This window comes from Bacteroides sp. An19, from assembly GCF_002160215.1.
GTDB classification, from domain to species: Bacteria; Bacteroidota; Bacteroidia; order Bacteroidales; family Bacteroidaceae; genus Phocaeicola; species Phocaeicola intestinalis.
In genome coordinates this window covers 1-57,671 of record NZ_NFKD01000020.1, presented here as the reverse complement: position 1 = coordinate 57,671, position 57,671 = coordinate 1, and the positions used below count along the sequence as shown (strand labels likewise).

Below are 57,671 nucleotides of genomic sequence, written 5' to 3'. Positions count from 1 at the left end.
GCTCACTTTCCGCCTGCCCAAAGTCTATCCCATCGAGGAACTTATCGACGAGCTGGAGGACCAGATGGAGCTGGAACTCCTTTACCACCATGTGCCGAGCAAAGACACCCCGTTCGGCCAGCGGTGCTGTGCTTACTCCAATCCCCGCTTCGGCCACATGCACAAGTTGAACGCGCAAGCCGACGACCGCATCGAGTGTGATACGCTCTATGTGACCCTCTACGATTCATTGGAAGTGATGGGCAGCGAACTCCGCGAGGAGCTTGCGAGAGTGGCGAATGGCGGCAAACTCCTGTACGCCGTCAAGGAAGAGGAACTGCTCAAAGACTTCATCTGCCTATGAAGGAAGTCCTGTACAGGCAACTCGCCGCCACCATCCATGAATGCCGCACTTGGGTGGACGTGCTGGATACAGACCGTGAGTGCAACTTCATGCTGCACTCCGGCGGAGGGCTGCACCCCGTCCGTTGCAGGGTGCTTTCCTTGGTGGCACGGACGGCACATGGCGCATACCCCAAAGGGCATGTGTGGGATATTCCCGAATACCGTCTTGACCGTGCGGTGAACTCGCTCAAACGGCGGCCGGGCTTCAAGGAACGCTGCAGGCTGGGCACGCTTTCCATGCAGGACGCGGAGGACATCATCCACCTCGCCTCGCACAAACTCATCAACTTGGAACTTGAACTGTAACCCTTAAACCACAAGATAATGATTATTCCAATCCTTTATATGCTTTACATCCTTGCATATGCCGCCGTGCCGTTTCTCTACAAGAGCAAACGCCCTGCCATGCTCCAGTTTTATTTGCGCATGGCTTGGAGGCGCAGCTTCCGCAGATGCTATACGCTAGGAATGCTCGCCACCCTCATGGTGTTCCACTTCTACCATCTGAATTTCTTTGGGAATGTCCATGAACTGGCCTTGTCATCCATTGCCTGTTTGGCCCTGTATTCCCACAAAAACACGGAACGGGCGTTTGACTTCCTGCAACGGAAGCATCACCTTTCCTGGGCGGCAATGGCAGCGGTAATCCTGCTCTTCGTACCGCATATGCTGCCCCTTGGCATTACGTTGGCCACAGTCGTATTCGGCACCGTGTTTTATCCCTCGCAGGTGGCTCGTAACACATTTCCTGACACGTTGGATGACTATTTGGAGTTTCCTCATAGCATTGTAGACACCTATTATAAATGGTCATAAGGAACTTAGGCTGTCGGAATCATTACTTACATGTAAGTCCTTCCCCTGCCATTCCATTTTTACTCAATTGAACAGAATAACGCTTAAAACAGCCCCAAGAATGAAAGAAGAAAAAGCGGCAAGATGCCGCATCCTAATTGACAGCGGATTGCTTGCATTCCTCAATCCCGAATCGAACGAGAAGCACTCGAAACTGGCGGCGTTCCGCAACTTGTTAGACCTCTCTACTAAGGACAAGAAAGAGTTCCCAGCCATCGCCAAGCCTTTGCCGCAAGGGCAGGTGGCATTGACGGTCAGCGGGCTTGCCAAGCATTGGAACTGGCATCGTAACACGGTGCGCAAATTCCTCACCGAATTGGAATTATCGGAAGTCGCCAAAGTTACAGGACGCAGTGGGTATTTCATCCTCTCGATGACTTGTGTATTGCCAGAAGACGGACACATAAATACCCCTTTGTTGTCGGAGGAGGAACTGCTCTTGAACCGCTGGCTGTGTGGATACCTCACCATTGAAGAATGGGTGGAAATGCTTGTACACTTCATAACCGAAACTGACAAGCTGTTCGTAACCGAACCGACAGGCAAACGCTCCGACCGGCAAGCATCCACAGGCGAACGTCTGCATAAGCTGATAGCCCATACCATCCTCCAACGCACAGGCATCATTCCAGCCAACACACGGGTGAATGAAGCCCTTGAACGGCTGTTCTTGGAAGAATGCGGCAAAGACCTTGCGTGTTTCCTTCAGCGGCTGACGCTTGCCGGACTGCGGCTCATTGAGGCTGAGACCCCACTGAAAGCGCAAGCCACTTGTAGCGGCGATGAAACGGCCGACATCATTCTGCAGTATTATCTTCCCTTTATAACGCAAGAAAAGCCCCATAACGGACTTAAACCGCACGAGGGAACCAAGTCCACAGGTGGAACAGATAACCAAGTTTAAACGTCTTGCTTCCCCCGCGCTGAGTTTCGTCAAACCAAGTGCATGGTATCCCGACAGACGGGATGGGTATTAACGGAGGTCTTGACCTCCGACCCTGACGACAGGGCTTGCCCACGAAGACAGGCTCTGCCTGCGTAGCCTAATACGCACTTTGCCCTTAAAGGGGCAAAATGCAGGAACCGCCGGGGGCGGCAGCAAGCTGTAAAAAACGACCGGATTATATGGCAGAAAGCATCAAACAGGTATTTGACATCAGGCCCGGAAAGGGCATGAGCGATGGCCAGAGCAACGAGCACCAGCGCAACTGGACGGAAAGAGGTTGGGAATGGGCGACGAGGCACGGCAATTATGACCGCACCCGCGAACGGCTCAACTTTGAAATAGTCAAGGGCGGGAAAGTTGTGCCCGTGGATAAGTCCAAGTCTATCGGGCAACGCATGGCGGAATCCCTGCAATCCCGTGGCATCAAGGATCCCAACGAGGGACTCTCCGAGCCGGGGTTCCGCACTGTAGCCAACATCATCTTCGGCGGTTCGAGGGAGCGGATGCACCAGCTCGCCTTCGGCAACCAGAGAGTGAACTTCACGCACGGGGCGGACAACTCTCATATCTGTCGCAACAAGGACATAGAGCGTTGGGCGCAGGACGTGTACAGGTTTGCATGTGAACACTGGGGCGAAGATAACGTCGTCGGTTTCTATGTACACCTTGACGAGCTGAACCCCCATGTGCACTGCTCCGTGATACCGATGGATCCACGCGGCAGGATTTCCTACAACAAGGTTTTCGGAGGCAACAAATACGACTCCAAACAACGTTTCTATTTCTATCATGACGAGTTCGCCAAGGTGAACGAGAAGTGGGGCATGAAACGAGGCACGAGCATCGCCTTAAGCGGTGCGAAACACCGGACCACGGAAGAATACCGCCGTGCGTTGAGCGAGGAATGTACGACCCTGGAGGAACAGGTTGAGAACAACAGGAAGTTGCTCGGCGAGTTGCTTGCCGACATCCGTTTTGCCGAGAAACGGGTGAAAGGACTGGGCACGATGACCGTCAACTTAGAGGAGAAAAAGAAGCAGATGATTGCCGAGATGGAAGCCCTTGCGGAAAAATTGAAAGCGAGCCGTGGCGATTCGGAGGAATTGCGCAAGAAGATAAGCAAACTCGACCTTGACTTGCAGAAAGTGCTTGATAATCTCACCGACAAACGCGGCAAATTGGAAGAAGCGAACAGACAACTTTCCGAACTTAGACAGATAGAGGAAGAAACACGTGAACGTGCGGTTGAATACCGGCGAGAGCTCAAAGCTGCGACCTACGACTTGGAACATCAGGTGCGCTACCGGCTGGCCGATGCGCTGTTGGGCGACATACTGAACGAGTTCAAGTCATTGCTTCCAGCATTGGACGGCGAAGGACAAAATCTGTTCGACGGCACGCTGCTGAAAGATGTGGCCGAACGTGGCGAGGACATCTTCAAATGTGCCATCTACCTCTTTGCGAACTATGTGGACTTGGCCACGACATTTGCCGAAAGCCACGGCGGTGGAGGTGGTGACAATGACCTGCCTTGGGGACGGAAAGAGGACGAGGACGACCGGGCCTGGGCAAGACGCTGCCTGATACAGGCAAGCCGGATGATGAAGCCCAAAGGAGGCAAGAACGTCCGCAGGAAATGACAGGCCAAGAGACTTTTTGTCATCACTTATATCTGACTTATAGTATGATTGACAGTATGGTAAATCGCCGTGACTGAAATTCTTGTTAAGCGGGAGTTGAAAGAGGAAGAAAGCCTCTTTGCAGACGTGGCGAATCATTTCTTTTGTAAGTCGAAAACAAATATGCTGATAATATGATAAGAAGATTTTTATTGCTATCCGTATTGTCCCTGCCGCTCATGGCAAGGGCGTACAATGTTCCCATGACGGATACTATCCGATGGGAGATCCTACCACAATGGGAGGAATGGCTGAAACCGTTGGAGCCGATCTATTTGGAGAATGCCGTGGAGGTTTCTCCTTGGCGTGGAAACTGGTTCGTGAACGTGTCCGGCGGTGTGTCGGCTTTTGTCGGTTCGCCGCTTGGCTGCGGTGACATCTTTGACCGCACGAGACCAGCATTGTCCGTTTCTGCGGGCAAGTGGTTCACGCCTGCCATAGGTGTGAGAGCTGCCTTCCAAGGTTTGCAGTTCAAGGATGCCCTGTTTGAATCAAGAAACTTCCAGCATCTCCATGCCGACTTGATGTGGAATGTATTGTCGGGCCTCTCATGTCCCAAAGAGGATTTCCGTTGGGACTTGGTTCCTTACGTCGGCTTGGGTATCCTGCATAATGACGAACTCGACCGGCAACCCTTTGCCGTTTCTTACGGGGTGCAAGGACGATACCGTCTGACCGACCGCCTGCACCTCACCGCTGAACTTGGTTGCGCCACCACCTTCAAGGACTTTGACGGCATGGGCGCAGGCAACAGGTGGGGCGACCGTATGTTGTCGCTGACCGCCGGATTCTCTTACACAATCGGCAAGAGAGGTTGGAAGCGCGTGGTTAATGCCTCCCCTTACATCAAGCGTAACGAGCGGTTAACCGATTATGTCCACAGCTTGCGCGGTGAGAATGAACGGTTCAGGCAGAAGAATGGCATGAGCATCCGCATCATTGCCGAATTGGAGAAGATATTGAAGTTGGAAGGACTGCTTGACAAGTATGCGGACAGGCTTTCTTCGATAAAAGATAGACGTGATGGCAAAGGCTTGTCTACCGGCTATCCCAAGAATGATTACAGCGGATTGAACTCGCTTCGTGCAAGGCTGCGCGATGCCCAAGCAGACATGGACACACATAAAGGCGACAGCACTTTTATCCACAGCAAGGACACAGTTTATATGGCATACGGCGAGGTTTCCAATTATAGAAGTGATGGTTCGTTTCAAGGCAACGATTCCATTGTTTCATCCTTGCCTGTGGACGGTAGATATATCGGCCCGCCCATCTATTTCTTCTTCGTGCTGGACACCGACAGGCTTACTGACTATTCGCAGTTGGTCAATTTGGACGGCATCGCCCGGATTGCCCAAAAGCACGGGCTGCGCGTCCAAATCATCGGTGCGGCAGACAGTGCGACAGGCAACGATGCCATCAACAACGGCTTGTCTCAAAGACGTGCCGCATACATGGCCGGACAGTTGCGAAAGCGTGGCGTGGATGCCGACAGGATAGAAACTGTTTCAGCCGGTGGTATCGACGATTACAAGCCCGTAGAAGCCAACCGCAATGCTTGTGTAAGGCTGTTGTTTCCTGTAACGAACACGACTGATTAGGTTTTTGTTTTGTTCTATTCTTGACAGGGGGATTCACGATCAAATCGAACCACTGTTTTAAGGGCAGGCCGGCTTGTGAAAGTCGGCCTGTTCTATATCCGCAAGTCAAATTCCGACAAGTCGTCGCTGCATGGTTTGTCGCTCTCCGGATCTAACGGCAAGACTTCCTTTTTTACCACTACATACTTCCCATTCCTTTTGCCATACCACAAGTTAATCATGCTGTTCACATAAATAATCGTCCTGTCAGGCGTCTAATCAATGTCTTCCGACTCTTCATCATAGATACCCGTTTACGACGTTGGTATGGATGATCAAGGATTGGCAGAACTATTTTTGTGCTTCGCTTAGGTATGGGTTGTACCTTGACTGGAAGTAATAGTCCGTGAATACGCATGGGATTTTCTTCTTTTTGAACACTTTTGGGTGGCTGATGGTCGGCAGCAAACCTCGCAACGGTGATGGGGAAAATCTACCTCGCTTCCTGATTGCCCGCCAACACAGCCTTGCGGCTGAACTCCCTGCGCAGTTCCAAAGTAGGCTCATATTGGGCGGCGGCACAATAGGCTTCGCCCAGCTTTCTTCTCCAATACCATGTAAGTGACAGTATCAGAATGAGCAACACTATGATGATAAACCGTTCCATATACTCTTATTTGCCTGCATAAATGACTGCAAAAATAATAAAACCGATATTTTGTGGAACGGGTTTTCAAGAAAATGTCAAATCAACACTTCCACTTTGCCATCCTTTTATATACAGACAGTTATCCGATTATACAGACTTTTTACCACTCGCGCCATACCCTTGCCGCCGGGCGTATTTTCGGGTGCGAAGTTCAGTCGCCCGCTGTTGATGCCGAAAACTTTTGGGACAAAGGCCGGACTAAGCGGTTGTTCCCGATGACAGGAATCTTCCTTTCTCCTTTGTCCAAAGCGTATTCCTGCCAAAAAGTTTGCGTCATAGGCGGACGGCTCATCCTGCACCGAAAAATAACTTCCTCCGGGCAAGGGCAAACAGCCCGAAAGCAGGGGAAACAAAAACATTCTCATTATGAAATTTACAGTATCATCAACCGCAATGGCAAACAAACTGGCTACAATGGCCAAAGTAATGAACAACAAACCGGCACTGCCCATCCTTTCCACGTTCTTGCTGGAAGTGAAAGAGGACGCACCGCTGGAAGTGACCGCCTCCGACCTGGAATGTGTATGGCACGGCTCGCTGGATATCACAGGACAGGAGGGAGCAGGCAAAGTGTGCATCACGGCATCCACCTTGTTGGACGCAGTGAGGAACCTGCCCGAACAACCGATTACCTTTACCATTGACGATAAGGACAAAAGTGTGACCATCCACTATTTGAACGGGCATTACGGCATGGCAGGGTTTGGCAGCGATGAATATCCCATGATGCAAAACGAGAGTGACATTCGTTTCGACATGGACGCAGCCACATTGTGCAATTCCATTGACCAATCGCTCTTTGCCGTTTCTTACGATGCCTTGCGCCCCGTGATGACAGGGATAAACTACACTATTTCCGATGGTAAGTTGGAGTGTGCCGCATCCGATGGGCATAAGTTGGTGCGCAACACCTATCCCTTGGCAGGAAATGCGGATGATTGCCGTTTCGTCTTGTCGGCTAAGGCAGCAAAGATTGTCAAGTTGTTGTTGCATAAAAAGGAGGGTAGCGTGGAAGTGGAATACAACGGGCGGAACATTGTGTTCAAGACCGACACGGACAGTTTCAGCACACGGCTGATAGAGGGAACATACCCCAACTACAATGCCATTGTTCCCACCAACAGCAACAAGGAAGCTACCATCGACCGCCAAGCCCTGTTGTCTGCCATCCGTCGCGTAGGCGTATTCGCGGAAAGGACGAGCCGCCAGCTTGTGTTGTCCTTTTCGGGCATGGCCTTGCTCCTCACAGGGCATGATTTTGACAATGCCACATCGGCCGAAGAAACCGTGTTCTGTACTTACCAAGGCGATGAAGTCCGTATCGCTTTCCACGCAGAGAACCTCAAGATGATATTGGAGAACATGGATACAGCCGAAGTGCGTTTCCGCATGAGCGAAGCCTGCCGTGCCGCCATCATCGAACCCGTTTCAAGCGATGTGCAGTCGGAACACTTGGCTCTGCTGATGCCGATGATGTTGCCTGAGTGAACGACAAAAGGTATAGGGTGTTCCTAACGCCCTGTACCCCATCCAAACATAATGTATAACTAAAATCATTTACAATCATGCCTAATTGGTGTTCAACAGCCCTCGTATTCGAGGGTGACAAGCAAGAAATCAAGACCCTTTACCAAACGATGAAAAAGTTGGAAAGGCGCAAAACTCCATTGGTTGAAAACGGTTTTGGCACAAACTGGTTGGGTTGCCTTGTCGAAGCCTTGGGCGGCAAGTGGGAGAATACCTATTGCCGTGGGTCATGGATGTCCTTGCAATGCCAGGGGAATGTCTTGCGCATGGAAACGGAAACCGCATGGGCGCCCTGCATCGAGACCTACGACTTCATCTGCGAGAAGTTCCCCTCCTTGACTTACTATTACATTTCCGAAGAACCGATGATGGACTTTTACGAGACCAACGACAGCGAGGGCCGCTATTTCAAGGACAGGTACGCCGTGGATGCGCACTTTCCCGATGACGGGTACGTGACCGAATATTTCCCCTGCTTGGAGAAAACCCTTGACTGGGTGTCGAGAATGTGCGGTTGCGCCATCTGCTCCGAAAAGGACTTGGGCGACCTCAACCGACAGTGGAAATCGGCAGGGACGGACAATTACTGCTACCTGTACCAATACAATGTGGTGTGATGAGCCGCAAGGACAGCTGATGGGAAGCCCTGCCGATTTCCCATAGGCTTTCCATGCCGCAGCACCCTTTTATACACTTTTATATATTGTTTTGACCAATCCTTTTATACCTTATTGGATTTTGCCATACGCCCATTCTTGCCGCCCCATTTTCCAGTGCAAAGTTACGGCATGGGAAACACGTCAAGCACCGCCATACTATCCTTCGAGATTGCTTGCCTTTGTTTCCCTGTCCTGCCGTTTCCATCCGCACGTAAAATGTCCTTGCGGTAAGGGCGGAAAGCCCGGACAACAGGGAATGCACACAATGTCCAACTAATAAAAACAAGAACCATGTACTCAAACATCATTCAAATCGGAACGGAAGTCATCGGCAAGGAGGATTTCATAAACGCGCTCACGTTGTATGAAGGCGGTTATGGCTTCTTCGACTATTGTTCGGAAGTCCTGGAAGCATACCGTAAAATCGTGATTGAGGATTTCTGCAGCTGCATACTGCCCGAAGGGATGTTCACGCTCATCGACGAAAATTCCCTGCGGTATAACGGCGGCATCGGCAAGTGGACGGAAGAGTGGGTGGCCCGCATCCACGGCAAGGCCGTGAAAGTGTCATCCGAAAACGTATTCAAGTTCGTCGGAGAGGCATACTGGCTGAAAAGGGAGATTGAAAATCCGCTGGATACGAACATCAGGTTTTTCATCGACGGCGAACCCATGCTATCGGCCGGCTTCATGTCCTGGGTCAGCGGGTTGGAGGAAGGAACGGTACTTTTCTTCGGCGGTGTCATCCGCTATCATTTCTGACACGGATGCATCAACATTGGTAACTGCCGGCAGGGTGGAGCAAACAAATCCACCCTGCCGACCGTACCTTTATGAGACTGCTTCCCTTTTACCGTCCCCGTCGGTACGGCACGTGTTCCTCCGCCACCGTACCCACAAGCTCTCGTTCCTCATGAGCCACTTCTTGTGTGTTCCCGTCGCCGTCCACATCCATGATGTCCGGCTTGGCTTCGATGCGCTCCTGTACGGCCTCAATCTGCTGCGAAATCATCGAGGTCGCCCTTTTTACATCGAACAAGGTCGTTCTCAGGAACTCCGGCGACTCTTTTAGGCTGCCCAGCCACGACTTCAGGTAAGCCGCCGACTCCTCTTTTACCTGCTTTGCCATACCATAACGTGAAGCCAACAGCGCACTACCCAGCTCGGCCACCAATTCCTCCCTTGCGTATTCCTCCGACCCGAATGCAGCGGGTTTCAAGCGGTTCAACCGGCTCTCATGTCCGGAACTATGGGTCATCTCATGCAGCATGGTGCCGTAATAGGATTCCCCGTTCACGAACTGCGCCTTTTCAGGAATGACAATTTCGTCCTTGCTGATGCTGTAATACGCCCTGTCCTGATGCATGGGGCGGATAGGACATACCCACAGTCCTTTGTCCACCATCTCGTCCAACGGGGCGAAGGAGAATGACTCGCCGTCCAATTTTACGGGCGGTTTCAGTTCATTGGCAGACCGAATCTTCTCGTACAGTTCGGGACGAGCCTCGCGGAGGTTGGTCTGGTCCACATTGAACACGTTATATACGTTCATCTTCGGATAAACCGAATATCGCTGTTTTTCTTCATCGGACAGCCTTTTATAGTCCTCATACTTGATTTTCTCTTTCGTTTCCTTGTCCACCACGGTAAAGGTGGTGATAAAAACCGGGAAGGATCTCTCGCCTTTCTGCACGGACACCAACGACAGCTTCTCTCCGTTTTCATCCAGCAAAGGCTGCCGCGAGCCGTCCTTCTTCTTGCTGTAATTGAGTGAAAGCGCGGCATCGAAGGTGCAAAATACAGGAAGCTCGTACCCCTTTTTCTCACATTCCAATGCCAACATGAGGGCATTCATCCCGTTGTACTCCCTGCCCGAAAGATTCTTTGGCCATTTCATCATGCCTTCTGTAAACCAAGGCTTCGACCAGTCCTTTTTCAAGGTGGAAATCTTTTCTATCATCAGTTCCGTGAAACGTTCCAACGCCCGGTCTTCGGCTGACGGACCATCCCTGTGGTAATCATTCCTCTTTGCCATGCCTACGCTTGTGTTTGGTTGTTATGTTCCTTTTTTACCCATTCTGCCAACTCTTCCACCCGGCAAGCAATGTTGAGTTTGTCAAGGTAGGCTGACAGTTCCAGCTTGCCTTTGGCTGTTATACCTGTCTTGGGTACAAGGAATGCCTCCCGCTCAGCTGAGAAACGGATGAAACGCACCCAAGTGAAAGCGAAGGCTTCTCCGTCTTTCTCGGTGCTGAAAGCCGAGAATACAAGATACTTGCCGCCTTTCTTGTCGGTCTTTTCCTCCACCTGCTTGCCGATAGTGCCGCGAAATTCAATGTCGCCCGTTATGCTGTCCTTGTCGGATACAGGGGCAAAATCCACTGCTTCGGCATGGAAATTCAAGTATAGGTTGTCGCTGCGCTTACGGAAAGTAAGCGTACCCTGCATTTCCACCCTTGCACCCACGGCATACGAGGTGGCATCTGTTTCTCCTCCGTCCATTGATACGGAGATTTCCACTTGCTTGCCCGCACCCGACTTGGCGGGAATGGTTGCCTTGACGGTAAAGCAGATAAACGATTGTCCCTCGCTGTTGGTCCGCACCGTCGCCGCCCGGCTGACCGTGCCGTTGATTGTCACATTGCATTTGATCATAATTGTTATCCTTTATTGGTGATGTATTCGTTATTTCGCTATTCTGTCTTTTATCTGATTTGCAGGTTCTCGCCTTGACCATTGTGTTGTTCCATTCCCTGCTCATAGTTCTGTGCCACTTGGCCGGAAAGGGCGATGCTGTTCACTATCGCCGCCACTTGGATGCGTTTCTGCTCTGCCGTGGTACCCGTATCGGAAAGGACAAGGGAAAGGCGGTTCATCTCCGATGCGGTCAGTTCGTGCGAGAAGATTCCGTTGCCATTGTCCATATGCAAGAAGGGGCGGCCGCCGTCCTGTATCTCCAACACGCATTCCTTGCAGGCGGGCAGCAATGCCGAAAGGTCGATGCGCTTGCCCAAGGCCACTTCGGTGGCCACTTTCATCTGTTCATCCTTGTTGTCAATCTGCATGGCCAATGCCATGAGCGAAGTGAACATCGTAATGGCCATCCCCACTACGGGATCAGTGCCGTAGCCAAGACGTGCACCGCTGTCCTCCGAGGAAAGCAACTTTTTCATCCATTCTTCCGGTGACAGGGTTGTGTTGATGACCGCACCATCAGCAGCCTTGTATTTTTCCATCAAGTCCTTGCCTTCATACATCAATTGCAGGTTGATGTTCCCCTTTTGGGCGACATCGGCCAAGTATGCTGCAGGATCGATGTTACGCCTGCTGCCGTCCGTGGAGATTTGCACCACACCGAATTGAAGGTTGTCCCCCGACACGCCTACCTGCTGTCCGGCGTTTACCGTATCGCCCACTTTGGCATTCGTGTTTGCCAAGTCTTGGTAGCTGACCTGATAGGTGGTGCCGTCTGTCCGTGCATACTCTACCGTCAGTGATTTACCGGTGTCCACCGCCACCACCTTGCCATTGTCTTCCGTGGCTAAAACGGCTTCATGGTCTGTTTGCAGGGTGATGCTGCGTTGTCCGCCGAACGGCGCAGTCACCAACAGAAACTCCAAACGTTCCAATGGAAAGGCATAACCTTTGCCCTCTTCGGTAAGGTGGCTTTCCATGTCCTCGCCAGGTGTCCGGCCTTGTGCTTGCATCTCTTCCATTACCATGCGGTCGTACTTGTCAAGCCCGTTCCGCTCGATGATGCCAATGAGCGAGGCAGCGTAGTTGCCTCCCGTGGCATATCCCGCCTGTTCCAACCCTTTCGCCCAGCCCTTGTAGTCATCGGCTTGCAACTTGAAACATCCGGCATACCGTTTGTTCTCTACCAGGAAACGGGAATGGTGTTCGTAGGAATCGGCCACGCTGTCATAGCTGCAAAACTTCTCATTGGGTTTGTCATCTGTATACAAGCCATACCTGCCGCCACCGTCCAACCAGCCTTGCGTGGCCTTGATGCCGAAATGGTTGTTCTCTTTCTTTGCCAAAGTGCTTTCGCCGTTGCTGCTTTCCAATATGCCCTGCGCCAGTGTCACGGAGGCCGGTATTCCGTAGCGGCGCATCTGCTCCATCGCACATTTGGCGTATTGCTCCGCATATATTTCGTTCTTGTTTTTACCCATATTTGAATCTTTTGATTGTCAATAATCCCTGTTATCTCCCACGCCCCACACGTGCCTCATTCTCATGGCTTACCGTTTGCTTGGATTCTTCCAATTGGTCACAAATTGCTACCCGTTGTCCTGCACGGATAAGTTTGGGAAGATGGGTGTCCAAATCCACGAAGGGGAATGAAACGGTATCCGCCTTATCTCCCTGTTCCACATCAAGTTCCAATATCCGTGAGGCGGTCTGTGCATCCTCCTTGTAGGCCACATAGTTGTCGCCGGTCCGGAACAGCAGCAATGCATCGGGGTGTTTGGATTTAAGTTGGCCGAACTGTTCCTGCATGGACGGGGTGAAAGAGTGTCCTTTGGCGGTGGCCTCAGATGCCATGTTGGTTTGTTCTCCTTGTTTGGATTCCTGTGACTGGATTTGCGCGTTTGCCTGTTGCAACACATCGGCAAAGAGCATGCCTGCCAGATTAGTTTTGTATTCGGCCATATCCTCCGCCGCCCACATCCGTTGCCACTGTTGGGGCGTCACCAGCCTCGGCTGTACCTTCTCCACGCCATCAATGACCGGGGCGCAGAGGATGCGCTCGTCCTTAGTGCGGAAAATATTCACTCTTTTAATCCTTGACAGGTCGGCATTCTCGGTGTGACCAGCGAACAAGTCCGTTTTCAGTTCCGGCATATTCTGCGCCAAGGCGTAGTATTTATTGGCCAAGCTGCGGCGGACTTCGGCGGACGCTTCCTGTTGCCCTTGCTTGATGGTGGTGAAGAAACGGTTGACATCCTCCTTGTCGGGATAGACGCTGAATGACGCCTCTCCCTGTGGTTTAAGGTACAACGCCCACCGCCCGTCATCGTCACGCAGCATCTGTATGCGGTCGAACTGCACGGTGGTCGCGTTTTTCACCGCCTCGGACACGTCGATGTGCGAAAGTGTCCGCAGTTCCTTGCCCTCTAATTTGGCCGTAGTTACCTCCTTGCCCTCAAAGTAGCTGTCATCGGGACGGAAACCCAGTAAGCCGTCCTTGTTAAAGAAACGGACGAATGCAGCGCCTTGCGCCCGCAAGGCACTCTCGATGCGTGGCTTGGAGAAGCCGGGCAGGTTGTTCGTCACCGCCTTTGCCCCGCGTTCCGACCGTTCTTGGGCACTCATCACCTCGTCCGGTGTCAGGCTGTACGGGCGTTTGTCACCGTCGGGCAAGACCACATGGCCACCTTCCAACGCCCCGCCAGGCAGCACGACATCCACGAGGCCCGTCTGCTTGTCGCGCACGATGACCATCTCCTTGGTGGAGCGGTCGGGTATCCCTTTCAAGCTGTCAGACACCGCATAGCTGCCCTTGGTATTCCACTCGGCAGGAATGTACTCCTTGCAGGACTCCGCCATCTGGGTGCCGTAATTGGCGGCTTCGGTAAAGGCGATTTCCACCACTTCGGGGTCTTCGTCACGTACCCTCGACAATGCTTCTTCCACCTTTTTGTCATAAAAGCCCAGACTAAACTTTTCCATGAAGCCCTGTTTCTCGGTGGGAGAGGCGAAATTGCGGCTGTCCACGCCCATGCCTCCCTTACGGATGATGTCGAGCAGGATGGCGCTCTCCCTTGAATCTACTTGCGGCTTCTGTTTCTCGCGCAGTTCGGTGGTGCGTTTGTGATCCCGCAAGGCCGCGTATTCTATCTTCTCGCCACGCTCCGCCTTGCGCATCACCTCCACGGCATTGTTCACGTCCGTTTCGATGGCTTCCAGCAATATTGGGTTCTCGTGCAGTTCCTTCGTCCAGTATTCCACCAAAGGCAGGTTCTCCGCTGACATCTTGGCCGGCAGACCGAACTCCGACATCTTCACGCCAGCGGCGAGTTCAGCCACCAGTCGTTCATATTTCACGGCATCTTCCGAAGGTGCCTTGCCGCCTTGCATCACCATGCCTTCACGGGCAAGACGTTGCTGATGCCCGGTGGCACTTGCCACTTGGCGCACCAATTCCTGCACATAGTCGGGGTAAGAGGCAAAATGCTTTTGGTCTGGCATATAGACGGCATCCTTGGCGGTGTCGTAACGGGGTATGCCTGTGCCGTCCTTGCGGATAGGTACGAGGTTTTCCTTGACCTGCGCCACGAAATGGTTGACGGCGTTCCGCAACTGCCGCTCTTCCGCCTTGAGGTTGCCCCGGTCGTTGATGCCGCCATGGCTCTCCAGTAGGGCACGGTAGGTTTCGGGATTGGAATCGGGCAGCGTGGTCTGGTCCACGTTGAACAGGATGCGTATCTCCCGGTTGCGCACTCCTTTGTATTGTTTCCGCTCTTCCTTGTCCATCCGGAGGTAATCCTCCCTCGACATCGTGTCGTTCGGGTCGTTGCGGTTAACATACTTCTCCCATTTGTACCAATGGAAAGGCACACCTTTTTCACCTTGCAGCACCGCTTGTCCGTATTTCTTGGCCTCGTTGAACGAGAAATAACGGGCGGTCTTGTAACCTCCACGGTCGGTGTGCATAGCGAGTATGAGAGCGTTGAACGGACTAACTTCAGGACCTTTCGGGTAAAACATGGGAGCCGTCCTGCCCGAAGCGTTCAGCCAGTAGCCGCCGCTGCTTGCCGCTCCGTTTAATGCGCCTGACAGCAGTTCCTTTTCCCTTTCCACTGCGGCTTTCTCTTGAGGACTTTTATTCTTGCTCATTTTTTTCAGATTATGTTGTTACTTGATACCAAATGTCCTTTCCCTGCCTTCCTCCAATGCCTGCTCCGAGGCACGAAAGTTCCCTTGGGCTATCCGCTTGGTTTGCTCATGCTTGGCCAGCACGGCATTGGCAAGGGTATTGATCGGCAATGCCCCCTCCCGGCAGGCTTCGGCGGCATTGTGTGGCAACAGGACGCTGCACGGCACACCGTCGATTTCCATAAAGAGGTGGTCGCCTTGAAGCACGGGATTGGCGAGCCTTGCGTTCAGTTGTTCATCGGGATAAGGCTTGTATAGCTGTCTGGCAGGTGTTTCTTCTTGCTTGTCAAGAGCTTCTTGCCCGGCCTTGTTGAGCAGGTTCAAGCCGCCCATGCCTATCAATACCATTTTCAGCAAGGGATTACGGACGAACATGCCCAGCAATATGGAAGCGATGGGCAACAGACTGTCCTTTACCCCGAAAGATTTCGTATGACCGGTGAACAAGCCTATCAGCACATCGGGGAGCATGGAAACCACATAGCCCAGGTTCTTGCCCACGCCGTCCAGCCCGTCCAACCCGAATGTCCTCAGAAAAGAATCCCAACCGCTCTCATTGGTCTGTTGCTGGTTTTCGTTCTGGCCGCTTTCCGGTGTTTGTTCCTGTTGCGGCTGTTGTCCAGGGTGTTGTTCTTCGCTTTCCGATTGCGCGGTTCCTGTTTTCTTCTTCTGCGCTTCTTCCTGTTCGGCCAAGGTCCGGAGGTATTCCTCCTCATGCCCCGGCGCGACAATCATCGGCACGTCCTTGTAGCGTTCGTCATCGCGCTTGTTTTCCGGAATAAATGATTTCAGATCCATATGGGGTAGTTTGTATTGTTCCGAATAATCCGCCCATAACGGTTTTTCCGTGAGGATGCCCATGGGCTTTACCAGCCGGCTGTTGACGGAAAGCACATAGTCATTCTCGTAGGAAACGATTTGCTTCCCTTTTTGGCGGAAGCCCGTGAACACGTTGCCTTCCGCACCGAACACGCCACGGCTGATGCACCCTTCCACGGTCGGCACTTTTACACCTCCTTCTTTATCGCCGTCGATATACCGTTCCACACCGTAGGAAACGGCTTCCAGACCCAAAGTCCCGACCAGTGCTGTCCATGAGGTGATGCCGCCAGTGGCTGCGGCATCCGCCACGAGGGAAACGCCACGTCCGGCTGCCCTTTCCCCTTTGGACGGCTTGTAGGCGGCTTCGCTTCTTACATCGATTTCCTGTTGCAGGGGAGATTTCATCAGGGAGTCGGCGAAACCGAACAGGCTGCCCTCCATACCCTTGCGAAGCACGTATTCCACCGATGACTTGGGCATCCGCTCGGCCACCATACGGTCTATCATCAGCTGTTCCATGCGGTAGTCCACATAGGCGAAAGCCAGGTCGCCCCCTAATCGGGCCGAGAGGCTGTCATACCGTTCCCTGCCTATCTCGGCCACGACCGCTTTGCGCCATTCCCCGGCAAGCAGGGTAAGGTCGGAGGCGATGTCCTCGTTTCCGGCAATCCGTTCCCTGCACATCTCCACATAATTCTCGGCGGTCTTGCTGTTCCATTCTCCCGTGAGCCGCAGGTGTCGGAGCGTGTTGTCGGGCATTCCCGTGGCTCCGCTTGCAAGACTGCCCAGCAGTCCTGCCGGACTTATGGTGTATTCGCCTATTTCCTCCGCCTGTTTCTTTCCGATGTAGTCCTTTACGTCCTGCATGACAGCCACCAGATAAGTGTCGAAGTAGCTTTGCAGGCAGTATTCCACCTCCGCGAACCGTCCGTCATGTCGTATTCCGTTGCTCATGTGATGATCAGTTGTTTCATCAGTTGTTCCCTTGTCTGCTCTATCGCGTGGCGGCAGGCCTCCATCTGCTTGGGGTAGTATTTCTCCAGCATCGCGTCCTTGGCTATCTCATCGCGGATGAAGCCCACCGCCGTCTGCCGGTTGATTTCCACCGAGGCTTCCCCTTCCTCCTTGTTGTTGAACCAGGCCTTCGTCCACCACCTTAGTCCGGCGCGGTCGGGATAGACGGTCACTAATCTGGGTATGTCGAAACTGCACACGTCAATCTCTAAATTCGCTAGCGGGTCGGTGATGCTGATGGCGGCTACCGCTTCGTCAAGTCTTTTTTTTTACCGTTTCCGTCCAAGGTGGAGAGGAACACCCCGTGACGGAACGCCAAATAGTTCAGGAAGTCGCTTATCAGCAGGTTCTGCACCTTGGCGGCGATGGGCATGGCGCGTGTGCCGATGCCGAGCGGGTTGGCCAATGAGGGTATCACCTCGTAGAAATAGTTACGGATGGCCGACAAGGAGAAGATGTTGCGCAAGGACTGGGCGGTATGCTCCGGCACACGGTACATCCCGCTGCCTATTTCAGACAGGTAGTCCGGGTAGAAGCGCAACATCAGTTCCTCCACCTCATCCTGGTCATCGTCATAGTCCGTGGGGATGTCCATTTCGATAGTCTCGAAATCGGGCATCCCAGTATGTCCTTGCTGCCGCATCATCCTCAAATTGCCGTATAGCATGGCGAGGAAGTCGATGGGGTTGATTTCTTCCCCGTCATACCGCACTTCCATATGGAGCAGGTCGCCGCTGATGGCCAACACGCTACCTGCCTTTACCTTTGCCCCGAACGGAGCCATCGCCCTTGCCAGATGGGCGGAGGTCACTTCATACTTGCCGTACCGGGTCACTTGGAACACCCCGTGCGTGGGGTTGCTCCCGATGCCCGTCACCACGCCGTCGGCCACCGCAGCCAGTATGTACCGGTGTGTGCCGAAATCCACACCGTGGTGGAAAAACTTTCCGCCGGTCTTAGGGTGGGTCTGTTCCCCATAGCCCAAGAGCAGCTTCACTTCTCCGTCACGCTCCTCAAACGGCATACAGTAGCCGCTGGCGGAAGCGAGGTTCATTTCCTGTATATAGTCCATATTCTCGATATTGTCAATTTTCTCTTTTGTCTTCTTTTTTTATCTTCGTATTCCTCCTTGTCGTCCTTGCTCCTCCTGCGGCGTTTGCCCTGCTGGTTGTTTCTGCTCTATCCGCGAATTATTGCCTATAAGCATCATGCCCAACAGCAGGCCGCCTATCTTGCCCAACCAGCCGAAACGGCCGAACACCAGCAAGGCGGAAGCCACCAAACCGAGCATTCCCAAGCCCGACACGTTTCCTTTCCCCAAGTTGGAGAAGAAATTGCCGAACATATCCAAGCCGTTCCCACCGGTCAGGTTGCCTAAGAATGTTCCGATGCCTCCCCATGTCTGGTTCATGGTGGAAACGCCCTCCTTTACGCCTTGCAGGGCTTCACCGGTTTGGTCAACAGCCTGTTCCACACGGTCGGCGGCTTGTCCGGCCATTTCCACTCCTTTGTCCACATTTTCCTCGCCGACCAGCACGTCGGCCACGGTGCGCACCACCGGCTTGTCGTTCACGATATTCTCCCACGCAAGGTAGCCCATGCCGCCTCCGACAACAGCCGTTTTGGTGGCATGGCCTAATCCGGCTAGGGTGCGTTGGGGATGCACTACCGCACCGCCTAATGAGCGGGTGGCGGAGTTGTTGACCAGTTTTTTGCCAAAACCCAGTATTCTTGCCCATCCTGCCATATTCTATACTTATTTTGTAGTTGTTTCCATCCGTTTATAAATCTCCGTTTCTTCTCCATCTGCGCATGGCGGCACGGGCTATTTCCGCCTTGTCCGCTTTCTGCGGCCTTGCCCCTTCATCGATGGTCGCCCACACATCGGCCAGCGAGGTATATTTCACCGCCAATGTCAAATGGCGCAGTTTCCGGTTCATCGCTTTCAGCTTCGGCCGGATGCCGAACACCAATTCTATCCGTTGCTTCTCGGTCATCTTGGTGTCACTCAGGCATACTTGCCGGATGTCGTTCACGATTTCCACGCTGCCCAATATCAGCTCTTGGTAGATGCGGTTGCGGTTCGGGGTGAGTGCCACAGCAATGGCGTTTCCCGCACGGCTGCGCAATTGGTCGTTCAGGCTCCCCATATTTTCGGCCAGTTTGCCTACCTCGTGGTAGAAGCCGTATATCTGTGCCGCATAGCTGATGATGTCGCGGAAAGAATCGAGGTAGTCGTTGAACTTCCGTTGGATGTCCGTCGTGCCTTCCACTTCCTCCCGTGTCCAGATATGCCCGGTGGTCTGCATCAGCATCGCCCGCTCCTGTGCTTTCAACTGGTCTTCCGCCTTTTCGGTATAGAGGTACACCATCCCGGCCAGGGTCGGGTCGATTTGTGCCTTTAATTGCAACGAGCAAACAAGCAGCAAGCCCATTATCACGATGTGTCTCATTATCTCTGCCATTCTTAATTCTTCATTCATCATTTTTCATTCTTCATTGGATAGTCCTTGCCGCCCTTCGCCATCTGTCCAAGGCGGCATGGGCAACTTCCCCGTTGCTCCTGTCTATCATCCCGGCGGTAACATTGTTCCATACATCGGTCATCGTATAGTAGCGTATGCTCAGATGCAACAAGTGCAGTTTCTTGCTGAAAGCGTCCAACCTGTCGGACAAAGCCCAGAGGGTTTCGCTCCGTTCCGCCCCGGTCAGCATATTCTGCAGGCCTCCTGTGGCCACGGCATTCCTGAGCAGCGTATAAACTGAAACCAATTCCGTAGCCGTTTCAATGTAGAGGTTGTTCATACTCATCGTGGCGACAATGCCCTGCGGATTACTGGTAACGGCCTTGCGCAGCTTACCGAGGGTGATGAAAATGCGCACCCCGTCCTCATACAGGGTGGTGGCTGCTTTCAAGGAGGAGGCATAACCTTCCACCGTCTGCAGGTAATCGCTGTACTTCCGCTCCCATTCGTGGATACGGTTGAACTCGGCGGCTATGGTGTTTTGCAAGACCGCCGTCTTGGTCTGCCCCTCTATCTGGTCTTGTATCTGGCCGTTGATGGCCTCGTTGCCTTCCGCCAGGGCCAGCCATTCCAAAGGATTGGTCTGCACGTATTGCGCTTGTACACTGATACTGAAGCACAAGGCAAATACAATAGTCAGTATCTTAACGGTTCGTGATTTCATAGATTCCTTTTCTTCGTTTGTTCAATTCCACCCGTCCACGGATGACAGACACCAGGTCATTGTTCATGTCCATGCCGATGATGTCAAGCCGGGGCGTGGTGCGGTCGCCCGAATGGACGCTCACGGTTTTCAGTCCGCAAAGCTGTTGCAGCAGGTTGCTCCGCTCGGCGAAATCCACCACCCGGTATAGTTCCACATAATCGCTGCTCCGGGTAATCACCCCGTGCTCGTATATCAGTTGTTCGTCCGTAATGCGGTAAATCATGCGTTTGAGGTAGATAAAACGGTAAGCCAAGACCAACGACATGGCCACTGACAACCAAAGCAACAATCCCTTGAACAGCATTCCGTCCATCCCGGCACAAGCGTAACCGCACAGGTCGAGCGTCAGCAACGGCAGGTTGTCGATAAAAAACTGCAACGTCCCTGGCCGCAGTTGCAGGGTGTCGGGTCGCGTAAATGGCGGTTGTGAAGTAGTTTGTGTCATCGTCTGAATCGGATTTGTCGTTCTTCCGTATTTTCTTGTTCCTTATCCTCATCCATCCGTTTGCCCATAAGTTGGTCGTTCCAGTCCTTGTAGCCCTCGCTGGGTGGACGGTAGTCAATGCCTCCTTTCTCCAAGCCAAGTTCCTTGCAAATAGCTTCAAAGTCAAATGTGCGAACGTCCAGTTCCGTCCTTCCGTATTTCCCGGTTAGGTCAGTCACCACCAAGGTGTCTTTCTTCGTCATGTGTGAGTTGAATACCCGTCCGTTCATCTGCAAGGCGAAGTTCACGGCATAGAGCTGTCCCGCCTGGTCGCAGTCGAAGCAGAGGTGGTGGTTGGCATCAGGGGTCTGTTCCAGCATCCCGGCAAACTGCCTGATGCTCGGCGTGCCTCCCGTGGAAACGAACACGGCGTTTCCCAAGTCGGCGTATACCACAGTTTCATTCTTTTCGATTTGGTAGAACGCCATCGCATCGAAGGCACTCTCAAACCAGTACACGTCTTTCACGCCTGACAACGGGATGTTGAAACCGACATCACTGCGGTGGCTGTTCAGCTGGGCTATCCACATTCCCTTGGTGGCGTTGCTCCCTGCCGCCATGCCCTTGTAGGCGGTCTTGCCCTCGGCATTGGGGCGGCTGCGTTCTTCCAAGCCGACAATCTGTTTGCCCGGCCATGCGGGCAGTGACAATGGAAAAGCGAGGTTGGTAAATACCTTGCCGTCCGTCCGGTGCTTGGAGGCAAGGAAGAAATGACTGCAAAAGGCGCGTTGGGTGTCAAGGTCAATGCTCCGGTTCTTGAAATAGGGATAGAACTTTTTCTGGCTCTCCCAATCGTCCATGCGGAAGGCTTGCAGGTCGTATTCATCCATGTCAAACGGTTTGCCCTCCTTGCCAGGGTTGAATATCCTTGTTTCACGGATTTCTTGCGGCTCGTTCAGCAGACGGCGGCATACGAGGTTGACCAACCGGTCGGCGGACATCCCCGGAGTGTATTCGGCAAAGAAGTGGGGATGTTCCTTGATGAAGGAAATGACATTGTAATTCTTGCGTTCGGGCGGCTGGAAACAACAGAAGCCGTTGGCCGTGACGATGAACTTGTCTCCTCGCACACGCCGCCCATCGCTGTCAATGCGCACATACGACGGATAGCGCAGACCGTCACGGCGGTTCAGCCGATAGCCTGCGTCCACCAACAGTTCCTGTATGCTCAGCCTCCTCTTGTAATCCTCGTAAGTCAGTTCTGCCATGATTGGTTCTCAATTCTTCATTCTTAATTTTTCGCTCTTCGTTGAATCACATTCCATGTCTCATTTCATGCTGCATCCGTTCCGTGTTCACGGCTGCTTCATAATTGCGTGCCGCCACGTCCATAGGGGTGTCCACTCCGGGCTTGAAGTAACACCGGTGAGGCGGTGGAGGGCCATGCCTTTCCAGGTAAATGTCGGGGCGTGGTCCACGGCCCAGTTCGCCCATGACGGCTACGCCCGCCAACAAAGCCGCCCCGATTTTCGTTCCCAACGGCACGTTGTCCCTAGACTTCATGTCCACTTCCCCGAATATTTTGGAAAAGAGTTTCAGGCGGTGGTAGTCATCAATGGCCATGAACTTGTCATATTGCTTTTGGGTGATTTCGTGGCTCACGGCTTCGCCGTCTATGACGGCGGTCATGCGGTACTTGCCCTCAGTTTCGGTGGGTTCTACCCGTATCTCGTCCACGGTCACCTCCCGTCCATGCCGGCCCTCTCGGAACCAGCCCTTGTCCGGGTTGATGTAGGCGAGGTCGTTACCGTCCATCACCACCGTTCCCTTGGGCAGTACCCTTTCTTCAGGCTCTACGGACAGGCCTTCATTGACATATTGCCCTTGCCCGCCTTGCTCTATTTGCCCCACTTGGGAAAGCTGGCGGTCCAAGTCTTCCTTGACCGCCGGATGCAGTTCGATGGCAATCATCTTGTCACTATTCAACATGTCCATTGTGATAGGTGCGGAAAAATCCTCCTTGATGATGCCATTAATGATTTCCAGCCGTTTTTCCACCGGCACATCCTGTGCAGAGTTGTTGGTCAAAGCTGCCAATTCTTCGTCTTTCAGGTCATACTGCAAATCGGCAGAGACGGAGGAAGACTGTATGGTCAGCGTCTTGCGCTCGGAATCTATGAGTATGCCGTGGCTCGCTAAGCATTCCTGCCATTTCTCGTTGGTGAAATAGACGGGGGAAGTGATGAGCGTGTGGTAAGGCTTGGCCGGTTCGGTGGGTCGTGGCTTGGGTTGCAAAGGTGTGATGACCGTTTCCAGTTCCTCCAACACATCCTGTCCGGCTACTGTCGTGGTGGGTTGCCCCTTGTAGTAGAAACCATAACCGCCGCTTTGCAGTTCTCCGGGTTTCATGCGTCCGTCGGGGCGGTTGGGCACTATCGGTGCGCCGGGAAAATAGAGGTTGCCGCCTATGCGCCGCAGGTGGAAGCCGTCCTGCTGCCGGGGCGTCCAGCCGAGAAAACACGCTCCCCATGGGTGGCGGTACATGGGATGCGCCCAACCTGATCGTCCGTATTCACCAGCGCCGATACGGTAGCCGTGTAAGCCCATGGCCACCCGTCCGTTGGCATTCCGTGCGTGTACGAAATCCCTGGGCAGGTCGAAGTCCGCCGCCACAATACTTGCGAAGGTGTTATAGCACTTTCGGTTTGCGTAATTCGTACCCCAGTCGGTCAGTGCTTGCAGCTGTTTTTCGGTGATGGGATAGGAAAGCAACGGGGAATCATGTCCTTGCACAATCAGGACAAAACCTTCGCTGCTCCCTGCTATATGCCCCCTCATGCCGTTGCGGGCCAGCAGGTCTCGCATCTCCGGCGGCAGTTCCAAAGGGCGTGGGTTAGTGTTCTTTCGTATGCTCATTTCATATTGTTGTCATGCGGTTATATGCTCATCAGGCATCGCCGTAGGCGAGTGCCGTTTCCATCTCCTCCTGCTTCATGTCGAGGAAGCGCAAGGCGGTGTCGTCGTCCATTGGCAGGTCACGCAGGCGGCAGTACTTTTCGTATTCTGTTCTCCACTCCCTCGAATGGTACCATACATAGTCTTTCCAACCGTACTCACCGCTTTGCACCTTTTCCACGAGGGTCTCTTCCGGATAGTATTCTTCCTTTGCCATGATGCCTTACATTTTGGGAGTGTTGGCGTTCTGCATCCTGCGCTGGCTGCTCCGCTTCAACTCGTTCCACATTTCTTCGTTGTAGTCGTCCTCATGCACATAGTCAAGACCACCCTTGCCGTCTGCCACCCAGCAGCCGAAACAGCCGAAGTTATACTTGTCCCACTCGCGTTTCGCTTCTTGTTTCCATTGTACGCCGTCACCCACGCACACCAAGACACCTGTCGGCTCGTTCAGGTTAATGCCGATGGTCATCAGTTCGTCACCATCCGCCACGGTCAGCGGTTCACCCACTTGCAGGCAGTTGATTTCCGCTGTAGAAAGATGGAATTCATCAGCTATGATTTGCAGGTTGCGTCCGATGACGGGTGTGGGAACGGAAAGGATTTGCTTCGTGCCGGAATCTATCTGGTGAAATGCCTGTACAGGGGTAGCATTGTCGCCATGCATCGGTGCGATGACCGCCTTTCCTTCCAACAGGCGTTGCTTTTGTTCATCACTGAACCGCTCTAGGCGGCTTTCTACCAGTACTGGGTAAAACAGCACGTCGGCTGTGCCGTCCTCACGCCGCACCAACGAGAAGCGAGTTCTTGCATGGATGGTGTTGCCTTCCGAATCATCCGCACGGATGGGCAAAACGGGTGAGCGGCGGCCTGAAAGGATGGCTTGCAGTACATCCACCGGCAGGTCACCAACCATCTCCCTTGTCAGCCCGAATTGTTCGAGAGTACCGTAGGGTACTTCCTCTTCCGAGAATTTGTATCTGTTCATTCGTTCCAGTTTTAATTGTTACACTCGGACAAATGTAAGGTGGCAGAATGAAGTCAAGCAAGAATCGGCAAGAAAAGTGCCTGGATTTTGAGTTATTTATAGCTATAGGGAAAAATCATACTATCAATCATACTCAAAACGAAGAATGGGGCTTCCCGGCATGAACGTGCCTTGGGAAGCCCCATTCGGGTATAGGTGGTTATGTTTACAGGTGCAATTAGGACTTTTCAGCCTTGGCTGCCACATACATTTGGTTTCTGCTGGTTGGGGTGTCGGGTTCTGTCATTGACAGCAAACCTTCCGCAATCAAGGGAGAAATATACACTCGCTTGAAGTTTACCCTGTCTTTCAAATTGAGCAAATTCATTATTTCCAAAAAGCTTTTGGGCTCTTTGCAGAAATCCAGTATTAACGCTCTCATCAAGTCCTTCTTGATGGGTTTTCTTGATGGGTCTTGCCGATGGGTAACGTCAACACCATATAGTCGGGTTGCACTTCCACGGTCAGCCTTGACTTTATAGACACTCTAAGTCTGATTCGTAGGTCTGATTCCCTATAAAATCTTATAATATGACCTTTCTCATTGCCATTCTTCCCTTTATACGCATCTACATATTACTTTTGTGCCATGAAAAAGTCATGGCTATTACTCACTTTATCATTCTGTTGCTTGTCCTTACAAGCACAGTTCCATACCATTGCATATAGCAAGCCACTGTACAAAATGCAGGGAGTGGCTGAGCCTACAGAAACAAAATGCCTCCCCGGAGATGGAGAGGCAGACAAACTTGTTTCCTTTACTTCGATTGCAGGGAAACAATCTGAAGTAATGCGCAACTACTGGATAGGCTGTTATATGAGTGTATCTTATCCTTTGAAGAAAATTATGGTCACTTCGCCTTACGGGCGGCGCAAAGACCCATTCACCGGCAAGCGGAGCAACCACAAGGGATTGGACTTGCGGGCAAGCGGTGAGGAGGTCTATTCCATGATGTCGGGCGAGGTCGTTAAGGTTTCATACGATAAGCGTTCGGGTAACTATGTTTCCATCCGTCACGGAGACTACACCGTCAGTTATTGCCACCTCTCAAAGGCGTTGGTAAAGAAAGGCGCACAAGTCCTACCGGGAGAGGTGGTGGCTATCAGTGGTAACACGGGTCGTAGTACTGGACCACACTTGCACATCACCGCCAAATATGGCAAGAAGCACATTGACCCGGCCATCTTGCTTCAGTTGATTAAGGAAACCCGTGAAGAAGCATTGGCACGTCTGGCAATCGGCTGAGCTTACTTTCCATTTCCTTTTAAGAACTGCTCGTAGTCATATTCATTCATCCCCGGCTTACGGGTATCAGCCACATGACCGCCCGGTTGATAATTGAATTTCCATGGCTTTTCCTGTTATACCTGCGCCCCGGATGCCTCTCATAATATATTCCAATCGGTATCACAATGTACCGCCACGCTATCAACAACAATCCGGTCCATTCCAATCCGAACAGGCACAGCCCAATGGCAACCAACCAGAAAGCTGTTGTTTCCGGCGACAGGAAATGCCTTAGCATTTTTCCGCACACTTTCAAAAGAATATAGGCAAAAACCAGTAATACAATGTATTTCATGTCATTGGTTATTAGACTACTAGGTTAATAAATCTTTTTCAGTCAAGCAAGAAATCCTGCTTGTATTTTGCCTATCTCCTTAAAGATGTTCCTACAAAAAATGCCATTCCTCATTCCTTCAAGATTAGGAATAGGGAATGGCATTCGCAACAAGCTCGCAAATAACAGCAGGCAAATTTCAGAACTTCTTTAAATTCACCGTCTTTGTTATGCCGGGGAAAACAGTCAACAGGGCAGTCCCGTTGCTGTTTATCTCCACATGGGTGTAACGAGGCTCTATCACCACCTTTCCTCCAACATGATGATGCCCCATTGCCGGGGATTGGCTTCCACGGCACAATAGTTGCCCACGGGCTTCTGTATGCTGCGGTAAACAGGCGGGACGATGACTTGGCTGCCTGATTTCAGACCCCATTTCAATCCTGATTGGAACGGAACGGCATTTTGTATTTTGGCCAGCCGCATCTGCTGTTTCTTTTCTTTTTCCCGTTGGTGGTTCTCCCTCATCTTGGCGGCTCTCGCCTCGGCTTCCGCTTTCAGTCGGGACACTGCCATATCAAAATCCTCACCTTGTGTATTCGCGTGCTCGCAGGCGATGTGTTGTTTTTCCCTGCCGTCCATGGCGTGGTAGTAATTTCCCTCTCCGTCCGTAATCACGATGCTGCCGTCTGCCAGTTCTCCGCAGAATCCATAATATTCTTCTTCGTCATCCGCTAAGATGCACACGCTGTCCCGATTGAAGAAAGCGTCCTCACTGTCTATGCTCCTGAACTTACACTCATTCGCCAGACCGTTGTAAATCCGCAGGTAGAAGCCCCGTGGCACCAGGTCAAAGCCGTTTATTCCCAACGGACTTTTATAGACATGTTTCGTGCGGCTGTAATACAGCATTCCGACCCTCAGTACCTCAATCTTCCCGAATTTCAGCACTTCCGGTTTCTGGTTATACAGCCTGGCTGTTTTCAGGTCGATGTAGAATGTATGTCCGGCATTGTCCGTTACGGCAACAACGTCGTCCGGCAGGAATTTCATGTTCCGGTACCGGTCGAGCTTCATCCGTATGTTCCCGTTTCCGTCCACGATGCCTGTTCGGTTGTCATCGAATCCCACAGCAGCCAGATTGCCTTTCACGTCAAATACGGTACGGTATTGTGCTTTGGCTGTGATGGTCTGTCCTTGCTTCAATCCCCAAAGCCCGCTTTGCCTGTCCTTATATGGTTTCAGGGCTTCTGTCTGTGAAGCAGGATTACCAAGCAGGGGAGAATTGCCTTGCAGGTAATCCATCAACTGCCCGTGCGACAGAATTGTTTCCAGTAAGTCCTCCGCATCCAACATCTCGTCTTTAACTTGCCCGGCTGCCATATAAGAAACATTTCTTGCGTTTGTGGCAGGATAGCCTTTACCTGCCAACCGCCCCTCAAACATGGCTTGCCAGTCCCGATAAGCGGTCGGTAACCCGAACAGACGGTACAGCCCCACGTTGTCTATCAGCATACACGTTTCCTTGCCATCCGTCTTGCGCAGTCCCCGTCCTACTTGCTGTAGGTATTTGGCAAGCGAAAGGGTCGGCCGAGCCATCTGCACGAACTCCACGTCCGGACAATCGAATCCCTCGCTGAACACATCCACGTTCACCAATACCTTTATCTTGCCCTGTCTGAAGTCCTCCACCATTTCCTTACGCAGCTTGGCGGGAGTCTTGCTGTCAATGGCGACAGCATTCATTCCGTGTTCCTTATAATATGAGGTAATATTTCGTGCGTGGCTGATGCTGACGGCATACACGATGCCTTTCTTTCCATGGGCATATTGCCGAACGCTTTCATACAACCGCTCGATACTCGGACGGCGGTTCAGCACCTTGTCCATCTCCTTCACTTGGAAATCTCCGTCCGCACCCCGTTTCTCCAAACCGTCTATCAATCGCTGGTCTTCACTGTTCGAACGTATGGACACATAATCGAAAGGTGAAAGCCATCCTTGTTTGATAAAATCCGCTATTCCGTCCGAAGTTATCAACACCTCAAATAAGTCCGTAAACCCTTTCCGGTTCAACCGGCAAGGCGTGGCGGTCATGCCTAATTTCTTCGCTTCCGGATAGTGCCGCCACAGCTCCTTGTAGGTTCCCGCCAGCGCATGATGGGCTTCGTCTATCACTATCAGACTCGGCCGTTCATCTTTCATGTCATTGAAGTGACGTGAAAGCCACTGGATGGACAATACTTTGATAATACCATCCTTTGGCGTTATGTCGTATCTTGCCACCGTTTCCTCTATCTGTTCAACCAATTCCCTACGGTGGGCTACAATCCAAACGCTTTTGTGTTCTGCCTCCTCCAACCAATCATAAATGACGGATGCAAGCAGGTGTGTCTTGCCTGTTCCAGTTGGCATCTGCACCATGACGCTACAGTGCTGATTCCATTCTGATGCAAGCGACTGCTTTATGTTATGTTGGTAATTGCGGAGCATAACAGGAAGAATTTGTAAGAGTTTAACAACTCACTTGTCCAATTTTGCAGCGGGACTGTTTTTAAAATCTTCAATGGCCTTTATAAAACTCTCTTTATCCCTTGAATTGTAAAATGCACCGATATAATATTTTGACTTATCATTCTTGTCTGTGGTCAGATAATTCTGATAATCGTCAATTATCATTTGATATTTCCGGAAATAGTCTTTTTCAATCACATCCTTACTTATTGTTAGGAACTCATCCCTCAGATTCTTTAACAGCGCATACTTCTCTATTAGTGGCTTAAATTTAGATTTCCCTGTGCCATAAAGGCTATTATAATACAGCCAGACTAATTCAAATCTTGATAAAGTAGCTCTTACAATACTTGTATAATCATATTTTTCTTCGTCATTAAGTTCTTTGTTTTTATCAACAAATTTGATGATCCGATATAAATGCCTGAAATAATGATCGAAAATAGTTATTTCGATTAATTGATTATACGCTTCAGAACCCCTGCTCGTCAAGACGTTCACCATTCCTTCATACCAAGATTTTTCATCGAAAGAAATCTTGCCATCTACGATTTCTCTAAAGCTGAACCATTTGGAAAGCCAAAAATACTCGAAAACATCCCTTCCTCGTTTTTCAATGGTTCTCCAGCCGGTATTTTCTCCGTGATTAGGATTCCTGTCAGGCTCTGTATCTTCGTACCGAAGCTCATTTGTAATCTGTTGTTGAAGCTGCAACATATTAAACAGTGTAGTCTCAAACCGCTGTAAATCTCCAGTCTTCTTTTGATTGTAATAAGTTAAAATAGCTACGAAAAACGCGCCGAATGCAAAAATGCCGCTGACAATACCTCCGATATAATATAATCTGAGTAGCATGTCGGATTCTGTGCTTGGTACATTCTCATAAAGGAATTTAAACAACAGTAAAATGCAACCAACGAATAATAATATGTATGTGATAATCTGTTTCATTCGCACAACCTAACTTCTTTTCTTGATTCTATCCAAATATGCTTTGTAGTCATTTGAATTTGCAAGGGCAAGATACAGTACGACCTTCCAGTAGTTATGCCCATAGCTATTGGCATCCAACATTGCTTTTTGTTTCAAATTGGCCATGAATACATCTATATCTTCATGGTATAAAAAGGTTCCTAAACTATTCTCTATCTCTGGATATTCAGAGATTGCTTTCGTCTTAAACCTTGTCAGTAAATCCAGCTTCTCATAATGCCTGCAAATCAAATCAAACAGTCTAACGTCTACATGATTAACATTATCCAAACGATAGTTGAAGTTCACGACACCTCTTTCATCAAAAGACAAATCCACAAATAGATACTGTGTTTCTGGCAATATGTCATAATAGAAGTTCAAAAACAGAGGATACCCGCTTCTGTCCTTAAAGTTATCACCTTTCTTGGAATTGCATTCAGAACAGCAAGGAATCAGGTTTAAAGCATGCACCGCAAATTCCTCATAAACAGACTTGGGTAGGATATGCTCGGTCGTGTTGGCTGCATTCAAAGTGCAATAAGGACACCTGTTCAGATAAGTTCTGTTATTATGGTCATCTATCCAGTCCCTAATGGTTCTCACTATTTTATTGTCGCTATCAAACATCCCCTCCAACAATGCTTTTTCTTCTTCTGAAAACAAATTAGAGGGCATCAATGTATGCACCTGTTTTTGTGAAAACTTGATACAGTAATTATCATAAGCTGATTTCACCTTTTCCTCTATCTGTTTTAATCCATCCTTTCCCTGACCCGTTTTCCGATTAACAGCTGCCTTATAGAGTTCAAAGGCATCCTCATTATAATGGTTGAAGTTAATCATCTGCTTTTATTTCCATTTGTCTTCTTATGTACATATAGAGATTCAAACTCATCGGCAACCCCTCAGATTTCAATATTTGTTCTATATCATCCATGCTTTTCCCCTTACGAACAAGTTGACGTATGACATATCCATAATGTTTGTCTATGGTTGAACGTCCGAACACATCTTCCGTGATGGTCGTCAGGTTCTCGCCCAATGTCTCTGTGTTCATAAGTCTGGTTCGACGTTCTTTAGTGATCTTATCCTGTTCCAGCACAATTACGTTTCTTGCAAGAAGTTCCTGCAGGACAACGGCAGAGTGTGTCGCGACAACACAGGCCGAATTGAATTCATTACAGATCTCGAAAAGTATCCGGATAAGTTCTGTTACCGCATTGGCATGGAGATGCACTTCAGGTTCATCAAAGAGGATAAGTGAATTTTCACGGATATGGGCATACAATTCTGTAATGATGGACGTAATCATCGCCTGTCCGCTACTCATTTTACTTATAATCTCATGAAACTTTCTTTTGTCGATATCTCCTCCACTCAGAAAGACATCTTCCAAGAACTCCTTGTCAACCACTTCCGTTAAAGTGCAGTGATAATCGGAAGTTCGAGTTTTATATATTATCTCATCTAAAGAGACTTCCAACCGTTTGTTCTTGTCCTCTTCTGTTATCAGTTCATTATTTCTATTACGCAATCCGCAATAAACAAAGTTGAAGGAGGATTTGTGGGTCAATTCAAAGAGCTTGTCAAAAATGCTGTAAGAAATGGCTATCACTTTTGAAAAGTCTGGAATATTTCCACTCTCAAAAGCCATCTCGTCCCTGTCATGCAATGCTTTGGCAAGAGAATAAAGCACCGACGACTTTCCCGAACCATTCTCGCCTATCAAGGCTTTAATCCTATTGAGATTGTCATTACTATCCAAGTTACCGAAGTTCATGTTCACATTCACCACATTGTCAAAGTACGGCCTTTTGGCGTACAGAGTAAAATTATATCTGTTACTCATGTCAACGTTTTCCATGATGCCATGCGCATCCCTGAATGCTTTCAATGCATCAGAAAATCTCAGTAAGGACTTTTGAAAGGATATGGTGTGCTGGTACCGGTCGGCTATGGCGGAAAAGTAAGCGGCATCCCGCAAGGCATACAAGATGGCCTTGTAATTATCGGGAAACTGTTCTTTGATTTTTTTGTAGTATTCATCTTCTTGTCCAACAGAGCAGAATTCTTCCGATAGTTCAAAAAAATCTTGTGGAATGGCATCTTTAGTCACAAATTCATTCGCGTGCATAATTTTCACAGGACCTATCTCTATTCCTTTCGCATTCACGCTCTGCTTATAATAGAGTTTGAAACGTGTTTTCCTGCTATAATCATCCCACAAGTCACTGTCAAGCATAAAAGCCGGAAACGAGATTGGGACCTGGTCTACATAGAACTTGATACGGTTTTTGGCAATATCATGGGGCCTTTCATCCACGTTGTTTGCTGTCTCCTCTATCTCATAGACAGGAAGGCCGTTCTCCTCGCCTTGCAATATGTACTTGATACCATCATTTTTTAATAGTGGATTTAGTGTTTCAACATACCGCTCAATTTCTTCTTTTGATATCCTGACATCTTTAGAGACTACTGCATTAAGAAACCTGCGAAACACATCATCGCTTGTATTCAACAAACCAAACCGAGTCAAGAAAGTGTATTCCTCATCCCAATCGTCATTATTCCTCAAATGTTGAACAGCATCACCGTATGCATCCGTAAACCTTGGGTCTTCTGATGTAAGCAGATGAAGATCCCAAATGTTTCCAAGCATATCCACACTATCCGCCTTCCCCCAGATAGAGCCCAGTTTTTGAATAGACTTGAATATTTCAAGCTTCTTTTCTTTATTCATTGGATAATATTCGTGGTTGAAAGTTTGATATAAATCCAATTATAAGGATGATGGCTATATTGTCCATATCAACATTCGGATGTACTTACTTCAAGCTCACCCTGAAATAAACCCCACCGCTAAAATATTTTCCATCGTTCAGTTCTGCTACGAGGTTGATTCGGTCTTTCCATATGGAATATGTGCCTCCTACGTTGAAGGTGCGTGAGTCATATTCTGCCATCAGATTCAACCCATTCACCGCCTTGCGCCAAAATCCTTCGTCTGGCAGTTTCAATCGGAAATTCACACCGCCTGCGGGACTGTTCTTATGCTCCACTCTCAATCCCCTGTCCCAAATGAAAGACAAGTGTGCACCAAGAGTGTCGATGTTTTCAAAGGTGAAGTGCTTCGTGGCTGAAGATACCATCGGGTAAACCAACAGTTTCCCCCGTTACTGTCCCGACTGCCTATGCCGCCTCCACCGGCGCTCTCATGCGTGCCCAGGTCGTTCGCACCAAACACTATCTGTGGTGTCCATGCTTTCCACCATCCTTTTTCCCACAATCGCGGACAGCCATAGAAAGCACGGTCTCGATTGGAATACTTACCCCAGACACTTTGTGGAAAATAGGTTGAACCATGCTCTGCATAGTTAATGGTGCAGGTATAACCTACTTCCAACCATGGGAAAATGGTGATGTTCAAGTAATAGTTAAACGTGTATTTTATTTCGTTGCTGTTAATGTAATGCAACGGTGTAAGGTGTAGCACGTTACCGCCAACCATAAATGTCCTGTCACGTTGCATCTCGACAGTGAGTGCGTGTGGCAAACCGGTTGTTCCGTACATGATTTTGGCCTTGATTTCTTTTGCCACAAACAAGAATAGGCACAATGCGAAGATGTTTCTTAAAGATGTAAAGTTCATACCATGCAAAAGTTTCAGAGATTTGATAACGATTTCTTTTTCTCTCTTTCAAATGGCATTTTCTCATTGTATTATGACTTTCGATAGCGTTTATTCGTATCTTACGGATTTAATCCTATACTTTTCTACTGATTTGAAGTACCAAGATATACCTTTGTCACTTGATCGGCTATCTTCTCCCAATCGTATTTCTTCATGTCGTAATCAATATGCTGCAATGGCTGCTCTATAACAGTTTTTAATTTCCCTGCAAGTGCACCAACATTTCCAACTGGGAAGTAGTCACCATTGTCAAGACCTACTTCAAGGTTCGCCGGAATGTCGCTGACAATTACTTTAACACCGTAGCTCATGGCTTCAAGCAGGGCTATTGGCAGGCCCTCGTGACTTGACGGCAGGCAGTAGGCGCGGCAGTTGGTAAGCAAGGAGTGCAGCTTGCGCCCCTTGATGAAGCCCGTAAGGACGACGCCGTTCTTCCTCGCCGTTTCTTTAAGGCTTCGTGAATAATCGTCCTCGAAGTCGGTGTCGCCCGCCAACACAAGCCGGCAGTCCGCAGCGTCTATTCGCGAAAATGCCTCCACGAGGTGGTGCAGGTTCTTCTCCGGCACAAAGCGGCACATGCCGAGGATGTACTTGCCTTTCTCTATGCCCAGCCCGTGGAAGTATTCGGGATAGTCGCATATCTCGGGTTGCGACACGCCATTGTAAATAAGGTGGACATGCTGCGTTCTGTTGTATTTCCGTTTAATCAAGTTACGAATAACATCTGAGATGACAATCACCTCATCTGCGAACATGCAACCCATGCGCTCACCGAGCTTCAGCATCGTCTTTGCTGCGAATCCCCACTTGTCGCGGTCGTAATCAGGACCGTGGTGGGTAAAAACAACCTTCATTCCCAACATCTTTGCGTACGGCACAAGCAGTGCAGGGCCAATGGCATGGATGTGCAGAATGTCCGCCCTGAGCCGTTTCGCCTCATTGATGGCACGGAAAGTATGAATAATAGCCTCAAAGGATTTTTTCTTCGGACTGTTAATGTTCACCAACTTAACGCCTTTCCATTCCGTCAAGTCATCCTTAACATAATTAGTTCGGCGTATCACGGTAACGTCAAATCCACGTTTTGCTATCCTCGGAAACAGCTCCTCGCAGTGTGTCTCCACGCCGCCCATGATATTAGGAATGCCACGGGTTCCGGTTACAACTATCTTCATATTGTCTGTGTGTTTAATCTTTCAGTCTTTCTTGCCGATGTCTATGCGCCTGAGCTCGGCCACGAGGTCGCGCGTAAACTCGTCTGCACCGCGTGAATTTAGGTGGGCTCCGTCCTTGAAATAGGCATAGTTGTGCAGGTATTTCGGATCGTCGGCGAAATTGATGAACGGAAGTCCTTTTTCCTTGCACATCCTCTCAATCGGCAGATATTCGGCTCTGTCCATCCCGTCCCAAGTCGGTGATATTACCACCACAATACGGCTGCTCCCCATAAGGGGCGTGAGCCTGCCCCAATAACCGAGCTTCAGACTGTCGAAAGTCACCTCTTGCCGGGCGGCTTTCTTCTTCGAGACCTTCATGCTGTCCATCTCTCCCTCCAGCGGGCGGTAGCCTTTGATGCCCGACGCCTGGAGCGGGCGCACGCAGTCGCTGACTATCTGCACAAAGCGAGAGTTATACCTGTAAAGGTTCGACATCATCTTGTACTTCTCGGTCTTGTCCACCGAGGCGAATATCTGCGGTATGCCCTCGCGGTCATAGTATGCCCGGAGCCAGCCCAGATACTTGTGGTTGTCGTCGCCTGCCAGGAGGTCGAAGCCCGGCAGCACGTCCAGTAATATCACTTTCGGAGCGTATCTATGTCCTATCATCATGAGGCGTCCGTAGTTCAGAATGATGCCGTTGCCGTCCTGACCGCAGTTGTAGCAGCTCATTCCGAGCGAGTCCTCGATAATCTGCGGGTTGTAATGGTGTATGGCGCGCGACGAGCCGAACACGAGGACATCTTCTTTTGTGCTGTCGCAGATGTAGTTGTTGCGCCAGTTGTCGCCGCCCTTCGCGTCGGCCACAAGTCTGGGGAACACGATGCCTGCCAAGGTGTCAACGGCAAAGAGCAGGCAGGCAAAAACGAATATTCTGATCAGAAACTTTCTCATAATCTCTTAGAAATTTGCATAAATGAACTGGCCCGCGTCGAACACGCCGGTCAGCAGGATAAGTACTGTCAGAGACAGATACGCAGCCCAGCGTACCACTGTGTGCCGGCTGTCCATCAGCCGCAGTCCGTCGGGACGGTATTCGTCGGCAAGGTCTTTCACGGCAAGCATCACCACGCCCATCACAATGAACAGCGTGTTGGTCTTTTCCGGCAGGTACAGCCCGCCCCACCCGCTGAAGTCGAATATCCGCCCTATCACGCCGCAGGCATCGCCGAGCGTCGGCATACGGAAAAATATCCACGCAAAGTTGACCAGAAGGAATGTTATGACAATTTTTAATGTCTTGCCGAACGCACCATAACAGCACTTCTGCTGGTTCAAGGCTTTTTCCACAACCTGGAACACGCCGTGCCACAGTCCCCAGACGATGAATGTCCAGTTGGCTCCGTGCCATATTCCGCTGACGAGGAACGTCACTATTATGTTCCAGTAGTTGCGCAGCCTTGAGCACCGACTGCCGCCAAGCGGAATGTAAACATAGTCTTTCAGCCATGTTGACAGCGAGATGTGCCACCTGCGCCAGAAGTCGGTGACGCTGTATGAGAGATACGGACGCCGGAAGTTCTCAGCCAGTTCAAATCCCAGCACCCTGCCCACACCGATGGCCATGAGCGAATAGCCGGCGAAGTCGGCATATATCTGCACCGAATAGAGCAGCGAGGCCGCGAAACAACTCAGCCCCGAATAGTTCTCATAACGCGGCAGCACGGTGTCAACATAAAGGGCTACCCTGTCGGCAACTACGACTTTCATGAACATTCCCCAAAGCATGCACTTCAGTCCGGCTACAGCCTTGGAATAATCAAAATAAGGGCGCAACGCCTTTATCTGGGGGAGAATGAGCGACGCCTTGTTGATAGGCCCGGAGACAATCGACGGAAAGAATGACACATATAGTGCGTAGTGCAGGAAGTTGCGCTCGGCCTTCATCTTGCCGTAATACACGTCCCAGAGGTAGCTCAGTGCCTGGAACGTGAAAAAGGAGATGCCCACAGGCACCGCCCAGTTGAGCCCCGGAAGTTCAAACCTGAGACCTGCCGCCGACAGCAGCTCCGTGCACGAGGCGTTGATGAAGTTGTAATATTTGAACACCAACAGCGGCAGCAGTGCAAGAAGCACACCTGCCGTTAAGATTCTTTTACCCCCCGCAGGATTTTCACGTTTCTCAACAATCCGCGCCGCCGCATACGTAACCGCCGTCACGCCCAGCAGTATGACCGCGTATGCCGGCTTGAAGTTCATGTAGAGCAGGTAGCTCACCGCGAGCAGGTAAACGTTTCTAAGTCGCTGCAGCCTCGCCGGTATGGCGTAATACAGGAGGAACAATAACGGAAAGATTACTAAAAAATTAAAAGAATTGAATATCATAATGTTTTCATTATTTCTTATAAGCCGTTTTCAGTTAGCTTTTGTCCGGAACAATCTCTCGCAGTGGGCCTCCACGCCGCCCATGCCATTGGGGATGCCCCGCGTGCCGGTTACAACTGTATTCATCAATATTCCTGGGTTTAAAAATGAACAATTACTTCCGTCATAAGAACAAGTAACAATGAAAAACAGCCTGACAGCCTTAAGGTAGCGTCGCTGTACGCTGGCGTCATCACCATTTCCTGCCTCTCGCCATGTGGCTCCTCCCCACGAACAAGAGTGTGAAGAGACTATCTGCCTGCAACAAACCGCCCATAGAACTCTATCAGCTTGGCCCAGTAGCTTTCCTTGCTCAGGTTGCTGTTGGCAAAGTCTATCGTTCCACGGCTCAGTGCCGTGTATGCCTTGCCGTCAATGTCACTGGCCTTGCGTATCACGCCGAGCAGGGATGATGCGTTGCCGCTCTCAAACTGGAAGCCGGTCCTGCCGTCCACGACAATCTCAGGTATTCCGCCGATGCGCGCCCCGATGACAGGTGTGCCGACAGAATAAGCCTCGATAATTGTCATCGGGTTGTTTTCGTACCATTCCGACGGCACTATAACAAAGTACGCGCCGCTGACCAAATCGGTCAGTTCCTTTCCTGTCTTGTAGCCGAGGAACTCAACGTTTTTCATTCCATTTTCCACTGCAAATGCTTTCAGTTCTTCCTCCTTCGGCCCTGTACCGACAACTTTCAGCCTGCATTGCGGCAAATCCCTGTACGCCTTGAGCAGCGTCATCACGCCTTTTTCGTAAGACAGGCGCCCGAAAAACAGGAAGTATCTGTCCGTCGGCATGGCTTTCGGTTCACTGACTATCGACGTTGAGAAGTTGTAGAGCGTGATATTCGGCTTCTCATTCAGTGCCGGCATGTATTTCTCTTGGATATTTCTCGCAAAGTTGCTCACATAGATGAAGCCGTCGATATACTTTGCGGGATTAAAGAAAGCGTTGCGGAAATACTGCTCGGCTGCCATCACCGCGCTCATCACCCTGCTGCCCTTGCAGCACGTATGGGTAAAGCATTTGTAGAAATGCCGCCCCTGACAGTCCTCACAGATATGTCCGCTGCCGTCACGGAACGTATAGGCCGGGCAGACAATGCGGTAGTCGTGGACGGTGAAGAGTATCGGAATGCGGTATTTCTTCAGTACGGGAAATATCGAGGGCGTAATCTGTCCCCACATCAAGTGGATATGTGCAAGGTCGGGCTTTTCGTCAAGTATCAACTGTTCGATTTTCCTGGCAGCCTCAAAATGGTAAAAGTAGTTTACCAAATTCTTTACCTGCCTGAACGGGCCTCGCCTCGTTTCCTTCGACTCGGGGAAATACTTGCTCTGCGGCGACGGGCGGTTGTCATTCCATTTCAGCGTGAAGTAAACTACCTCGTGGCCGTGTTCCTCAAGCAGCCGGCCCGTGTTGAAGCACACTGTCTCAGCTCCGCCCTTGTTGAAGTTGTAAACGTCAATGAGAAGGACTTTCATTATGAATGGTTATAGAAAAAAAATAAAAAATCCAGACTTTGGCGGCAGCAGAAAAAACAGTCCGGGGATTTATGGATTATAAGACGTGGCCTTTTACAAGATGAAAGGCCATCAATTAGGATGCAATATACCACCTTTTACAGCTCAAAAGGTCGCATTTCATAATTCACGATAAATGCTACGGCTGCATATCGGTTAAGCCGCCTCCGATAAGTTTGCCGTAAAAAGTATCCTTGCCGTCAACCTGCTTTGCAAAACTCTGTTTCCACGTCAGCTTGTACAGGCACGTGTCCTCGCTTATTCTTTTCCATACATTTTCGTCGTATGGCTGGCCGAGAACCTTGAACAGCTCGTCGCACCATTTGTTGTTTGGCTGTATCTTCGCAAATGCGTTGGCTATTTCTTTGTCGTGTCGTTGAGCAAGGACAATTACATAGTCTGTCAACAGATAGTCAACCAATTTGTCATTCACTTTCCAATAATTGCATAGAAAGTCAAAGATTACTTTAAATATCCATCTGTTTTCATAGTTACAACCCAATGAGTAATTGGCAAAGTAACCTCCAGCAACTGAACAGTGAAGGTAATCTGGACGTTTTATAGACCATAATGGAAGTTGCATATATTCCTCAAAGCAAGGTTTGGTACAGAAAAAAGTTGAATCAATCCAGAGCCCGCCATATTTTGAGAGAAGATTCATTCGCAATAGGTCTGAATAAATTGTGCGTGAAATGATACCAGAATTTCGTTTTCTTTCTACCCCTTCCGGAAAAGAAACATAGTCCTTGTAGTTGTCCTCCGTGATGAAAATGATTTCGCACTTGCCTGCATTGCGCCTTATCGAGTCCACGCACGCCTTGACTATTTCCGGCGCATTGTCAATGCCCTGCCACCAGCATATCCATATCTTGTCGCGCAGCTTCGGGTCGCAGTCAGGCATATCCGTCGGCCTTCGGTAACCGTCCCAATACTCTTTGAACTTGTCCTCAAGGAAGTCAAGCATAATTTTGTGTTTGCCAAGCAGGCGGTTTCTTACGCTCTCCGGCTCCTTGAACCCATTTCGGTTCATTATCTGTATGTCCACTTTCGCCCTCAACGTTACCCACGCCGCCTGCCACGATATGGCCTGCGCCACGTCATACGTCGCCCGCAGCTCTTCCAGACTGCGGTGCACAATGCGCCCCAGGCTGTTATGTTTCTGTGCCATAAGTTATTGTTGATTTATGATTTATTCTTCATACTTGCTTTTACCAAGAATGACGTAGTAAATCTTGAAAAGCAAGACGTTAAGCAAAAACAGCTTGTTAGTAATAAGAAAAAGAACTAAACGCTCTTTAGAAGGAATATGTTTGTCTTTCAAATAATCGTGTACTTTTTCCCATCCATCATATCCGTACACTTTATTGCAAAGCCTTCGCTTTTCTGCAAACTTCATGTCAGACATGATTATCCCCCTTAAAACAATTCCACGGGTGTAATTCTCAAAAAACAAAAAGATTTCCTTTTTAATTTCCGGAAGATTATAATCTTCAGCTATCTCTGACAGTTTTTCAAAAAGCCTGACATTACAGTCTATTTTATTCACGTTAAATGAAGAATGTGTAAGCGAAGTTCCATTATAACAATAATGGTAAAACGTTTGTGGAATACAAACAATCTTCCTGCACAGCGGTATAAGCATTGTATGAAACAATATGTCTTCCGACAGGTATTCACGTTCAGAAAAGAATCTGATATTGTTGCGTTCTATCAAGTCACGCCTATAAAGACCATTCCATACAGACATCCATATTGTGTCAATGTCAGGCTTGGTGTCAAATATCATACTTTTTAAGAATTCTATTATATCTTTCCCTTCCCAAGTATGGTCAAGCATGAAACATTTGCTTTCCGTTCCATCAGAGTTCTGCATATTAAAACCCGCATAGACAATATCTGCACCGTTTTCTTCAGCCGCTTTAAAAAGATTCTCGTACGCCTCCACAGAAGTAAAGTCGTCTGAATCGACAAACGCCACATACTCACCCGTTGCTGCATCGAGCCCTGTGTTGCGGGCAAGGCCCAGTCCGCCGTTCTCTTTGTGGATAACCCTTACACGTCGATCTTTAGCCGCATATTCGTCGCACATCTGCGGGCAACGGTCCGGCGAGCCGTCGTCAACCATTATTATCTCAATGTCGCTCAATGTCTGGTTTAGTAGTGACTGCATACAACGGTCAAGATATTTTTCGACGTTATAGACAGGAACTATTATGCTTACCTTAGGCATACTTATCAGTTTTACAATTCTAAAAATATTTTTCTAACCCAATCAACGGCCTGTGTCCTCAGCTCCCGCAGCCTGCGCTGCTCGACAGCGCAGTCGTATTCACAAGAGATTTCCTTAATGTCAGTGCCGACTTTAGCCGCGAGCATGGAAAGTCCAAGTCCGTTTAACAGAGATGTCTGCCTGTCGTCCCCGTCTGATGGAACAACTGAGACCAGCGGTCTGCCGAAATTAAGGGCGAAAGCGGTGCCGTGAAATGAAGATGTCAGCACAAGATCGGCATTGCTGAAATAATCAATGAACTCCGGTATGGATGAATCTATAACATCCTTGCAGTCCAATATTTTCCTGTATTCGCCGGATATTTCTCCGTCAAGAACATAAATCCTGTAACCAAGACTTTTCTGAAAATGTGCGGCCACATCAAATATATAAGGCTGCGGTCTGAAAGCATAGTCCAACATGTACAAGAGTATGTATTTCTCGCTTTTCCTGAACTTTGAACGCGGTATTGCCTTGAGCCAGTCTTCTTTCGAAAGCATCAAGGTTGGGTCAAGCAGAATCTGCACATCTGCAGGCAAGCGCAACTGTCGCTGAATAATTTCCTTGCCATAATTTTCTCTTACGGAAACAGATGTGAAGCCGGACAGGCAGCGTCTGAACTTTTCTACATATTCTGCAGGAAGCTCTTTCTGCGCAAAACTTGATGCAAGAGATATTTTAGGCTTTCCCTCAGGGGCAAAAGACAGCAAGTAAACCGAGTCGCCGTATGAGAAACGTGGATTCCATACCTGATCGCTACCTACGACAAAGGCGTCATACCCGTCCCATTTCTCGGCGCGGAGTTCGTCAAGTGACTTATATTTTCTTGTGAGATGCAGGAACGTGCGGCGGAAACGCTCTAACTTTTTCTCCTTGCGGTGCTTCGCCTTAAGTCCGAGTGCCTGGGCTATAACGCTTTTCAGTTTCGGCCTGCCATTGCCGTGTGCGAAATACCAGGGGTTATTCCTGTCATAGTCAATTATTCTGCATTCAAAACCGAGGTTTTCAAGCAATGTTTGGGTCGCAAAGGCCTGAAGAACAGAACCGAAATTAGGCACTGAGTAAATGGTAACAAGAGCTATCTTACGCATATCAGTATTTTATAAGGTGAGCTTTCCTTAAAGCTTTCAAAGGAAATTCTATTACTGTGACTATTTTGTCTATTACCGACAACGATCGATGGCTTTTCAAAAGGCGCAATATTAACGGACGTAAGGGGTGTGGATGTGCGTTGGTCTTCATCTGTCCCTCGCAGACCGTTTCAACGCTTTGCTGCTCTTTGTGTATAGTTGTTATATGCTCTAAGATGTTTTTGCCCTTAGTGGTCAATGCCAACACCCCAGTCACTCCCTTATCCTCATCTTTATAGGCATCACCCCACAAATCACCGATGCGAATATCGGCATATGAGTTTGTCATCTTGAAACGACAAGCAGAAGTGCATTGATTTCCAAGACAGTAATGACCAAGGAAATATTTATAGAACAGGTCTCCTTGAGACATTCTGGAATTGTAGAAACCTTTTTTTTCCCTTATTAACATATTATAGGAGTCGTGCCAGTCCGCCTTCGCACTTTCCTCGCTGCCGCTTATGGACATTGCCCATGAGTCATGCCAGCCAGTCTGCTTGTTGCGCCATGACGCATAACTGATTTTACCAATCCCGCTCTCAACATAACTGCAATATTTCCTCCAAAGAAACATTGACGGAACGCCATGACAGAAGAAATCCACCAGAACGAATCTGTCCTGCGCTTTTTTCCTTTCGATAATGCGATGCAGCGACGCAATCTGACAGGGAGTACCCACAACTACATATCTGCCGTTCTTAAAATCAATCTTCTTGAAAGCCTCTACAGTAAGACTCTGGATATATTTTGAACCTTCGCTCGGTTTCAAACCGTCAACAGTGTCTGTAAGATAATGCTCGGCTCGGCCTTTTTCAGCGTTATATCTCACTCCGCAAAATGTATATCCCAGCCCAACAAGATAACGGGCTATCTCAAAACCGGTCCCCCCTGATGAAGAGGCGGCCCTCACTTCCGGGTCGTTGCTCCACGATGCAATGCCATCCACACAGGAATGTTCGAAATCGTCCTCAGTGTTATAAAAAGAGCAGTTCTTCAGGCAAAGGCTGCAATTTACACACTTATTCTCATCCGTAACAAATGGCTCATAAAAGCCATCGGCATTAAAACGCATCTGTATTATGTGCTTCGGACAGGATATGACACACACACCGCAACCGAAGCAATTGCGGATGATGGATATGTTATTTCTCATTTTAAATTTCTATAGAAAAAGAACTTCAAATAGACTTTTACTATTGTAAAAGAAGAAAGATAGGATAATGAACGTTTTTTGATTGATTTGAACACTTCCTCTGCGAATATTTTATCCTTAGATGTCACAGAATTATTCAATAGATTTAAAATATATGACCTATAAATTATAGAGTCAGAAATTGTATTATCACCACACGCTTTTCTTATTTTCTGAATATTTTGCTTTAGTATCTCATATCTTTCTGCTCTATTATCGTTTATTCTTTTCATAGCAGAACCATCATTTTTCACGTAATTATAGTAGCCTATGCTTGATAGTGCATAGTGGGAAATATCCTTCAGCAACGTGGCAAAGAAAAGCATGTCTTCTCCTATTTTTGTGTTCTCATCAAATTTACGGTCTTTTATTACATTTCTTTTGATTATCTTATTCCACAGCTCATTGTTTCTTTTATTTACAAAGAAACTTATGACACGGTTCTGACCACTTATAATTTGCGATTTTTTTATTTTATGTACTTGAGGTGTTGATATATTTTCTATTATGTTATATGACTTTTGTATCACCTCACAGTCAACATGGGCCGGTTCAATATTCAGGAAATCATCACTTAGATAATCGTCAGCATCAACAAATGATACCCATTCACCCTTTGCTTTATCCAATCCTAAGTTTCTTGCCGAACTGACTCCTCCATTCTGTTTATGAATTACATGAATACGACTGTCTTTTCGTGCGTATTCATCACATATGAATTTTGACTTATCAGTACTTCCATCATCAATCAGTAAGAGTTCAAAATTTGTATTCTTTTGTGACAATACACTTTCTATACAGCGGGATATAAAGTGTTCCGCATTATATATGGGAATGATAATTGATATTAATGGTGTATTCATAGCTATTAAGATAATTTCCCATCAAGCAAATATGCATAGAATGTTGGCATTCCATCTGTTGTCTTATGATGCTCCGCCTTTCTGGATAATTTATGAAAGCTCGTATCTGTCGTAATACGATGAAATTCGCTCTCATTATAAGGGACATTCATCAGTTTTTCGAGACTATGTAACTGAGGGTTATTATATGGTATAGCATCAATAAGACTATGAATAGAATGCAATTCCATATAACCCAACTTAATAAGATAATCAATCAGATAATAATCTATTAAACGATTTTCTCTTTTCCAATATTCATTGAACATCTCGCACATGAATTGGAAAAGAATACATCCCTTTTGACCTCCAATCATAAATCCCGCCCATTTACAATCAGAAACATAAAAGCCATATTTTTCTCCTTTTCTTGAAAATAATGGGGTAGAAAATAATTCATTAGGTACATCTGCCGTTAACAAAACTGTGACATCAAGCCAAAAACCTCCATGTAAATACAAAAGATTCATTCGCAGTATGTCTGAGAAATGTGTAAAAGATATTATTCCATGATTTAGTTTTGAAATTATATGATTTGGAATATTTGCATATTCACTATAATTATCTTTAGTAATCATGATAACTTTTGCACCATTGGAATGCTTGACAATAGAATCCAAACACGATTTTGTCAATGCGTCCATGTTGTCTTTTCCTTGCCACCAGCAAACCCATATTATCCTATTATTTGTCCCATCAATACCATTATCCACAATATCTTTCATATTGTTAATTACATCGGAATACTTGTGCTTTAAATAATTTAATATACGTTTGTTCCTTTCACGTAATAAAAAATCACTCAATTTACATTTGATTCTTTGAGCAAAGAATGCGCTAAAAGAAAGCATGGCGATTACCAATCGGAAGGATTTGCAGTCTTTCCGAAAATTACGACACAGTTCAATAATTTTTAATATTTTCATTTATTCAATATGTTTTGAAGAAATTGCTTAGATGCCAATGTGTATAGAGACAGTCTTTCATCTATCTTCAGCTTTCTATAATCTATATAATCAACGGTACGCACATTGTCATAAACCACCCTGTCTTCTAATCCTATTGAATCCAATAAAGAGGTGAAACGCAAATCACTCCCTAAATTAGATGCTACGGTATAAAAATCACGATGATATATAATAGAAAAAACGGTAGCATGGAAAGAGTCCGTAATAATGAATTTTGCATTTTTTATATATGATACAAATTCCTCTGGTGACAATCCTTTTTCTTTACAATCAATAATTTTTTTTACACCTAATCTATTAGCAACTTTTGTGGCTAAACACCTCACTTTCTGATTATTCTGTATTCCCACGACATATATAAAGATATATTCCTCTTCTTCCTGAACTGATGAAACAATAGCATCCCAAGTAACCCTGTCTGTAAGTAATGTCGGATCTACAACTTGGACAATGTTCTTTTCTGTATACGGCTTCAATAATTTAATCAATCCTTTTTCTCGAACGGATATGACGTCAAGAAAAGCAAGACCCTCTGAGATAATCTTACCATCTGACTTAGTATATTCCCTATTCTCCATACTTGCAGCATAGCTTGCCTTTAATCCATGCTTGGTTGGGTATTTACCGAAATAAACCAAATCATATCCACCTGTCAACTTCGCATTCCAGATTTGGTCACTTCCATGCAAATACAAATCCATATCTTGTGGGATTTCATCTTTATGGAACACTTTCGAGGTAACTCTTAAATATTTTTTTGAAAAATTTCGAAAATGTCTCTTTTTCCCAATCCGATTGTTCAAATTGAGTATTTCCCTCATAATATGATAGATAAATATCAAAGGATTCTTAGACAGACATCTACGAATGGAAAAACAAGCATATTGGCTCTCTATAAAAGGTTGCCTATAGTCTATAATCTTTGCGTCCAATCCTTGCTTACGAAGATAATCTTGTAAGGCATAGGCTTGCAACACGGCCCCGTAGTTCAGAGCTCTATGAAATGTAAGTATTCCTATTTTCATACTGATATTGTTTATGAGTCATTTCTACCATATACAGGCATATAGCCTGAACCACGAAATTCCCTTCTCGAAAGAACTCCGCTGTTGTAATTGAGGAAACAATCAAATACAAGAACCAAAATCCTACATAATAATATTGTGGATTGACTTTCAGTTGAAAGCTTCTTACACTGTAAATAATCATACACAGTACTGGTATGACTCCAATCATCCAACTCAGCCCCAATAACCCCCAGTCCAAATAAATAATTCCCATACTTCCAAGATATTCTAAAGTCTTATATTGACTTGTTCCTGGTATGGACAATCCAGTTCCAAAGAAATATTCCACTGGTGATTTGAAATAATCGAACAGATAATAGTATAAAGTTACATTTCGTATATAATCTTTGTTTGATAGCGTTTCCGCATTTTCGCCAAACTGCTTGTCCCACATATATCCGACCTTATCATAAATAACGGGAATCTGTAGCAGTAAAAAAGCGATAATGGCAGCACCTGCTAATATACATAAAGACTCCCGCTTGAAACCTTTTATCTTTAAGACCAAGAAAAACAAAAATAAAACAGAAAATGCAATCATTGTTCTAAAAGCCATGAGGAGTATTACGATTAATGACAGACACATTATTGCAAGCCATTTCTTTTCTTTTAAAACCATATACTTTGTAGCACCAAGGAAAATACCCAATGAAGATAATCCACTGCCTATCATTCTGAATCTGACATCTTCTCCTTCAGACCTCAATATGTCTTCATTCATAGGAAGAAATACAATTCCTTTTTGGTAGAGTAAATATTGACATATGTAAATCACATCAAAAATAAGAACCAAATATGCGATGCTTTTCTCCGTATTTCGTACAGTTGGATGAATATAGCATATTAAAAAATAGAATAGTATCATTAGTATGACTGGACTTGCCTTAAAAGAAGATAGGAAATCCTGTCCCCTAAAAATGAAACTTGAAATCATGCTCATTATCAAACCAGACAACAACCATATAATAACCCACTTAAAAAGATACTTACGTTTTATACCTATAAAAACAAAAGGCAATATCAATATCAAGCGTATCGTATTTGGTATATTTACCGTACCAAAAAAGGTTAGGAAGAACAATACTAATATTGAAAGCGGAATGGGGTACTGCAATATTTTAAACATATGTTTATTTATAAAAAGTTCTAATAGTTCTTTTTTTGCTCACTTACGTATAATCTTTTTAATTGTCTGTTTCACCCTATTGGGAAAATTGCGTAATTTATACCGCCACCCTTCTTCTCCATATTTGAAATAGATATACTTAAATCCATGCCTAATGTAGTCTTTTTCAAACTTATCCCGTTTTGGATAGATTACCGTAGGATATATCATGTTAGGCTGAAGGCAGTTTTCAAGTTTGGCTGGAATGACATTCATCCTGTCTTGAACAGCTTCGAAAAGTCTCTTACCCTTTTCCGTGTTTAGAAGAACCAATGAGCAACCTTTATTGTCTGCATTAAATGTTGGATCAGTCCTTTGTAAGCCCCAAAAATCGGCTAACGTAATGTCACTTGGCCGCTTTGTATTGGTAAAATGACACTTTCCACATGACTTGCGGAACATAATGTGTTTGTAGAATAAAAAAGTAAAGCTCATTTTACCCCCCCCGTTAGCAAATTTAAACGTCTCATGATGCGCAGCCCAACCATACTTTTGTTTGTCGCGGAAATTTACCCAACATATGGGTGAACCTTGCTTCTTTTCGAGATAAGCCAAGTAATCCCTCCATAAGTAAGGTCCTGGCACTCCGTGACAAACAATATCTACAAGGAACAAGTTCTCCCGCAGTCTTTTTCCTACGTAAGAGTTAAGCCCTGATGTCTGGCAAGGTGTACCTGAAAACAAAACGGTCAGTCCGTCACATAAATCTTTCTTCACTAGACGGAATATTCCTGTCATATCGCTCTGTACATACTTACTTCCCTTGAACTCGTCACGCTCTTCTTTTGTGGTAGCCCGCTTATGTACTACACGAAAATGATCGGTATATCCCGCCCCATAAATTACTCCGCCATTCTCCAATACATAATCGGATATGGCAATAAACGCTGCACCACTGCGGCTTGTCTCTATTTCGCGCATATCTTTATGGCGGGCACCGTATGCTATTGGCTTTTCAAAATTAAGTGAGGTATCGTAATGATCATTGAAGGCGCATACTTTCTCACACAGCCCACAGTCTACACACTTGTCCTTGTCAACCACGGGATAAAGAAAGCCCAATGCATCAGGCTGCATGGTAATGGCATTATGTGCACAGATGCTGGCACAAGCAGTACAACCGCAACAGTCGGCCTTGTCTTTAATCTGTATCATTTGATTATATGTAAAATTCGCAATGATTTACTAAATATAATAGTCATAATCAGTATTATAGCAGGTGCTCCATACAAATATATTTCTTGCCATAAATTCGGTAAATATTTGTTTACTTTTGAAAAGAACATTCCAAACAAAGGATGGAATATGTATATATATAAGGAATCTTTCTCGCCTAATGCAGATAAAGCATTCGCCTTAGTTTGCGTTATAGACAGAAAAAGTATGAATAATGAAATAGCCAAAAAAGTTGAACTGATGTAATGGTCTCTTGTGGTATTCGCATGAAGTTCAATGAGCAGCCTATTTTCTATAATAGATGTTAACGAAAACAAAATCACCCCCCAAATGCTAATATTCGTAAATGCTTAATTTCCAATATTTGTTCTTTCAATTTCCTTAACAACATTCCGATGCAAAAATAAGGAATCCCCACGCATAAGAAATTTCGTACCCATATATAAGGGAATTCTTTATGCCATAAAACAAGACTATATTTACCTAAGCATAAATCTAGCAGCAAAAGGAAAGGCACTGAGAACCATATATATTTTAATTTATTATATTTTACAGAGAAGTGTACTATAATGAGAGTATACAAATAAGCACCTATATACCACAGATGAAAACCGAATGGATTTTCATTCAGCAGAATAAACTTGCCGAATGCGTTTAGGCTCAAAAAACTGAAATCTCCACTCTTGAACGCAAAAATAAACTTCACGGAAGCAAATAGCAACGTACTCCAAACTAAGATATGAAATATTTTACTAGTGCTTCTTTTCAAATGCCCCTCCAACTTCATCACGTCTTCCGTAAAAATCAAATAACCAGAAATGATAAGAAAGCATGGAACTGCACACCGTACAAGAGGCATAATGTATTCTTGGTATGATGTATGAACATGAATGAATATCACTAAAACCGCACACAGTAATTTCAATGAATCTATATTATGTAACCGTTTCATTTGATTTTATTAATAATTGTATGTATTTTGTTCCTTACAAATTGTCTTTCTGCCTTATTGCAACCTATATAGTAAATGGTTATGCCTGTGCATACAAGCGCAATCAGACTCAGAAGGATGAAATACAAGAAAGTTTCCTTCATGTAATCAGCCAACAGATAAGGGAATATAGAAGCGATTACCGTCACTATCAATACGTTTATATATACTTTCTTCAGGTACTTCCGTACAGTCAAACCGATCATTTTCCGCAACATCAGCAATCGTGCCGCCAAGCAACATTGCGAAATGGAAATGGCCACAACAATTACCACTTCAGGGAACATTCCCATACGCAACAACAAATAAGATATAGGCAAGTTCATCATTTGTAGTCCGCCTACCACAAGCTGGTAATTACGTATCTTTCCAGTGGCAAGCATGGCTGTTATCAACGGATTCGAGATGGATTCGCTCATGGCAAATACCAACACCAACTGCACAAAGAGCACGGCATGGTCAGGTACAATTTTCAGCCAAAGCCCTAATATATAATGTGTGTTGACCAATACTGGAAGCGAAAGCAGTAGCAGCATATAAAATGAAAGCCGTGCACCTTGAAATATTAGTGTCATCATATATTCACAGTCACCAGCCGCATATGATTTGGTTATTTGCGGATTCAATGCCATCATAAAATTTGTAACAAAACCGTTGATAGCATTGTTTACTTGGAACGCTATTCCGCGCGCCGCGTTTACAGCAGGACCACAGAAAAGGTTGATAACCACGTTACCTCCTTGATCACGTAGTACTACGGAAGCCGCCCCAATGAAGTTCCATCCGGCAAAGCCAAACATCCGCTTCAATAAATCCTTGTCAAAAATGAAATGATAGGTGCATTCCTCAAAATGTCTTTTGCAATAAGCCCCGTATGTAAAACGAACAATCAAAGCAACCGTACACATCAGGATAGCATAGAATATCAGCTTGTCCATCGGCGAGATTACTATCAAAAATGCAATCACTAATTTTCCTATTGCCTCCAATATGCTGATATAGGCAAAAGCTGACATCCGTTCATGCGCAATGATACTTGCATTATAAGGCACACTGATTAAGTTGACAGCAAATGTCAGGATGGAAAACTGAAACACCCAGTTGGCCGCCGTCATTCTTGCATCAGGGATATTCATCTTCACATTCAAGAACCATACGCCTACCGCTTCAGCCAACAGGATAACCAACGCAGCTAAGCCTACTTGGATGGTTACAGACGATGAGAATATCTTTTTCAGATTATCCCGATTGCCCGTTCCCAACTCGTAAGTGATGAATCGGGTTATAGCAGCCGACAATGAACCGGACAGCATAGAAAACATTGCAACCACTCCGCCAACCACATTATAGATACCGAAGTCTTCTACTCCCAAAGCATTTAGCACTACACGTGAAGTGTAGAGGCTGACTGCCATCATGAAGAGCATGCGGACGTACAGCAGCAGCGTGTTCTTGGCTATGCGTTTGTTGTTTGCGGAAGTGTTAGTCATTATAAATCGAATTGTTATCGTGGGCTACTTGGCCCTCTTTCAATACGTTTGTGGTTGCAGGACGATCCGAGAATTCCCTCTTTATTGCGACGCACCTCGTCCTGCAATATTTCCTTGATTTCCAGAATCTGATCTACTACTTTTCTCTTTTGCTCACCGGTAGCCATGTCGTAATGGTCTACTATTGAATTAAGCTCGTGAACCTTGCAGCGAAGAGCATCCGCCTCGGTTATCCAAGTTATAATACTATCCGAAAGAGATTATAACACTTTTGAAAGGAGATATTATCGCATTTACCTCTACGCCTCTATACCAATCTTGCGGTCTTGTCTTGTCCAGAAAGTGATTGCTTTCCGTCTCAAACTTACTGGTAAATCCTTATAGATTCAAGGTATCGGCCATCCTTAGAATATCTTCTTTATATTCGTTGGCTTTCTTCGCGGACTGAGAAGAGACAATAGAGCAAACAATAGAGATGACTGTCACGAATATTGAAACACAAGTTAACACAATGGCCAATTTATCCAAGGCATTCATCGTAATAATCTAGAAGTGCGAGCTGTGACTCCATTTTTAAAGCGAACTTGTGAATTACATCTTCATTCCAATTATAATTTTCCATAAGATATTTTTTTAAATCGTCTGTCGATAGCGTTTCATGGTTCGTATGTAACGAAACAATAAACGCGAACCAACGTCTTTCGTCTAAAGGATTTCCCGACAAAGGATAACAGCTTAACCAAGTGTTTAATTTGGAAAAGGAATTCGGAATTATATCCACTATGGCATAATCTTCAGAATTCGCTTGGATCTCATTTTTTGGCTTTCATGTATCGAAACAAAAACCTTGGTCTTGAAAATGTCCAACAAATTATTGTATTTAGTGTGTCCTAACTGGGAAATTCCACTGTCACGCATTGGCACTATATTCACGATAGATACGGCGTTGCCATCCGCATTCGTGGACATAATTAAACGTGAAGGTGGATATCCCTCCTCGCGTAAATCCACCGCAAGCGTATCTCTGTCGGCCATTGTTTTATATCTCTCCGTTTGATACTTTTGTTGAGTAGAAACTGTTTCAACAATATCAAGTAACTCAATTGGCTTTTGCCCTTCGTTACATATTAGTAAACAATCCTTATATCTTTTCATTTTGAATGAATTAATTTCACACGATAAAGTATGGTTGGTTTATATTGATATACCCAAAACTATTATGCAAGTTGTAAGCGTCCAATTCTGACGTACTCCCTGCTTTACAGAAAGTAAGCCATAAATGAGAAAATTCGGTTGATATTTATAATTTGTCAGCACTCATGCCGATGGTTGACGGCATAAGCTTTCATTATTCACAAATGCCTGCGATTGTTTTCGTACAAAGAGCAGTTTTTTGCCAAGGTTTCCACTTCATTTCGCAGCTCGGGTGTTAGCCTGTCCTTCATCTTGAGCAGTTCCTGTAACTTAGGCATCGCCTCGGCAATCCCGGATTCACCCTGGCTAATGGATTTCGTTATGTCCTCAAGTAGCTTCACCTGTTTTTCAAGTTCGGCTATCATACGTTCTTCATCCTTACGAGCCGCTTCAATTTCTTCCAAGTATTTTGAGTTTGAGATGACTTCTTGTATCAGCTCCTCACGGCTAATTTCTTCTAATCGTTTCATCTGAGAATGAATTAAGTTTTTACGGTGAGTTATTATAGTTTAGCATCCAATTTTTGCACCCAGTTTTTATGAAGATTCCTTCGTTGGGCGATAAAGACGCTTTCGTCGTGTGATGAAGACACCTTCAATGGCAGATGAAGGCATATTCGTTGGGAAACGGTTCTCTGTAGCCTAAATATAACATCTGTGTGGCTTTTGGCTATTGAGTTAGCTGGTTTTCAGCCTCATTAGCGCTAACTATTATAATTATGATGACAGCCGACACAGTTTCACCGGTAAACGTTGCTAAAACGGCTTGAGCCGTGAAAGCTGCCATCATTGACCTGTATCTTAATTTTTAATTTTATAAGAGGTCGCTTATGCTTACGCTCTTCGTCATGCTATTCCACGAATGCCTCGCAACAGTGAGGTTCAGCGGATAATCGAGCCCTATCATCTCACCCAACTTCTTCAGGTTGTAATTGATGCGGTGTAGAAGACTATCATACTGCTTCCATTGTTCACGTGGGGATTTTGCCGTGATGACGGGGAAGATGAGGGACGTGCCTTTCCGTTTGTAGCGGTCAGCTATCTCCTGCAAAGCCGGCTCCCAGGGAATTGAGATTTCCTTGCCGGTGACATGTTGGCGGTAGGTGAGCCGGCCGTCCTTGATATTTTTGCTTGTCAGGCGGAAAATGTCGTCGCTCCTCATTCCCTTGGTATAGACAGTGAACAGGAAGATGTCACGGGCGAAAACGGTCGTCTCTGATTCGCCGCGCAGGTCCAGACCGCGCAGACATTTCACTTCATTGAGCGTCAGGCCTTTTCTGTCTTTCTTGATGCGGTAGCTCACGTCCATGCCCTCGAAAGGGTTGCAGTCGGCGGCAAGCCCGTCATTTACGGCAAGTTTATAAACACGTTTCAAATTCCTTATATAGAGGGAAATGGTGTTGCGTCCCAGCTCCTGGTTCTTCAGCCATGTATGGTAGTTTCGCATCAGCAGGGCATCGAAGTCCTTGAAAGGAACTTCATTCTGGCCTAAATAGGCAATGAACCTTCTGATATACTTTTTCAGTTTGTTGGCCGCATCATAACGTTCCTCATTCCGCAGTTTCTCAACGCGGGAGTTGGCGTAGGCGATGAAACCGAAACCGGTTACATTTTTGCTGTCTACGGGAACTGCTGCCGTCTGTACATTCTTCTGTCTGTTGTTATCCACTTTTTACGATGTTTTTTCTGACTGTCAGCTGCCCAAATAAATCACCCTGCCGTTCGGACGGCCTCCTAAGAAATCAAAGATGTTCGGCTCGTCGAAATAGATGCCCATGTCGGCATAGTAGGCTTCTTCCGGGTCTTCGGGCACGACGTAAAGATCTTCATAAAGGCTGAGCCGCTTGCCAAAGTCGGTAGTGAAATAGACCTGTTTTGCCGCGTCTTGCTCTTTCTTTTGGATGCCATTCCAAAGGGCTTTGCCGTTCCATACGGGCAGGGCTTCATCCGTAAGCCATACAAACGGACCGCTTATATATGTTTTGTTATTGTAAGTTACAAGCTGGGCGGCAAGGTGACGGTCTTGTACATCATCGGAAACGGACATCGGGAAAATTACGTTACTGAACACACGCCCGTCCCTGTGGCGCAAGGTGAACCTGCGATCATCCTTTTGCTCGATAACCGTATAAGTATCTAATCGTTCCGCATGGATAGCACCAAGCATTTCTGCCGTTTCCTTCAGCAAAGTCTTTTCCTCTTTTTCCACGAAAGAAGTCTCGTAGCGGAATTCTTTGGCTATGGTATCCGTCAAGGAACAACTGTGCTTGTCTCGCCAGTTGAAGGCAAGATCTGCCCACAGCATTTTCTTAGCAGCCTGCTTGTTCCCAGCGAGCCGCATGAACATCGCCTTGCGGTAACGCAGGTCTGGAAAGACTTGCCGCAAGACTTTGTCCTCGCGCACGAACCATGTAAGCATCTCGCTCAGGCTGGAGAAATTACCCGACAGTACGCTTTCAACCATCCATTGCCTGAGGGCGCTGTACTTGGTGTCCGCCACGGCCCTGCCCACAAGGTTGTGGACTTCGGAGTCGGCACCGGCACTCATGTCAAACCCGTTGCACCAGCGGCTCTCCACATTGCCTACGCTACGGTACCTGTATTCATAAACGCCGTCAAGCCCGACGGCAATGGTATTCTCTATATAGAGCAGGAAAGGAAGGATTCTATGGCTGTCGAAGCATCTCGCTTCCTTTCCGACAAGATGATACAGCTTACCGTACAACTGATAGAAGAAAGCCACGTCACCGTCCACGTTCATGGTGGGGTGATGAAGGCGTTTCCATTCGGAAGTGAATTGCTCTATCGTGAACACGATATTTAGGGATTAGGTGTTAGGGATTAGGCATCAGTGTTTAGGCGTTAGGAAGTAGGCGTTAATCACTCATCACTGATACTTTACACTTAAATTTTACTCGTGCAGCCACACCGTCCGCAGGTACCTGCGCCATACGGCAAGGTGGTTGGTGGTGTTGATTTCCTTACAGATGCGGACGCAAGTCTGTATGAGCCTGTCTTTTGCCGCCTCTTTTTCCTGTGCAGAAGACCGGATGGCAAAGACGTTCAACGTATCTTCACCGACTTTAAAATCCTGCACGGCTTTTACGGCTGAATCGGCATCCGTCAGCACCTTATATAAGGTTGGGGAATAGTTGCGGAAAGACTCGATGAGTTTTTCTCTTTCCGTATTCGTGGCTTCACTACGGAGCATCTGTACCTTTCCTGACACTAACTTTTCGTTGGCTTTTCCTGCTGTCAGGAAATACTCGCGGAGGAATCCGTCCCAGTTGGCAAAGAAGATGAAGCCCCTCTTCAACTCTCCTCCGTGGGGAGAGAGTTTGGATTGTCCGGCATCCTCGGTCGCAGCCCTCTCTCCACTGGAGAGAGCGGGGAGAGAGGCTATGTGTGCATAATAGGTAGTGGTAGCCGTCCCGTCCTCCTGCCTGCTGGGATAGTAAACTTCTTCGGTTATTTCCACACGGCGGATGATTTCCGTATAATCCTTATGTTGAATCATGGCTTCGTCTTTATCCATGACTATCCCCGACGTGGGCGTGAGGAACGGGCGGAGAATGAGCTTCGGCCAGTTCTCTTTCACATATCCGGGTGTGTCGTGTTCGTAGCGGGCAAGGTTTATCAGGAGTTCCGCCTCTTTGGCGGTCAACTGTGCAAGACGGCAAGCCAATGCTTTCTCGCTTTGCTTGTCAAGCTCCTTGCAAAGGCTGACCAGCGACAGGTTAGCAGCAAGGCGTTCCGTCAGTTCATAAAGCATAGCCTGTGCGCGCTCTCCGTAGCCGCAGGCCTGCAGGATTCCGACGAGCAGGTCAACGGCACGTCCTTTCTCTGTTCCGACGGACAAACGGTCGCCCTCGGCATTGTGCAGACGGACAACATGGAGGTCGGATATATTGGGGTAGGTGACGGTCAGCCGGCTGCCCGGCATCATGCCCTGCACGCAGAACACCAGTCCCTTTTTTCGGCGGAAACGGCAGATGTAGCCCTCGCAGCCGGCAAGCGGCCCGTCGACCACACGCACGATTTCGTTCGGCTCATCCGTTTTCGTGTTGAACGCATAGTCCGAGTAAGGACGCTCCAGCACAATCACCTTGTCGGCATAGTTCTCGTTATAGTCACGGAAAGCGCGCATCTGCGATTCGGGTATGGTACAGAGTGTGGCTTTCTCGTCCGGTGTACGCTTGCGGTTGTACCAGATATAAGCATCGGGATTGTTGTCACGGAGAAACTCAGCCAATGTGTCTTGGGTGGCAAGCACGAACACGTAGCCATTGAAAAAGGGCAGTTGCTGTTCTTTGTCACCACGACGCACGTAGACATTTGTATGGGTGGGACAATAGACTTCCAATATATTCCGTATCTTGTCCTTTTCACGCTCGATGAGTGCGCACAGTTCCGGTTCATGTCCGGGTTTGGTACAGACAAGAAACCAATGGTAATCTACACTATTGAGCTTGTCGGGCATAATATTTGTATTGTTGGTTGACAAGTTAACGAGATTTCAGATACCGTTTGTAGAACTATTCAGAACCTTGTCAACTGAAGCCTTGTCATCTAATTCTAAAAAGCGCGTTCCTTACGCTACCCCCATGACAATCGCATGACGGCTGACTGATACCTCTCCGAATTTGAAACACCACGCTTTGCAAACTTATTCATAAAGTTTTCGTGCGTTGTTTACATTTATTCTTTAGGTTTAGCGGCAGCATCCCGGAGTAAAGACTCAGCAACAATGGCCTGCCGTTGTTATGTGACGAGAAGAACAAAGCGCGGTGCGCTTTAACATTTCATTTCTCATATCACAAGTATTTAATTTTCAATCAATTTAAGTCGTTTTAAAGCCGCCGCTGTACATTTGTTGTATAATATGAAGCGGCGAACACGTTGCAAAGGTAATAAAAAGATTTAATACAGAGCCATTTATCGACAGAAAAATTTTAAAGATTCAGAATTTTAGTCGAACACAGGTTGCATTTGTTCGACTAAAATAGGATTCCATACAAAAATGCACATTGATAATCAATAAGTTACAAAAATCCGCCGCTTCATATTATACAGCAACGGATTTTGTCGAACATTCCGGTTTTCATTCACGCATAATTTTACCTATCATTTTCCGGTTAGCTTTCACCACGCCCTCCATGTCGATGGAGGAAAGATAAATCTGTGTGGTCTTCAGGCTTTCGTGGCCCAAGCCTTTGCTAATGACAGACAGGCTGATGCCCATGTCACGCATGGTGCTGGCCCAGGTATGGCGCCCGGTGTAGGTCGTCAGGGGCGCCTGTAATCCGACCATCGTGCCTATTTTCTTGAGGTAAAAGTTCACTTTATGCTCCATCCGCTCGTACTGCCGCCGTTCCGTGCCATCCGCTTTTGTGATGATGGGCAGCAAATACGGGCTGTCTTTCGTCAGGTGGACATAGCTGTCCACGATGTCCTGCATGGCTGGTTCTGTATTAGCCTGATTTTGGTTGACTATCTCAAAGTCTTAAACCTGTTAAAAGTTGCCTCGGTTATAGCTATCCGTTAATTTAGTTGACATCGGCACGGTCATCCCTGAATTTGGTTGC

The 57,671-nt window shown here is 47.6% G+C and carries 51 protein-coding genes and 3 pseudogenes (1 of these 54 running past the window's edge); 10 read left to right on the top strand and 44 right to left on the bottom strand.

The genetic code is table 11. From position 1 onward, the window contains the following. The 6 genes from B5F25_RS09690 to B5F25_RS09665 form a co-directional block, all read left to right on the top strand. On the top strand, positions 1-343 hold the 3' portion of the coding sequence (locus tag B5F25_RS09690; protein WP_087249269.1) for a hypothetical protein. 110 nt of this gene lie to the left of the window's left edge; 343 of the gene's 453 nt are visible here — the last part of the coding sequence; the start codon falls outside the window, past its left edge; it ends in the stop codon at positions 341-343. Beyond that, on the top strand, positions 340-690 hold the full coding sequence (locus B5F25_RS09685; RefSeq protein ID WP_087249267.1) for a hypothetical protein: 351 nt from the start codon (positions 340-342) through the stop codon (positions 688-690). The genes B5F25_RS09690 and B5F25_RS09685 overlap by 4 nt, the downstream gene beginning before the upstream one ends. 18 nt (positions 691-708) lie before the next feature. Continuing rightward, positions 709-1,200: a hypothetical protein gene (locus tag B5F25_RS09680; RefSeq protein WP_087249265.1), complete on the top strand. Its 492-nt coding sequence runs from the start codon at positions 709-711 to the stop codon at positions 1,198-1,200. 100 nt (positions 1,201-1,300) lie between these two features. After that, on the top strand, positions 1,301-2,143 hold the full coding sequence (locus tag B5F25_RS09675; RefSeq protein ID WP_087249263.1) for a hypothetical protein: 843 nt from the start codon (positions 1,301-1,303) through the stop codon (positions 2,141-2,143). Positions 2,144-2,364: 221 nt separating this feature from the next. Beyond that, the gene (mobV, locus tag B5F25_RS09670) at positions 2,365-3,825 is read left to right on the top strand and encodes a MobV family relaxase (protein WP_087249261.1); all 1,461 of its coding nucleotides are present in this window, start codon (positions 2,365-2,367) and stop codon (positions 3,823-3,825) included. Positions 3,826-3,998: 173 nt separating this feature from the next. After that, positions 3,999-5,465 carry an OmpA family protein gene (locus B5F25_RS09665; protein WP_087249259.1) on the top strand — a complete coding sequence of 489 codons (1,467 nt, stop codon included), beginning with the start codon at positions 3,999-4,001 and terminating at the stop codon, positions 5,463-5,465. 472 nt (positions 5,466-5,937) lie between these two features. Here the strand turns inward: B5F25_RS09665 and B5F25_RS21680 are convergent, their stop codons facing one another. Together B5F25_RS21680 and B5F25_RS21165 are read right to left on the bottom strand one after the other, a co-directional pair. After that, positions 5,938-6,111 (bottom strand): hypothetical protein, encoded by a 174-nt coding sequence (locus B5F25_RS21680; protein ID WP_162614389.1) that lies wholly within the window; start codon positions 6,109-6,111, stop codon positions 5,938-5,940. A gap of 107 nt (positions 6,112-6,218) precedes the next feature. After that, positions 6,219-6,512 (bottom strand): hypothetical protein, encoded by a 294-nt coding sequence (locus B5F25_RS21165; protein WP_140406907.1) that lies wholly within the window; start codon positions 6,510-6,512, stop codon positions 6,219-6,221. 7 nt (positions 6,513-6,519) lie between these two features. On the opposite strand from B5F25_RS21165, the gene dnaN reads away from it, so the two are divergent. The 3 genes from dnaN to B5F25_RS09645 all read left to right on the top strand — a co-directional run bounded on the left by dnaN (position 6,520) and on the right by B5F25_RS09645 (position 9,101). Continuing rightward, on the top strand, positions 6,520-7,641 hold the full coding sequence (dnaN, locus tag B5F25_RS09655; RefSeq protein ID WP_087249257.1) for a DNA polymerase III subunit beta: 1,122 nt from the start codon (positions 6,520-6,522) through the stop codon (positions 7,639-7,641). Between the two features lie 77 nt (positions 7,642-7,718). Further along, positions 7,719-8,297 (top strand): hypothetical protein, encoded by a 579-nt coding sequence (locus tag B5F25_RS09650; protein ID WP_087249255.1) that lies wholly within the window; start codon positions 7,719-7,721, stop codon positions 8,295-8,297. Between the two features lie 333 nt (positions 8,298-8,630). Then, positions 8,631-9,101 (top strand): hypothetical protein, encoded by a 471-nt coding sequence (locus B5F25_RS09645; RefSeq protein ID WP_087249253.1) that lies wholly within the window; start codon positions 8,631-8,633, stop codon positions 9,099-9,101. A 223-nt stretch (positions 9,102-9,324) separates the two neighbouring features. Here the strand turns inward: B5F25_RS09645 and B5F25_RS09640 are convergent. From B5F25_RS09640 to B5F25_RS22735, 16 genes and pseudogenes are all read right to left on the bottom strand, one after another. Beyond that, positions 9,325-10,374 (bottom strand): annotated as a pseudogene (locus tag B5F25_RS09640) (zincin-like metallopeptidase domain-containing protein); the annotation flags it as partial. Between the two features lie 2 nt (positions 10,375-10,376). Then, positions 10,377-10,994, bottom strand: coding sequence for a hypothetical protein (locus tag B5F25_RS09635; RefSeq protein WP_087249249.1), 618 nt, complete (start codon positions 10,992-10,994; stop codon positions 10,377-10,379). Positions 10,995-11,044: 50 nt separating this feature from the next. Further along, the gene (locus tag B5F25_RS09630) at positions 11,045-12,514 is read right to left on the bottom strand and encodes a glucosaminidase domain-containing protein (protein WP_087249247.1); all 1,470 of its coding nucleotides are present in this window, start codon (positions 12,512-12,514) and stop codon (positions 11,045-11,047) included. A 31-nt stretch (positions 12,515-12,545) separates the two neighbouring features. Further along, positions 12,546-15,182, bottom strand: coding sequence for an ArdC-like ssDNA-binding domain-containing protein (locus tag B5F25_RS09625; protein ID WP_087249245.1), 2,637 nt, complete (start codon positions 15,180-15,182; stop codon positions 12,546-12,548). 18 nt (positions 15,183-15,200) lie between these two features. Beyond that, positions 15,201-16,997 carry a hypothetical protein gene (locus B5F25_RS09620; protein WP_087249243.1) on the bottom strand — a complete coding sequence of 599 codons (1,797 nt, stop codon included), beginning with the start codon at positions 16,995-16,997 and terminating at the stop codon, positions 15,201-15,203. After that, positions 16,994-17,290 carry a hypothetical protein gene (locus tag B5F25_RS09615; RefSeq protein WP_087249241.1) on the bottom strand — a complete coding sequence of 99 codons (297 nt, stop codon included), beginning with the start codon at positions 17,288-17,290 and terminating at the stop codon, positions 16,994-16,996. The genes B5F25_RS09620 and B5F25_RS09615 overlap by 4 nt, the downstream gene beginning before the upstream one ends. 11 nt (positions 17,291-17,301) lie before the next feature. After that, the gene (locus tag B5F25_RS09610) at positions 17,302-18,129 is read right to left on the bottom strand and encodes a M23 family metallopeptidase (RefSeq protein WP_087249239.1); all 828 of its coding nucleotides are present in this window, start codon (positions 18,127-18,129) and stop codon (positions 17,302-17,304) included. Between the two features lie 39 nt (positions 18,130-18,168). Continuing rightward, positions 18,169-18,804: a hypothetical protein gene (locus B5F25_RS09605; RefSeq protein WP_087249237.1), complete on the bottom strand. Its 636-nt coding sequence runs from the start codon at positions 18,802-18,804 to the stop codon at positions 18,169-18,171. 34 nt (positions 18,805-18,838) lie between these two features. Then, the gene (locus tag B5F25_RS09600) at positions 18,839-19,510 is read right to left on the bottom strand and encodes a hypothetical protein (RefSeq protein WP_087249291.1); all 672 of its coding nucleotides are present in this window, start codon (positions 19,508-19,510) and stop codon (positions 18,839-18,841) included. Positions 19,511-19,553: 43 nt separating this feature from the next. After that, entirely contained in the window at positions 19,554-20,246 is a 693-nt protein-coding gene (locus tag B5F25_RS09595) for a hypothetical protein (RefSeq protein WP_087249235.1), read from the bottom strand. Continuing rightward, the gene (locus B5F25_RS09590; protein WP_087249233.1) at positions 20,227-20,733 is read right to left on the bottom strand and encodes a PH domain-containing protein; all 507 of its coding nucleotides are present in this window, start codon (positions 20,731-20,733) and stop codon (positions 20,227-20,229) included. Before B5F25_RS09590 ends, B5F25_RS09595 begins: the two co-directional genes overlap by 20 nt. Continuing rightward, positions 20,730-21,980, bottom strand: coding sequence for a toprim domain-containing protein (locus B5F25_RS09585; RefSeq protein WP_087249231.1), 1,251 nt, complete (start codon positions 21,978-21,980; stop codon positions 20,730-20,732). Before B5F25_RS09585 ends, B5F25_RS09590 begins: the two co-directional genes overlap by 4 nt. A 46-nt stretch (positions 21,981-22,026) precedes the next feature. After that, the gene (locus B5F25_RS09580; protein ID WP_087249229.1) at positions 22,027-23,628 is read right to left on the bottom strand and encodes a hypothetical protein; all 1,602 of its coding nucleotides are present in this window, start codon (positions 23,626-23,628) and stop codon (positions 22,027-22,029) included. 31 nt (positions 23,629-23,659) lie between these two features. Continuing rightward, positions 23,660-23,884, bottom strand: coding sequence for a hypothetical protein (locus tag B5F25_RS09575; RefSeq protein ID WP_013619360.1), 225 nt, complete (start codon positions 23,882-23,884; stop codon positions 23,660-23,662). Between the two features lie 6 nt (positions 23,885-23,890). After that, the gene (locus tag B5F25_RS09570; RefSeq protein WP_087249227.1) at positions 23,891-24,655 is read right to left on the bottom strand and encodes a DUF4099 domain-containing protein; all 765 of its coding nucleotides are present in this window, start codon (positions 24,653-24,655) and stop codon (positions 23,891-23,893) included. A 217-nt stretch (positions 24,656-24,872) separates the two neighbouring features. Next, a complete protein-coding gene (locus B5F25_RS22735) occupies positions 24,873-25,022 on the bottom strand; it encodes a Fic family protein (protein WP_338088571.1) in 150 nt (49 codons plus the stop codon). 261 nt (positions 25,023-25,283) lie between these two features. Here B5F25_RS22735 and B5F25_RS09560 point away from each other — a divergent pair, with 261 nt between their 5' ends. Then, a complete protein-coding gene (locus tag B5F25_RS09560) occupies positions 25,284-25,940 on the top strand; it encodes a M23 family metallopeptidase (protein ID WP_087249289.1) in 657 nt (218 codons plus the stop codon). A gap of 46 nt (positions 25,941-25,986) precedes the next feature. Here the strand turns inward: B5F25_RS09560 and B5F25_RS09555 are convergent, their stop codons facing one another. The 26 genes and pseudogenes from B5F25_RS09555 to B5F25_RS09420 all read right to left on the bottom strand — a co-directional run bounded on the left by B5F25_RS09555 (position 25,987) and on the right by B5F25_RS09420 (position 57,544). Beyond that, positions 25,987-26,277, bottom strand: coding sequence for a hypothetical protein (locus B5F25_RS09555; protein ID WP_241148391.1), 291 nt, complete (start codon positions 26,275-26,277; stop codon positions 25,987-25,989). 178 nt (positions 26,278-26,455) lie between these two features. Continuing rightward, a pseudogene (locus B5F25_RS09550) lies at positions 26,456-28,749 on the bottom strand (DEAD/DEAH box helicase). Between the two features lie 30 nt (positions 28,750-28,779). After that, entirely contained in the window at positions 28,780-29,721 is a 942-nt protein-coding gene (locus B5F25_RS09545) for a putative phage abortive infection protein (RefSeq protein WP_087249223.1), read from the bottom strand. Between the two features lie 9 nt (positions 29,722-29,730). Further along, positions 29,731-30,588 (bottom strand): hypothetical protein, encoded by an 858-nt coding sequence (locus tag B5F25_RS09540; RefSeq protein ID WP_087249221.1) that lies wholly within the window; start codon positions 30,586-30,588, stop codon positions 29,731-29,733. Continuing rightward, positions 30,581-32,485 (bottom strand): AAA family ATPase, encoded by a 1,905-nt coding sequence (locus B5F25_RS09535; protein ID WP_087249219.1) that lies wholly within the window; start codon positions 32,483-32,485, stop codon positions 30,581-30,583. Before B5F25_RS09535 ends, B5F25_RS09540 begins: the two co-directional genes overlap by 8 nt. Before the next feature lie 85 nt (positions 32,486-32,570). Next, positions 32,571-33,316 (bottom strand): annotated as a pseudogene (locus B5F25_RS09530) (hypothetical protein). A 203-nt stretch (positions 33,317-33,519) separates the two neighbouring features. Continuing rightward, positions 33,520-34,611, bottom strand: a complete 1,092-nt coding sequence (locus B5F25_RS09525) for a glycosyltransferase family 4 protein (RefSeq protein WP_087249217.1) — start codon at positions 34,609-34,611, stop codon at positions 33,520-33,522. Positions 34,612-34,632: 21 nt separating this feature from the next. Continuing rightward, on the bottom strand, positions 34,633-35,388 hold the full coding sequence (locus B5F25_RS09520) for a hypothetical protein (RefSeq protein WP_140406906.1): 756 nt from the start codon (positions 35,386-35,388) through the stop codon (positions 34,633-34,635). Positions 35,389-35,553: 165 nt separating this feature from the next. Then, complete coding sequence (locus B5F25_RS09515) at positions 35,554-36,603, bottom strand: MBOAT family O-acyltransferase (protein WP_241148390.1); 1,050 nt, start codon at positions 36,601-36,603, stop codon at positions 35,554-35,556. Positions 36,604-37,268: 665 nt separating this feature from the next. Next, positions 37,269-38,504: a glycosyltransferase family 4 protein gene (locus tag B5F25_RS09510; RefSeq protein ID WP_087249211.1), complete on the bottom strand. Its 1,236-nt coding sequence runs from the start codon at positions 38,502-38,504 to the stop codon at positions 37,269-37,271. A 178-nt stretch (positions 38,505-38,682) separates the two neighbouring features. Beyond that, positions 38,683-39,711, bottom strand: coding sequence for a capsular polysaccharide synthesis protein (locus B5F25_RS09505; protein WP_087249209.1), 1,029 nt, complete (start codon positions 39,709-39,711; stop codon positions 38,683-38,685). A gap of 21 nt (positions 39,712-39,732) precedes the next feature. After that, positions 39,733-40,773 carry a glycosyltransferase gene (locus tag B5F25_RS09500; protein ID WP_087249207.1) on the bottom strand — a complete coding sequence of 347 codons (1,041 nt, stop codon included), beginning with the start codon at positions 40,771-40,773 and terminating at the stop codon, positions 39,733-39,735. 11 nt (positions 40,774-40,784) lie between these two features. Continuing rightward, the gene (locus tag B5F25_RS09495; RefSeq protein ID WP_087249205.1) at positions 40,785-41,903 is read right to left on the bottom strand and encodes a polysaccharide pyruvyl transferase family protein; all 1,119 of its coding nucleotides are present in this window, start codon (positions 41,901-41,903) and stop codon (positions 40,785-40,787) included. Between the two features lies 1 nt (position 41,904). After that, positions 41,905-43,095 (bottom strand): Coenzyme F420 hydrogenase/dehydrogenase, beta subunit C-terminal domain, encoded by a 1,191-nt coding sequence (locus tag B5F25_RS09490; protein WP_087249203.1) that lies wholly within the window; start codon positions 43,093-43,095, stop codon positions 41,905-41,907. Continuing rightward, on the bottom strand, positions 43,092-43,997 hold the full coding sequence (locus B5F25_RS09485) for a glycosyltransferase (RefSeq protein ID WP_241148388.1): 906 nt from the start codon (positions 43,995-43,997) through the stop codon (positions 43,092-43,094). Before B5F25_RS09485 ends, B5F25_RS09490 begins: the two co-directional genes overlap by 4 nt. A gap of 5 nt (positions 43,998-44,002) precedes the next feature. Beyond that, positions 44,003-44,962: a capsular polysaccharide synthesis protein gene (locus B5F25_RS09480; protein WP_087249199.1), complete on the bottom strand. Its 960-nt coding sequence runs from the start codon at positions 44,960-44,962 to the stop codon at positions 44,003-44,005. Further along, a complete protein-coding gene (locus tag B5F25_RS09475) occupies positions 44,959-46,029 on the bottom strand; it encodes a polysaccharide pyruvyl transferase family protein (protein ID WP_087249197.1) in 1,071 nt (356 codons plus the stop codon). Before B5F25_RS09475 ends, B5F25_RS09480 begins: the two co-directional genes overlap by 4 nt. Next, positions 46,001-46,792 (bottom strand): hypothetical protein, encoded by a 792-nt coding sequence (locus B5F25_RS09470; RefSeq protein WP_140406905.1) that lies wholly within the window; start codon positions 46,790-46,792, stop codon positions 46,001-46,003. The genes B5F25_RS09475 and B5F25_RS09470 overlap by 29 nt, the downstream gene beginning before the upstream one ends. A gap of 444 nt (positions 46,793-47,236) precedes the next feature. Then, a complete protein-coding gene (locus B5F25_RS09465) occupies positions 47,237-48,391 on the bottom strand; it encodes a Coenzyme F420 hydrogenase/dehydrogenase, beta subunit C-terminal domain (RefSeq protein WP_087249193.1) in 1,155 nt (384 codons plus the stop codon). Between the two features lie 969 nt (positions 48,392-49,360). Next, the gene (locus B5F25_RS09450) at positions 49,361-50,893 is read right to left on the bottom strand and encodes an oligosaccharide flippase family protein (RefSeq protein ID WP_087249187.1); all 1,533 of its coding nucleotides are present in this window, start codon (positions 50,891-50,893) and stop codon (positions 49,361-49,363) included. Positions 50,894-51,673: 780 nt separating this feature from the next. Beyond that, positions 51,674-52,048, bottom strand: a complete 375-nt coding sequence (locus tag B5F25_RS09445; protein WP_087249185.1) for a hypothetical protein — start codon at positions 52,046-52,048, stop codon at positions 51,674-51,676. A 197-nt stretch (positions 52,049-52,245) separates the two neighbouring features. Next, positions 52,246-52,557, bottom strand: a complete 312-nt coding sequence (locus B5F25_RS09440; protein WP_087249183.1) for a hypothetical protein — start codon at positions 52,555-52,557, stop codon at positions 52,246-52,248. A gap of 343 nt (positions 52,558-52,900) precedes the next feature. Continuing rightward, positions 52,901-53,755: a site-specific integrase gene (locus tag B5F25_RS09435; RefSeq protein ID WP_087249181.1), complete on the bottom strand. Its 855-nt coding sequence runs from the start codon at positions 53,753-53,755 to the stop codon at positions 52,901-52,903. Between the two features lie 24 nt (positions 53,756-53,779). Then, entirely contained in the window at positions 53,780-54,901 is a 1,122-nt protein-coding gene (locus tag B5F25_RS09430) for a hypothetical protein (protein WP_087249178.1), read from the bottom strand. A gap of 96 nt (positions 54,902-54,997) precedes the next feature. Further along, positions 54,998-56,566 carry a transcription termination/antitermination NusG family protein gene (locus B5F25_RS09425; protein WP_087249176.1) on the bottom strand — a complete coding sequence of 523 codons (1,569 nt, stop codon included), beginning with the start codon at positions 56,564-56,566 and terminating at the stop codon, positions 54,998-55,000. Between the two features lie 621 nt (positions 56,567-57,187). Next, entirely contained in the window at positions 57,188-57,544 is a 357-nt protein-coding gene (locus tag B5F25_RS09420; protein ID WP_241148387.1) for a tyrosine-type recombinase/integrase, read from the bottom strand. Positions 57,545-57,671 lie beyond the last annotated feature (127 nt).

Coding starts and splice junctions, on each gene's coding strand:
- B5F25_RS09625 (WP_087249245.1), bottom strand. CDS start 15,182: ATGAGCAAGAATAAAAGTCCTCAAGAGAAAGCCGCAGTGGAAAGGGAA.
- B5F25_RS09645 (WP_087249253.1), top strand. CDS start 8,631: ATGTACTCAAACATCATTCAAATCGGAACGGAAGTCATCGGCAAGGAG.
- dnaN (WP_087249257.1), top strand. CDS start 6,520: ATGAAATTTACAGTATCATCAACCGCAATGGCAAACAAACTGGCTACA.
- B5F25_RS09500 (WP_087249207.1), bottom strand. CDS start 40,773: ATGCCTAAGGTAAGCATAATAGTTCCTGTCTATAACGTCGAAAAATAT.
- B5F25_RS09610 (WP_087249239.1), bottom strand. CDS start 18,129: ATGGACTATATACAGGAAATGAACCTCGCTTCCGCCAGCGGCTACTGT.
- B5F25_RS09540 (WP_087249221.1), bottom strand. CDS start 30,588: ATGATTAACTTCAACCATTATAATGAGGATGCCTTTGAACTCTATAAG.
- B5F25_RS09560 (WP_087249289.1), top strand. CDS start 25,284: ATGAAAAAGTCATGGCTATTACTCACTTTATCATTCTGTTGCTTGTCC.
- B5F25_RS09420 (WP_241148387.1), bottom strand. CDS start 57,544: ATGCAGGACATCGTGGACAGCTATGTCCACCTGACGAAAGACAGCCCG.
- B5F25_RS09545 (WP_087249223.1), bottom strand. CDS start 29,721: ATGAAACAGATTATCACATACATATTATTATTCGTTGGTTGCATTTTA.
- B5F25_RS09580 (WP_087249229.1), bottom strand. CDS start 23,628: ATGAGCATACGAAAGAACACTAACCCACGCCCTTTGGAACTGCCGCCG.
- B5F25_RS09480 (WP_087249199.1), bottom strand. CDS start 44,962: ATGAAAATATTAAAAATTATTGAACTGTGTCGTAATTTTCGGAAAGAC.
- B5F25_RS09605 (WP_087249237.1), bottom strand. CDS start 18,804: ATGGCAGGATGGGCAAGAATACTGGGTTTTGGCAAAAAACTGGTCAAC.
- B5F25_RS09635 (WP_087249249.1), bottom strand. CDS start 10,994: ATGATCAAATGCAATGTGACAATCAACGGCACGGTCAGCCGGGCGGCG.
- B5F25_RS09570 (WP_087249227.1), bottom strand. CDS start 24,655: ATGAACAGATACAAATTCTCGGAAGAGGAAGTACCCTACGGTACTCTC.
- B5F25_RS22735 (WP_338088571.1), bottom strand. CDS start 25,022: ATGAATTTGCTCAATTTGAAAGACAGGGTAAACTTCAAGCGAGTGTAT.
- mobV (WP_087249261.1), top strand. CDS start 2,365: ATGGCAGAAAGCATCAAACAGGTATTTGACATCAGGCCCGGAAAGGGC.
- B5F25_RS09445 (WP_087249185.1), bottom strand. CDS start 52,048: ATGAAAAGATATAAGGATTGTTTACTAATATGTAACGAAGGGCAAAAG.
- B5F25_RS09575 (WP_013619360.1), bottom strand. CDS start 23,884: ATGGCAAAGGAAGAATACTATCCGGAAGAGACCCTCGTGGAAAAGGTG.
- B5F25_RS09490 (WP_087249203.1), bottom strand. CDS start 43,095: ATGAGAAATAACATATCCATCATCCGCAATTGCTTCGGTTGCGGTGTG.
- B5F25_RS09525 (WP_087249217.1), bottom strand. CDS start 34,611: ATGAAGATAGTTGTAACCGGAACCCGTGGCATTCCTAATATCATGGGC.
- B5F25_RS09475 (WP_087249197.1), bottom strand. CDS start 46,029: ATGAAAATAGGAATACTTACATTTCATAGAGCTCTGAACTACGGGGCC.
- B5F25_RS09600 (WP_087249291.1), bottom strand. CDS start 19,510: ATGAGACACATCGTGATAATGGGCTTGCTGCTTGTTTGCTCGTTGCAA.
- B5F25_RS09585 (WP_087249231.1), bottom strand. CDS start 21,980: ATGGCAGAACTGACTTACGAGGATTACAAGAGGAGGCTGAGCATACAG.
- B5F25_RS09630 (WP_087249247.1), bottom strand. CDS start 12,514: ATGGGTAAAAACAAGAACGAAATATATGCGGAGCAATACGCCAAATGT.
- B5F25_RS09675 (WP_087249263.1), top strand. CDS start 1,301: ATGAAAGAAGAAAAAGCGGCAAGATGCCGCATCCTAATTGACAGCGGA.
- B5F25_RS09465 (WP_087249193.1), bottom strand. CDS start 48,391: ATGATACAGATTAAAGACAAGGCCGACTGTTGCGGTTGTACTGCTTGT.
- B5F25_RS09470 (WP_140406905.1), bottom strand. CDS start 46,792: ATGAATGAAGACATATTGAGGTCTGAAGGAGAAGATGTCAGATTCAGA.
- B5F25_RS09620 (WP_087249243.1), bottom strand. CDS start 16,997: ATGAGCAACGGAATACGACATGACGGACGGTTCGCGGAGGTGGAATAC.
- B5F25_RS21680 (WP_162614389.1), bottom strand. CDS start 6,111: ATGGAACGGTTTATCATCATAGTGTTGCTCATTCTGATACTGTCACTT.
- B5F25_RS09535 (WP_087249219.1), bottom strand. CDS start 32,485: ATGAATAAAGAAAAGAAGCTTGAAATATTCAAGTCTATTCAAAAACTG.
- B5F25_RS09595 (WP_087249235.1), bottom strand. CDS start 20,246: ATGAAATCACGAACCGTTAAGATACTGACTATTGTATTTGCCTTGTGC.
- B5F25_RS09665 (WP_087249259.1), top strand. CDS start 3,999: ATGATAAGAAGATTTTTATTGCTATCCGTATTGTCCCTGCCGCTCATG.
- B5F25_RS09495 (WP_087249205.1), bottom strand. CDS start 41,903: ATGCGTAAGATAGCTCTTGTTACCATTTACTCAGTGCCTAATTTCGGT.
- B5F25_RS09485 (WP_241148388.1), bottom strand. CDS start 43,997: ATGAATACACCATTAATATCAATTATCATTCCCATATATAATGCGGAA.
- B5F25_RS09510 (WP_087249211.1), bottom strand. CDS start 38,504: ATGAAAGTCCTTCTCATTGACGTTTACAACTTCAACAAGGGCGGAGCT.
- B5F25_RS09425 (WP_087249176.1), bottom strand. CDS start 56,566: ATGCCCGACAAGCTCAATAGTGTAGATTACCATTGGTTTCTTGTCTGT.
- B5F25_RS09650 (WP_087249255.1), top strand. CDS start 7,719: ATGCCTAATTGGTGTTCAACAGCCCTCGTATTCGAGGGTGACAAGCAA.
- B5F25_RS09450 (WP_087249187.1), bottom strand. CDS start 50,893: ATGACTAACACTTCCGCAAACAACAAACGCATAGCCAAGAACACGCTG.
- B5F25_RS21165 (WP_140406907.1), bottom strand. CDS start 6,512: ATGTTTTTGTTTCCCCTGCTTTCGGGCTGTTTGCCCTTGCCCGGAGGA.
- B5F25_RS09555 (WP_241148391.1), bottom strand. CDS start 26,277: ATGAAATACATTGTATTACTGGTTTTTGCCTATATTCTTTTGAAAGTG.
- B5F25_RS09680 (WP_087249265.1), top strand. CDS start 709: ATGATTATTCCAATCCTTTATATGCTTTACATCCTTGCATATGCCGCC.
- B5F25_RS09440 (WP_087249183.1), bottom strand. CDS start 52,557: ATGAAACGATTAGAAGAAATTAGCCGTGAGGAGCTGATACAAGAAGTC.
- B5F25_RS09590 (WP_087249233.1), bottom strand. CDS start 20,733: ATGACACAAACTACTTCACAACCGCCATTTACGCGACCCGACACCCTG.
- B5F25_RS09505 (WP_087249209.1), bottom strand. CDS start 39,711: ATGGCACAGAAACATAACAGCCTGGGGCGCATTGTGCACCGCAGTCTG.
- B5F25_RS09685 (WP_087249267.1), top strand. CDS start 340: ATGAAGGAAGTCCTGTACAGGCAACTCGCCGCCACCATCCATGAATGC.